General features: G+C 69.0%; 56 protein-coding genes and 2 pseudogenes (1 of these 58 running past the window's edge). 26 read left to right on the forward strand and 32 right to left on the reverse strand.

What is annotated here, in order from left to right:
- Positions 1–92: 92 nt before the first annotated feature.
- Positions 93–761 (reverse strand): glycosyltransferase family 25 protein, encoded by a 669-nt coding sequence (locus ACDP63_RS12795; protein ID WP_409928103.1) that lies wholly within the window; start codon positions 759–761, stop codon positions 93–95.
- A gap of 86 nt (positions 762–847) precedes the next feature.
- On the opposite strand from ACDP63_RS12795, the gene ACDP63_RS12800 reads away from it, so the two are divergent.
- Positions 848–1,657 (forward strand): glycosyltransferase family 2 protein, encoded by an 810-nt coding sequence (locus tag ACDP63_RS12800; protein WP_143091226.1) that lies wholly within the window; start codon positions 848–850, stop codon positions 1,655–1,657.
- A gap of 33 nt (positions 1,658–1,690) precedes the next feature.
- On the opposite strand, the gene ACDP63_RS12805 is transcribed toward ACDP63_RS12800, so the two are convergent.
- Positions 1,691–2,347 (reverse strand): peroxiredoxin, encoded by a 657-nt coding sequence (locus ACDP63_RS12805; protein ID WP_074990268.1) that lies wholly within the window; start codon positions 2,345–2,347, stop codon positions 1,691–1,693.
- A gap of 161 nt (positions 2,348–2,508) precedes the next feature.
- Here ACDP63_RS12805 and ACDP63_RS12810 point away from each other — a divergent pair, with 161 nt between their 5' ends.
- The 3 genes from ACDP63_RS12810 to ACDP63_RS12820 all read left to right on the forward strand — a co-directional run bounded on the left by ACDP63_RS12810 (position 2,509) and on the right by ACDP63_RS12820 (position 5,674).
- Entirely contained in the window at positions 2,509–3,960 is a 1,452-nt protein-coding gene (locus ACDP63_RS12810; protein ID WP_409928104.1) for an aldehyde dehydrogenase family protein, read from the forward strand.
- Positions 3,961–4,061: 101 nt separating this feature from the next.
- The gene (locus ACDP63_RS12815) at positions 4,062–4,799 is read left to right on the forward strand and encodes an SDR family oxidoreductase (RefSeq protein WP_409928105.1); all 738 of its coding nucleotides are present in this window, start codon (positions 4,062–4,064) and stop codon (positions 4,797–4,799) included.
- A gap of 29 nt (positions 4,800–4,828) precedes the next feature.
- Positions 4,829–5,674, forward strand: a complete 846-nt coding sequence (locus ACDP63_RS12820) for an ureidoglycolate lyase (RefSeq protein ID WP_024842743.1) — start codon at positions 4,829–4,831, stop codon at positions 5,672–5,674.
- 114 nt (positions 5,675–5,788) lie between these two features.
- Here ACDP63_RS12820 and ACDP63_RS12825 read toward each other — a convergent pair whose 3' ends face one another.
- From ACDP63_RS12825 to efp, 8 genes and pseudogenes are all read right to left on the reverse strand, one after another.
- Positions 5,789–6,511 carry a GntR family transcriptional regulator gene (locus ACDP63_RS12825; RefSeq protein ID WP_024842742.1) on the reverse strand — a complete coding sequence of 241 codons (723 nt, stop codon included), beginning with the start codon at positions 6,509–6,511 and terminating at the stop codon, positions 5,789–5,791.
- A 44-nt stretch (positions 6,512–6,555) separates the two neighbouring features.
- Positions 6,556–7,565, reverse strand: a pseudogene (locus ACDP63_RS12830) (aldose epimerase family protein).
- Complete coding sequence (locus tag ACDP63_RS12835) at positions 7,562–8,404, reverse strand: SMP-30/gluconolactonase/LRE family protein (protein ID WP_024842740.1); 843 nt, start codon at positions 8,402–8,404, stop codon at positions 7,562–7,564. The pseudogene ACDP63_RS12830 and the gene ACDP63_RS12835 overlap by 4 nt, the downstream one beginning before the upstream one ends.
- Positions 8,401–9,003, reverse strand: coding sequence for a 2-dehydro-3-deoxy-6-phosphogalactonate aldolase (locus ACDP63_RS12840; protein WP_024842739.1), 603 nt, complete (start codon positions 9,001–9,003; stop codon positions 8,401–8,403). The genes ACDP63_RS12835 and ACDP63_RS12840 overlap by 4 nt, the downstream gene beginning before the upstream one ends.
- Positions 9,000–9,842, reverse strand: coding sequence for a hypothetical protein (locus ACDP63_RS12845; RefSeq protein WP_024842738.1), 843 nt, complete (start codon positions 9,840–9,842; stop codon positions 9,000–9,002). Before ACDP63_RS12845 ends, ACDP63_RS12840 begins: the two co-directional genes overlap by 4 nt.
- A gap of 207 nt (positions 9,843–10,049) precedes the next feature.
- Entirely contained in the window at positions 10,050–10,355 is a 306-nt protein-coding gene (locus tag ACDP63_RS12850) for a GNAT family N-acetyltransferase (RefSeq protein ID WP_024842737.1), read from the reverse strand.
- Positions 10,356–10,446: 91 nt separating this feature from the next.
- Positions 10,447–11,148 (reverse strand): hypothetical protein, encoded by a 702-nt coding sequence (locus ACDP63_RS12855; RefSeq protein ID WP_036747081.1) that lies wholly within the window; start codon positions 11,146–11,148, stop codon positions 10,447–10,449.
- A 154-nt stretch (positions 11,149–11,302) separates the two neighbouring features.
- Entirely contained in the window at positions 11,303–11,866 is a 564-nt protein-coding gene (efp, locus tag ACDP63_RS12860) for an elongation factor P (protein WP_024842735.1), read from the reverse strand.
- Between the two features lie 347 nt (positions 11,867–12,213).
- On the opposite strand from efp, the gene ACDP63_RS12865 reads away from it, so the two are divergent.
- The gene (locus tag ACDP63_RS12865) at positions 12,214–12,534 is read left to right on the forward strand and encodes a DUF6280 family protein (RefSeq protein ID WP_024842734.1); all 321 of its coding nucleotides are present in this window, start codon (positions 12,214–12,216) and stop codon (positions 12,532–12,534) included.
- Positions 12,535–12,637: 103 nt separating this feature from the next.
- Here ACDP63_RS12865 and ACDP63_RS12870 read toward each other — a convergent pair whose 3' ends face one another.
- The 3 genes from ACDP63_RS12870 to ACDP63_RS12880 all read right to left on the reverse strand — a co-directional run bounded on the left by ACDP63_RS12870 (position 12,638) and on the right by ACDP63_RS12880 (position 14,249).
- On the reverse strand, positions 12,638–13,096 hold the full coding sequence (locus tag ACDP63_RS12870) for a DUF3788 domain-containing protein (protein WP_409928106.1): 459 nt from the start codon (positions 13,094–13,096) through the stop codon (positions 12,638–12,640).
- 86 nt (positions 13,097–13,182) lie between these two features.
- Positions 13,183–13,899 (reverse strand): LrgB family protein, encoded by a 717-nt coding sequence (locus ACDP63_RS12875; RefSeq protein WP_024842732.1) that lies wholly within the window; start codon positions 13,897–13,899, stop codon positions 13,183–13,185.
- Positions 13,896–14,249 (reverse strand): CidA/LrgA family protein, encoded by a 354-nt coding sequence (locus tag ACDP63_RS12880; protein ID WP_024842731.1) that lies wholly within the window; start codon positions 14,247–14,249, stop codon positions 13,896–13,898. Before ACDP63_RS12880 ends, ACDP63_RS12875 begins: the two co-directional genes overlap by 4 nt.
- A gap of 153 nt (positions 14,250–14,402) precedes the next feature.
- Between ACDP63_RS12880 and ACDP63_RS12885 the strand changes: the two genes are divergently transcribed.
- From ACDP63_RS12885 to ACDP63_RS12905, 5 genes are read left to right on the forward strand one after another with little or no spacing between them, the layout of a single operon-like run.
- Positions 14,403–17,846 (forward strand): chromosome segregation SMC family protein, encoded by a 3,444-nt coding sequence (locus tag ACDP63_RS12885; protein ID WP_024842730.1) that lies wholly within the window; start codon positions 14,403–14,405, stop codon positions 17,844–17,846.
- 43 nt (positions 17,847–17,889) lie between these two features.
- Positions 17,890–18,345 carry a YbjN domain-containing protein gene (locus ACDP63_RS12890; RefSeq protein WP_231486581.1) on the forward strand — a complete coding sequence of 152 codons (456 nt, stop codon included), beginning with the start codon at positions 17,890–17,892 and terminating at the stop codon, positions 18,343–18,345.
- Positions 18,346–18,354: 9 nt separating this feature from the next.
- Positions 18,355–18,795 carry a RidA family protein gene (locus ACDP63_RS12895; RefSeq protein WP_024842728.1) on the forward strand — a complete coding sequence of 147 codons (441 nt, stop codon included), beginning with the start codon at positions 18,355–18,357 and terminating at the stop codon, positions 18,793–18,795.
- On the forward strand, positions 18,795–19,550 hold the full coding sequence (locus tag ACDP63_RS12900) for a glycerophosphodiester phosphodiesterase family protein (RefSeq protein ID WP_409928107.1): 756 nt from the start codon (positions 18,795–18,797) through the stop codon (positions 19,548–19,550). The genes ACDP63_RS12895 and ACDP63_RS12900 overlap by 1 nt, the downstream gene beginning before the upstream one ends.
- Positions 19,551–19,581: 31 nt before the next feature.
- Positions 19,582–20,727: a GNAT family N-acetyltransferase gene (locus ACDP63_RS12905; protein WP_024842726.1), complete on the forward strand. Its 1,146-nt coding sequence runs from the start codon at positions 19,582–19,584 to the stop codon at positions 20,725–20,727.
- Here ACDP63_RS12905 and ACDP63_RS12910 read toward each other — a convergent pair.
- Both ACDP63_RS12910 and ACDP63_RS12915 read right to left on the reverse strand, forming a co-directional pair.
- On the reverse strand, positions 20,714–21,511 hold the full coding sequence (locus tag ACDP63_RS12910) for a TIGR02186 family protein (protein ID WP_024842725.1): 798 nt from the start codon (positions 21,509–21,511) through the stop codon (positions 20,714–20,716). The two genes, ACDP63_RS12905 and ACDP63_RS12910, sit on opposite strands and share 14 nt — an antisense overlap.
- The gene (locus ACDP63_RS12915) at positions 21,508–22,431 is read right to left on the reverse strand and encodes a sulfite exporter TauE/SafE family protein (RefSeq protein ID WP_024842724.1); all 924 of its coding nucleotides are present in this window, start codon (positions 22,429–22,431) and stop codon (positions 21,508–21,510) included. Before ACDP63_RS12915 ends, ACDP63_RS12910 begins: the two co-directional genes overlap by 4 nt.
- Positions 22,432–22,623: 192 nt before the next feature.
- Between ACDP63_RS12915 and surE the strand changes: the two genes are divergently transcribed.
- The 3 genes from surE to ACDP63_RS12930 are packed head-to-tail and all read left to right on the forward strand — an operon-like array spanning position 22,624 to position 25,277.
- Entirely contained in the window at positions 22,624–23,418 is a 795-nt protein-coding gene (surE, locus tag ACDP63_RS12920) for a 5'/3'-nucleotidase SurE (protein WP_024842723.1), read from the forward strand.
- Positions 23,419–23,425: 7 nt separating this feature from the next.
- Complete coding sequence (locus tag ACDP63_RS12925) at positions 23,426–24,076, forward strand: protein-L-isoaspartate(D-aspartate) O-methyltransferase (protein WP_024842722.1); 651 nt, start codon at positions 23,426–23,428, stop codon at positions 24,074–24,076.
- 31 nt (positions 24,077–24,107) lie between these two features.
- Entirely contained in the window at positions 24,108–25,277 is a 1,170-nt protein-coding gene (locus tag ACDP63_RS12930; protein WP_024842721.1) for a LysM peptidoglycan-binding domain-containing protein, read from the forward strand.
- Between the two features lie 46 nt (positions 25,278–25,323).
- Here ACDP63_RS12930 and kynU read toward each other — a convergent pair whose 3' ends face one another.
- The 14 genes and pseudogenes from kynU to fliL all read right to left on the reverse strand — a co-directional run bounded on the left by kynU (position 25,324) and on the right by fliL (position 36,864).
- The gene (gene kynU, locus ACDP63_RS12935) at positions 25,324–26,568 is read right to left on the reverse strand and encodes a kynureninase (RefSeq protein ID WP_024842720.1); all 1,245 of its coding nucleotides are present in this window, start codon (positions 26,566–26,568) and stop codon (positions 25,324–25,326) included.
- Positions 26,569–26,585: 17 nt separating this feature from the next.
- Positions 26,586–27,614, reverse strand: a complete 1,029-nt coding sequence (locus ACDP63_RS12940; RefSeq protein WP_024842719.1) for a substrate-binding domain-containing protein — start codon at positions 27,612–27,614, stop codon at positions 26,586–26,588.
- A gap of 349 nt (positions 27,615–27,963) precedes the next feature.
- Positions 27,964–28,251 (reverse strand): I78 family peptidase inhibitor, encoded by a 288-nt coding sequence (locus tag ACDP63_RS12945; protein WP_028709784.1) that lies wholly within the window; start codon positions 28,249–28,251, stop codon positions 27,964–27,966.
- A gap of 2 nt (positions 28,252–28,253) precedes the next feature.
- Positions 28,254–28,592 (reverse strand): hypothetical protein, encoded by a 339-nt coding sequence (locus ACDP63_RS12950; protein ID WP_024842717.1) that lies wholly within the window; start codon positions 28,590–28,592, stop codon positions 28,254–28,256.
- 214 nt (positions 28,593–28,806) lie between these two features.
- Positions 28,807–29,355, reverse strand: a pseudogene (locus tag ACDP63_RS12955) (TetR/AcrR family transcriptional regulator); the annotation flags it as partial.
- A 681-nt stretch (positions 29,356–30,036) separates the two neighbouring features.
- Complete coding sequence (locus ACDP63_RS12960; protein ID WP_024842716.1) at positions 30,037–30,423, reverse strand: hypothetical protein; 387 nt, start codon at positions 30,421–30,423, stop codon at positions 30,037–30,039.
- Complete coding sequence (gene flhB / locus ACDP63_RS12965) at positions 30,420–31,526, reverse strand: flagellar type III secretion system protein FlhB (RefSeq protein ID WP_024842715.1); 1,107 nt, start codon at positions 31,524–31,526, stop codon at positions 30,420–30,422. Before flhB ends, ACDP63_RS12960 begins: the two co-directional genes overlap by 4 nt.
- Complete coding sequence (locus ACDP63_RS12970) at positions 31,523–32,281, reverse strand: flagellar biosynthetic protein FliR (protein WP_024842714.1); 759 nt, start codon at positions 32,279–32,281, stop codon at positions 31,523–31,525. The genes flhB and ACDP63_RS12970 overlap by 4 nt, the downstream gene beginning before the upstream one ends.
- Complete coding sequence (locus ACDP63_RS12975; RefSeq protein WP_024842713.1) at positions 32,278–34,362, reverse strand: flagellar biosynthesis protein FlhA; 2,085 nt, start codon at positions 34,360–34,362, stop codon at positions 32,278–32,280. Before ACDP63_RS12975 ends, ACDP63_RS12970 begins: the two co-directional genes overlap by 4 nt.
- Positions 34,359–34,622, reverse strand: a complete 264-nt coding sequence (locus ACDP63_RS12980; protein WP_231486588.1) for a hypothetical protein — start codon at positions 34,620–34,622, stop codon at positions 34,359–34,361. The genes ACDP63_RS12975 and ACDP63_RS12980 overlap by 4 nt, the downstream gene beginning before the upstream one ends.
- Before the next feature lie 5 nt (positions 34,623–34,627).
- Complete coding sequence (gene motA, locus ACDP63_RS12985) at positions 34,628–35,494, reverse strand: flagellar motor stator protein MotA (RefSeq protein ID WP_024842711.1); 867 nt, start codon at positions 35,492–35,494, stop codon at positions 34,628–34,630.
- A gap of 8 nt (positions 35,495–35,502) precedes the next feature.
- Positions 35,503–36,045: a MotE family protein gene (locus ACDP63_RS12990; protein ID WP_024842710.1), complete on the reverse strand. Its 543-nt coding sequence runs from the start codon at positions 36,043–36,045 to the stop codon at positions 35,503–35,505.
- A complete protein-coding gene (locus ACDP63_RS12995) occupies positions 36,038–36,385 on the reverse strand; it encodes a hypothetical protein (protein WP_024842709.1) in 348 nt (115 codons plus the stop codon). The genes ACDP63_RS12990 and ACDP63_RS12995 overlap by 8 nt, the downstream gene beginning before the upstream one ends.
- Positions 36,382–36,864: a flagellar basal body-associated protein FliL gene (gene fliL, locus ACDP63_RS13000; protein WP_024842708.1), complete on the reverse strand. Its 483-nt coding sequence runs from the start codon at positions 36,862–36,864 to the stop codon at positions 36,382–36,384. The genes ACDP63_RS12995 and fliL overlap by 4 nt, the downstream gene beginning before the upstream one ends.
- Positions 36,865–36,978: 114 nt before the next feature.
- Between fliL and fliF the strand changes: the two genes are divergently transcribed.
- The 7 genes from fliF (at position 36,979) to ACDP63_RS13035 (ending at position 45,497) form a co-directional block, all read left to right on the forward strand.
- Positions 36,979–38,547: a flagellar basal-body MS-ring/collar protein FliF gene (gene fliF / locus ACDP63_RS13005; protein WP_024842707.1), complete on the forward strand. Its 1,569-nt coding sequence runs from the start codon at positions 36,979–36,981 to the stop codon at positions 38,545–38,547.
- Positions 38,544–39,104, forward strand: coding sequence for a hypothetical protein (locus ACDP63_RS13010; RefSeq protein ID WP_024842706.1), 561 nt, complete (start codon positions 38,544–38,546; stop codon positions 39,102–39,104). Before fliF ends, ACDP63_RS13010 begins: the two co-directional genes overlap by 4 nt.
- 2 nt (positions 39,105–39,106) lie before the next feature.
- The gene (locus ACDP63_RS13015; protein WP_024842705.1) at positions 39,107–39,364 is read left to right on the forward strand and encodes a FliM/FliN family flagellar motor switch protein; all 258 of its coding nucleotides are present in this window, start codon (positions 39,107–39,109) and stop codon (positions 39,362–39,364) included.
- A complete protein-coding gene (gene fliP, locus ACDP63_RS13020) occupies positions 39,361–40,119 on the forward strand; it encodes a flagellar type III secretion system pore protein FliP (protein WP_024842704.1) in 759 nt (252 codons plus the stop codon). Before ACDP63_RS13015 ends, fliP begins: the two co-directional genes overlap by 4 nt.
- A gap of 133 nt (positions 40,120–40,252) precedes the next feature.
- Complete coding sequence (locus ACDP63_RS13025; protein ID WP_024842703.1) at positions 40,253–41,308, forward strand: efflux RND transporter periplasmic adaptor subunit; 1,056 nt, start codon at positions 40,253–40,255, stop codon at positions 41,306–41,308.
- Complete coding sequence (locus ACDP63_RS13030; protein WP_024842702.1) at positions 41,305–42,405, forward strand: efflux RND transporter periplasmic adaptor subunit; 1,101 nt, start codon at positions 41,305–41,307, stop codon at positions 42,403–42,405. The genes ACDP63_RS13025 and ACDP63_RS13030 overlap by 4 nt, the downstream gene beginning before the upstream one ends.
- Entirely contained in the window at positions 42,402–45,497 is a 3,096-nt protein-coding gene (locus tag ACDP63_RS13035; RefSeq protein ID WP_024842701.1) for an efflux RND transporter permease subunit, read from the forward strand. The genes ACDP63_RS13030 and ACDP63_RS13035 overlap by 4 nt, the downstream gene beginning before the upstream one ends.
- Before the next feature lie 65 nt (positions 45,498–45,562).
- Here ACDP63_RS13035 and recQ read toward each other — a convergent pair whose 3' ends face one another.
- Positions 45,563–47,596: a DNA helicase RecQ gene (gene recQ, locus ACDP63_RS13040; protein ID WP_024842700.1), complete on the reverse strand. Its 2,034-nt coding sequence runs from the start codon at positions 47,594–47,596 to the stop codon at positions 45,563–45,565.
- Positions 47,597–47,890 carry a YggT family protein gene (locus tag ACDP63_RS13045; protein WP_024842699.1) on the reverse strand — a complete coding sequence of 98 codons (294 nt, stop codon included), beginning with the start codon at positions 47,888–47,890 and terminating at the stop codon, positions 47,597–47,599.
- Positions 47,891–48,036: 146 nt separating this feature from the next.
- Here ACDP63_RS13045 and ACDP63_RS13050 point away from each other — a divergent pair, with 146 nt between their 5' ends.
- The 6 genes from ACDP63_RS13050 (at position 48,037) to ACDP63_RS13075 (ending at position 53,714) form a co-directional block, all read left to right on the forward strand.
- Complete coding sequence (locus ACDP63_RS13050) at positions 48,037–48,609, forward strand: acyl-CoA thioesterase (RefSeq protein WP_024842698.1); 573 nt, start codon at positions 48,037–48,039, stop codon at positions 48,607–48,609.
- A 41-nt stretch (positions 48,610–48,650) separates the two neighbouring features.
- Entirely contained in the window at positions 48,651–50,045 is a 1,395-nt protein-coding gene (locus ACDP63_RS13055) for an MFS transporter (RefSeq protein WP_330950179.1), read from the forward strand.
- Positions 50,046–50,056: 11 nt separating this feature from the next.
- Positions 50,057–50,929, forward strand: a complete 873-nt coding sequence (mepA, locus tag ACDP63_RS13060) for a penicillin-insensitive murein endopeptidase (RefSeq protein WP_024842696.1) — start codon at positions 50,057–50,059, stop codon at positions 50,927–50,929.
- Entirely contained in the window at positions 50,902–51,870 is a 969-nt protein-coding gene (locus ACDP63_RS13065) for an esterase-like activity of phytase family protein (RefSeq protein ID WP_024842695.1), read from the forward strand. Before mepA ends, ACDP63_RS13065 begins: the two co-directional genes overlap by 28 nt.
- Complete coding sequence (locus ACDP63_RS13070) at positions 51,867–53,000, forward strand: serine hydrolase domain-containing protein (RefSeq protein WP_024842694.1); 1,134 nt, start codon at positions 51,867–51,869, stop codon at positions 52,998–53,000. Before ACDP63_RS13065 ends, ACDP63_RS13070 begins: the two co-directional genes overlap by 4 nt.
- A gap of 99 nt (positions 53,001–53,099) precedes the next feature.
- Positions 53,100–53,714 carry a VUT family protein gene (locus ACDP63_RS13075; RefSeq protein WP_024842693.1) on the forward strand — a complete coding sequence of 205 codons (615 nt, stop codon included), beginning with the start codon at positions 53,100–53,102 and terminating at the stop codon, positions 53,712–53,714.
- 402 nt (positions 53,715–54,116) lie between these two features.
- Here the strand turns inward: ACDP63_RS13075 and ACDP63_RS13080 are convergent, their stop codons facing one another.
- On the reverse strand, positions 54,117–54,635 hold the end of the coding sequence (locus ACDP63_RS13080) for an acetyl-CoA C-acyltransferase family protein (protein WP_024842692.1). Its footprint extends 663 nt past the window's final position; the window shows 519 of its 1,182 coding nt (coding positions 664–1,182); its start codon lies off the right edge, out of view; it ends in the stop codon at positions 54,117–54,119.

Consider the following 54,635-nt stretch of genomic DNA (forward strand, 5'->3'; position numbering starts at 1 on the left):
CTCTTTGGACTCTATTGCTTCACCTGATCACGGCGATCATCCGGGGCGAAACGCCCCATCACCGCCATGCAGTGGCTGGCGGATAAGGTTGTTCAGAGCCGACCAAGTAGGCGGCGCTTCCGGTTCTTGCGTGCATCTTCCAGAGTCGAAACCGCATCGTTCATTTCGCAGATCAGTCGGGGTGCGGTGTATCGGACGGTCAATCCCAGTTCCCATGGATGAATGAAATCCTCATCCAGGGGACGAAAAACTTTCGATCTGGACAGCAACTTTCGTGCGCCATTCTGTGACAGCAGGTAGCCGACAGCGCCTGTCGCGCCGAAAAGATACTTCCGGAACGCAATTCCCTCATAGTAGAGGCTTCGGAACGGACCTTTGGCGCGGTGACTGCTGAGGCATATAATATCCCATGCCGGCAGTTGATCGACGGCTTGGGAAAATAGCGGGATCAAATCGGGTCGCGCAACTTTGAAGTCGTCCTCCAGAATCAATCGCGCGGGCTCCTTCCCTGCCGCAACAACCTGCCACGCTTGCCGGTGGCCATAGTAGCAGGCGATTTCTCCGGCAGTCATTGGGCGCTTACGCTTGCGCCGGTTCCACTTCGAATCATATAGTCGCGAGATTTCTGGGCTGGTCGTGTCGATGCTGCGTAGGAACAGAGGTGTCCAACCTTGTCGCTCTGCCTCTTGTCGGGCATGGTGCCGCCGCGGTCCGTTCTCATCCTCGATCGTGATGATCAGCGGTACTGAAATCATGGCCATGATGCCGAACCTTCTTCCTTCACTCTTGCATCGGATAACGGACTGTAGCGTATAAGCAAAACAATGTGCAGATACGGAGCCCCCTCTTGTCCCTACCCGTTTCCGCTTTCATCATCTGCCAAGACGAGGCACATGTGATAGAGAACTGCGTGCGCAGCGTCTCGTTCTGCACCGAAATTGTGGTCGTCGATTCTGGCTCTACTGATGGCACCTTGGAAATCCTGGAGCGATTGCAGGCCGAAGGCCTACCTTTGCGCGTCTTACGCGAACCTTGGCGCGGCTTCGGCGCGCAGAAGCAATTCGCGCTGGAGCAATGCACCCAACCCTGGTGCTTCAGCATCGACAGTGATGAAAGGGTCAGCCCAGCGCTCGGAGAGCGATTCCCCCAGCTTCTGGTTGATGAAGGCGTGAACGGTTGGAAAATCACGCGCTACGATTACCTGAATGGCTATGGCTATGTGCCGCCGTCGGCGCATGAACGCTACCACAACCGGCTGTTCCGCCGTGGCAAGGGCAGATTCAACACAACAGACCTGGTGCATGAAGGAATCGAAATCGACGGTGCTGTGAAAAAGGTGGCACCGGGCGGGCTTTTGCATTTCAGCCCCATCGTCCTGCATGACCAAATGCTGAAAGAAAACAAGTACTCCACCCTAAAAGCGAAGATGAAGACCGGACGTGGCAAGCCGCCTAGGCCTTGGAAGATGCTGGTCAGCCCTCCCGTGTTTTTCCTACGCTGGTATCTGGCACATGGTTTGTGGCGCTGCGGTTGGCCGGGTTTTATTCACTGTGCCAAAGGCGCGATCTATTCATTCCTCACCGAGGCGAAGCGTTACGAAAACGTGGCGATGGAGCGTATCCCGCCGGTTGAGCCTACTGATGTCCGTGGTTATTAGGCGGGGCAGAGCGCCCCGCCCGTGCTTGGTGATTTACGCCGGATCCTTGGCAAAGCGCAGATAGGGCAGGGCCTTGTTCAGTTGGCCGTATTCCGCCTCGGCCGCCGCGTCGTCCAGCGCCAGCGCCACGATCACGTCCTGGCCCGGCTCCCAGTTCGCCGGGGTGGCCAGCGGCACGCCGTCGGTCTTTTGCACCGCGTCCAGCGCGCGGATGATCTCGGCGAAGTTGCGGCCGACCGACATCGGATAGGTCATCGTCAGCCGCACCTTCTTGTCCGGCCCGATGATGAAGACGGTGCGCACCGTGGCCGAATGCTGCGGCGTGCGACCCTCGGTCGGCAGGTAGTAATCGGCCGGCAGCATGTCATAGGCCTTGGCGACCTTGAGGTCGGTGTCGTCGATGATGGCGAAATTCGCCGGGACGCCGGCCACCTTTTCGATGTCGGCCTTCCATTTGCCATGGTCTTCGGCCGAATCGACCGAGACGCCCAGAACCTTGGTGCCGCGCCTCTCGAATTCGGGAATCAGCTGCGCCACCACGCCGAACTCCGTGGTGCAGACGGGGGTGAAATCGCGCGGATGCGAGAACAGGATCGCATAGCTGTCGCCGATCCAGTCGTGGAAACTGATCTGGCCCTCGGTCGAATTGGCGGTGAAATCCGGGGCGGTGTCGTTGATGCGCAGGGACATTGCAGATCCTTTCGGTTGGCCTTTGGCGACAAGATAGGCATCTGCGGCAGATTGTCCAACTCGATCCGTTCAGTCGTGATAATTCGCGGGGCCGCTGCGGCTTGCAGCCCGGTCCCGCGGGTGCCAGTCTGCGGGCCAATCGCAGATCAAGGGAGGCTCTCATGAGCGGACTTGCCGACAAGCGGAAATTCTACATAGGCGGCCGATGGGTCGCGCCCAGCCAGCCCCATGACCTTGAGGTGATCGACCCCTCGACCGAAGAGCCGGTGGCGGTGATCAGCCTGGGCGGCCAGGCCGATACCGATGCGGCGGTGGCGGCGGCCAAGGCGGCCTTCCCGGCCTGGGCAGCGACGCCGCCGGCCGAGCGGCTGGCTTACGTCGAGAAGATCCTGGAGATCTACAAGCGCCGCGCGCCCGACATGGCCGCCGCCATCAGCGCCGAGATGGGCGCGCCGCAGGACATGGCGCTGAACGACCAGGCCGCCGCCGGCAGCTATCACATCGAGACCTTCATCGAGGCGTTCCGGGATTTCCAGTTCATCCGGCCCTTGGGTCCGCATGCGCCGACCAGCATGGTGGCATGGGAGCCGGTCGGTGTGGTCGGGCTGATCACGCCCTGGAACTGGCCGATGAACCAGGTCACGCTGAAGGTGATCCCGGCGCTGCTGGCCGGCGATACCGTGGTGCTGAAGCCCAGCGAGATCGCGCCGCTGTCCTCGGTCGTCTTTACCGAGATCGTGGACGAGGCCGGGTTGCCGCCGGGCGTCTACAACATGGTGAACGGCGACGGCGCGGGCGTGGGCACGCAGCTTTCGGTGCATCCCGACGTGGACATGATCAGCTTTACCGGCTCGACCCGCGCCGGCATCGCCATCACCAAGGCCGCGGCCGACACGCTGAAGAAGGTGGCGCTGGAACTGGGCGGCAAGGGCGCGAACCTGGTCTTTGCCGATGCCGACGAGAAGGCGGTGGTGCGCGGGGCGCGGCATTGCTTCTACAACAGCGGCCAAAGCTGCAACGCGCCGACGCGGATGCTGGTCGAGCGGTCCTTCTACGAGAACGCGGTCGAGCAGGCCCGCAAGGTGGCCGAGGAGACCGCGGTGGCGAGCGCGCACCAGCCCGGCCGCCATATCGGCCCGGTGGTCAGCAAGCAGCAATGGGACAAGATCCAGGACCTGATCCAGAAGGGCATCGACGAAGGCGCGCGCCTGGTCGCCGGCGGTCCCGGCCTGCCCGAGGGCGTCAATCGCGGCTATTTCGTGCGCCCGACGGTCTTTGCCGATGTCAGCAACGACATGACCATCGCCCGGCAGGAGATCTTTGGCCCGGTGCTGTCGATCATCCCCTTCGATAGCGAGGAGGAGGCGGTCGGGATCGCCAATGACACGATCTATGGCCTGACCAACTATGTCCAGACCCGGGACGGCGCGCGCCGCAACCGGCTGGCGCGGCAGCTGCGAGCGGGCATGGTCGAGATGAACGGGCAAGGCCGGGGCAGGGGCTCGGCCTTTGGCGGCGTCAAGGCATCCGGCCGGGCGCGCGAGGGCGGCGTCTGGGGGCTGGAGGAGTTCATGGACAGCAAGCAGATCAGCGGCTGGGATCCGGAAGCCTGACACGCAGGGCCGCCTTGCGGGCGGCCCTTTTCCTTGCGGGGCCATGCCGCTAGCATCCGCGCCAGGAAAGGCGCGGGCGGAAAGGGCGAGGGGCGCGGAACATGAAGACGATCCTGATCACCGGCGGCGGCAGCGGCATCGGCCGGCTGACCGCGCGGCGGTTTCTTGACGCCGGCTGGCGCGTCGGGCTGATCGGCCGGCGCGAGGCGGCCCTGGTCGAGACTGCCGACGGCCATCCGCAGGCGCTGGTGCTGCCCTGCGACGTGACCGTGCCCGAGGCGGTGGATGCCGCCTTTGCCCGCGCGGTCGCGGAATGGGGCCGGCTGGACGTGCTGTTCAACAATGCCGGCGCCATCCTGATCTCGCGCCTGATCGACGAGATTTCCTGGGAGGAGTGGCAGGGCGTGGCGCGGGTGAATATCGACGGCATGTTCCTGTGCGCCCGCGCGGCCTTTCGCCAGATGCGGCGGCAGGATCCGATGGGCGGGCGGATCATCAACAACGGCTCGATCGCGGCCGAGGCGCCGCGGCCCGGCTCGGTGCCCTATACGGTCTCGAAACACGCGGTGACGGGGCTGACGCGCACGCTGGCGCTGGACGGGCGGCCCTATAACATCGCCTGCGGCCAGATCGACGCCGGCAATGCCGCGACCGAGATGATCGCCGCCGTGGCGATGCAGGGTGCGCCGCAGGCCGACGGCTCGATCCGGCCCGAGCCGGTGATGGACGCCGCGAACGTGGCCGAGGCGGTGCTGCACATGGCCAGCCTGCCCGAGGGCGCCAATGTGCTGCACATGACGGTGATGGCGACGAACATGCCCCTTGTCGGGCGCGGCTGAGCGGCCCGGCACATGCGAAAGGACAAGCGATGAAACTGCTGCGCTATGGCCCGCCGGGCCGGGAAAAGCCGGGGCTGCTGGACGGCGAGGGCCGCATCCGCGACCTGTCGGCCCATGTCGCCGATATTGCCGGCACGGTGCTGACCCCCGAGGGGCTGGCCGGGATCGCGGCGCTGGAGCTGGACGGGCTGCCCATCGTCTCGGGCCAGCCGCGGCTGGGGCCCTGCGTGGGCCATGTGCCGAAATTCGTCGCCATCGGGCTGAACTATGCCGACCATGCCGCCGAGGCCGGGCTGCCGGTGCCCTCAGAGCCGGTGGTGTTCAGCAAATGGACCAGCTGCATCATCGGCCCGGACGACGACGTGGTGATCCCGCCCGGCGCGCGGAAGACCGATTGGGAGGTCGAGCTGGGCGTGGTCATCGGTTCGCGCGCCAGCCAGGTGTCTGAAACGGCGGCGCTGGAGCATGTCGCCGGCTATTGCGTGGTCAACGACATCAGCGAGCGCGAATGGCAGGCCGAGCGCGGCGGCACCTGGGACAAGGGCAAGGGCTTCGACACTTTCGGCCCGATCGGTCCCTGGCTGGTGACGCGCGACGAGGTGCCCGACCCGCAGGCGCTGGATCTGTGGCTGGAGGTGGACGGTGTGCGCCGCCAGCAGGGCTCGACCGCGACGATGATCTTCGGCGTGGCCGAGATCGTCGCCTATTGCTCGCGGCTGATGACGCTGATGCCGGGGGACGTGATCACCACCGGCACGCCGCCCGGCGTCGGCATGGGGGCGACGCCGCCGGTCTTCCTGCGCGGGGGCGAGGTGATGCGGCTGGGCATCGAGGGGCTGGGCGAGCAGCGCCAGAGGGTGCGCAGCCGCGATTGACGGCGCGGGTGGACGAGTATTCCGGAAACGGTGAAGCGGAGAGGCCGCGCGCAAGCCGGCCAGGCCGCGCCGGGCGGCACGGGGGCATGGGTATTTGGAGAACGAAGAAGGCCGTTAGGCTTCGGCGGCCAGGGTTTCCGCCAGCGTGTCGGTCCTGGTGAAATAGTCCGGCGATAGCCGCAGCACGCCAGGCAGGTCCAGCAGCACGCGGCGCAGGTGCTGGCGGATGGCGGCCTCGGCCCGGTCGGGGTCGCGGGCGGCGATCGCCTCGGTCACGGCGCGGTGCTGGGACAGCATGATGTCCTTGGGCGTCATCGCCGTCAGCAGGTGGCGGGCGCGGTCGAGATGCATCTTCATCTGCTGCAGGTGGTTCCAGACCCTTGCCTTGCCGGCGATGGCGGCCAGGGTGGCGTGAAATTCCTCGTCCAGCTGGGCCAGGGCGGCGGGGTCGGCCTCGGCCTCTTGCCGGGCGATCTGGTCGAACAGGGCTTCGTGCTGCGCTTGCCGGGCGCAGGCGGCGGCCAGGCGCACGATGTCGGCCTCGACCGATTCGCGGATGAAGCGCGTGCATAGCACCCATTCCATGTCGATGCGGGTGACGAAGGTGCCGCGCTGCGGCCGCACCTCGAGCAGGCCCTCGCCGGCCAGGCGGATGAAGGCTTCGCGGACCGGCTGGCGCGACAGGGCGCATTGGTCGGCGATCTCCTGTTCGGAGAGGCGCGTGCCGGGCGGCAGCTCGCCGCGGATGATGCGCTGGCGCAGGCGGGCGTGCAATTGCGCCGCGAACGGGGGCGGGCCCCCGGCGGCGGAAAGGGTTTCGGTCGATGCGGGGTCCATGAATCCTCCCTGGAACCCGCATTAGTTCGGGACCGGACCTTGCGTCAACCTTTCGGGCGGCGGTGAAAGCTCATCACCGTGGTCTGGCGATAGAGCTGGCCCGGCTCCAGCCGCGCCGAGGGATAGCCGGCATGGTTGGGCGCGTCCGGCCAGAGCTGGGATTCCAGCGCGATGCCGGCATGGCGGCCATAGGGCCGGCCACAAAGGCCCGGTGCGCCGGGCGCCAGGTGGTCGCCGGCATAGATCTGGAGCCCCGGCTCGGTCGAGCGCAGGGTCATGGTCAGCCCGCCTGCCTGGAGCACCGCCACCTTGCGCGGCACGATGCGGCGCCGGTCCGAGAGGCAGAGGTTGTGGTCGATGCGCGGCCCGTCCAGCCGCTCGCCCAAGGGGACGGGATTGCGGAAATCCAGATGCGTGCCCTGGACCGTCGCGGGGCCGCCGCGCGGGATCATCTCCTCGTCCACCGGCAGGTAGGTCTCGGCCGGGACGGTCAGCCGGTGGCCGGCCACGGTCTCGGTGCCGTCCAGGTTGAAATAGCTGTGCTGGGCGAAGTTGCAGAAGGTGGTGTCGTCCGAGGTGGCCAGGATCGTCAGCATCAGGACCGGGCCGGGCAGGATGGACCAGGTCGCCCGGATCAGCATGGCGCCGGGAAAGCCCATGTGGCCCGCGGGCAGGTGGTCGGCCAGCGCCACCGAGCTTTCGTCCCAGTCGGCCAGCATCCAGTTGCGCGTGCCGCAGCCGTCATGGCCGCCATGAGCATGTGGCGGCCGTCCTGGTTGCGGTCCAGTTGCAGCCTTTGCCCGTCCAGCACCGCGCGGCCGTGGGCGATGCGGTTGGCATGGCGCCCGATCACCGCGCCGAAATAGCGGCCCTCGTCCAGGTAGGGCGCGAGCCGCGGAAAGCCCAGCACCAGCGGATGCCCGACCCCGGCCAGCCGCAGATCCTGCAGCGAGGCCCCCAGCGTGATGACCGAGGCTGTCAGCCCATGGCCCGAGATCGTCGCCTGCATCACCGGCCGGCCGTCCGGCAGCAGGCCGAATGCACGTGGCATCATGCGCGGACCCGCGGTTCGGGCCGGCCCTGGGCGCCGGGGTCCAGCAGCCAGGTCCGGCCGTCCTGCGGCCCGTGCCTGCCCTCGGCGGCGCTGGTCACGATCAGCTGCGCAAGGCCGGGGCCGCCGAAGGCCGGGCAGCTGGGCTGGCTGGCGGGCAGGGACAGGCGGCGCAGCAGCCGGCCGTCCGGTGCATGGCAGACGACCGAGCCGTTGCCCCAGCGCGCGTTCCAGAACCGGCCCTGCGCATCGGTGACGGCGCCATCGGGGAATTGGTCGGTCCCGGCCAGGTCCAGGAAGACGCGGGCCTCGGCGCAGGGCCAGCCCTGTTCGTCCAAGTCTTGCGACCAGACGGTCTGGGCGGCGGTGTCGGCGAAATAGGCCAGGCGACCGTCGGGAGAAAAGCAGATCGCATTCGGGATGGACATGTTTCCCCGCAACAGGCGCAATTCTCCGTCAAGATACCGATAGATCGCGCCTGTTCCAGCCCTTCCGTTGCGTGCCATGGTACCGATCCAGAATCCGCCGAAAGGATCGGCCCGCCCGTCGTTCGAACGGTTGCCGGGCCGGTCGGCCTCCAGCGGTGCCAGCCGTTCCTGCCGGCCGTCGCGCAGGTCGAAGCGGATCAGCGCGGTTTCGCTGGCGATCAGCAGCCGGTCGCGGTCGATCCAGCCCGCGGCCGAGACCATTTCGCCGAACCGCCATTCCAGTTCGTTCCCGTCCTGCCGCGACAGCAGCCGGCGACCGAGGATGTCGAACCAGAAGGGCTGGGCGCGTTCGGGATGCCAGAAGGCGCCTTCGCCCAGTTCGCAGATGCGGGAGTCGAAGACCCGCGCGTTCATGCGCAGGCCCGCAGCGCCGCCACGATGTCGCGCGCGCGGGCGGCGACCGTCTCGGGCCCGTCGCCGGGGCGATAGAGTGCGCTGCCGATGCCGAAGCCCTGCGCCCCGGCATCCAGCCATTCGGCGAAATTCGCCGGGCCGGCGCCGCCCACGGCATAGACCGGCAGGTCGGGCGGCAGCACGGCGCGCAGCGCCCTGAGCATGCCGGTGCCGGCCTGGTCGGCGGGAAACAGCTTCAGCCCGGTCGCGCCGGCACCGATGGCGGCGAAGCATTCGGTGGCGGTGAAGACGCCGGGCCAGGATTGCAGGCCGCGCGCCCGCGTCGCACTGATCACCGCCGGATCGGTATTGGGCGAGATGATCAGCCGCCCGCCGGCATCGGCCACCTGCGCCACCTGATCCACCGTCAGCACGGTTCCGGCACCGATGGTCGCCTGCCCGGCCAGCGCCCCTGCCATCAGCCGGATGCTGTCCAGCGGGTCGGGCGAATTCAGCGGCACCTCGATGCGGTCGATGCCGGCATGGACCAGGGCGCGGGCGACGGGCAGGGCATCGGCCGGGGTCAGGCCGCGCAGGATGGCGATGATGGGCAAGGTCATGGATCCTCCGGCGAATCGAGGCGGGCGGCGGCAAGGCTCTCCGGGACCGGCGCCGTGCCGTTCTTGTGGCATGGCTGCGCGCCGGCCGCCAGCAGCGGGCTTTCGTGAAGCCGCGCCAGGTCGGGCGTGCCGACGATCATGGCCGGGCCGTCCTGCCGGAAGCCGCGCGCCGCGGCGCGTTCGGTGCCGATCAGCTCGTCCAGGATCAGCGGGTCGACCTTTTGCGACAGCGCCTTGGCGATCCCGATCGGCTGCCGCCCGCCCATGCCCGGGCCGCCGGCCTTGGTTTGCGGGCCCCCGCGCAGCCCGGCCTGCGCCGGCAGGTCGGCGGGATGGCGGTTGGTCTTGCGGCGGTCGATGACGCCGCGCCGCGCGATCCCTTTGCCCGGGAGAATGCTCTCGGCGACCGACATCCGTCGCACCGGCGCCAGTTCCCCATGGGTGATGACGATGCCCGGCGCCTTGCCGTCCCTGATGGCGCGGAATGCCATCGGCCGGCCGTCATGGAGGATCTCGCAGCGCCGGACGGCCATGTTGACCTCGTCCAGGGCCTTCACGCCGGGAAGTTCCTTGGCGATGCCCCGCATTTGCAGAATCGCGTCCATGGCCACCCCTGCGATGCCCGATGGCGCGGTCGCCACCGCCGGCGGCGGCGCATGGGAAGCTCGCTTCAACCGGTCCCCGGCGTAATGGCCCGAACCGATCAGCGCCTCGGCAAGGTATCTTTTGGTCACGGCCGCCGGCTCCAGCAGGCATGAGGGCACGGGCTCGAGGCCGTTGTCGCCGCTTTCGGTTTCGTTCACCTCGGGCATCTCGCCCTGCATCATGGCATCGACCATGGCGGCCGCCTTTGCGGTCGGGGCCGGCCGGCGCCTCCCCTTGCTGCATGGGATGCGGAAAATCCGGCTCCTGCCTCGATTTCGCGTGGCGGCGGTGGCCGACCGCCTGGCTCGCTGCGGGGGCCGTTCCGGCCGGCATGTCCGTCCGTCCAGCGGAATGCGAATGTCCATACCATAGCTGGGATACGGATGCCGGCCTGTATTGCCTCAGGCATCGGCGCAGAGGTCGGACCAATCGGGATGGCGCTCGAACTGGGCGCGCACATAGCTGCATGCCGGCACGATCAGCACGCCGCGCGCCCGCGCATCCGCAACCAGCCGCCGCACCATCGCGGCGGCCGCGCCCGAGCCGCGCATGGCGTCGGGCGCATAGGTGTGGTCGGCGACGATGATGCCGGGGCCCCCGGCATGCCAGGTCAGCTCGGCCTCGCCCTCGATTCCGGGCATGGCAACGGCATAGCGGCCGGAGCTGCCGTAATCCTCATGGGTGACATGGATGGTCGGTTGCACCATGGTTACCTCCGTCTCGTTGCCGCCATAACGCATGGCGCGCCGGATCCGGTCCATTCCCGGCGCTTGCGACGTTGCGGCAAGCGGCCTGCCGTCAGCCCGGCTGTGGGCGGGGCGATCCGTCCCGGTTCGGCGCCGGCCTGGGATCCAGCGTCAGGATGCGGCGCAATTCCGGCGAGAACGGCCCGGCAAGCTGTTCCAGCATGGCGATGTCGATCTGGATGCCGCCCATGCCGTCCTTGATGGCGCGCAGCCCGGTGCGGTGCCAACGCCCGCCCAGCCTGCGCTCGATTTCCAATGAGTTCGAGCCGCAGTCGAGCGGCAGGCGCAGATGCCGGTCAAGCCGCAGGTAAAGCGGCACCGGCCGGCCCTTTCGCGCGCTGCCGACCAGGCGCAGCCCCCGCTTGGCGCTGGGGTGCGCATGCAGAGGGGTTTCGCCCAGCCCGACGGCCAGCTCCACGAGCATGCGGCGCGAGATATAGCCGGGAACGGCGGCAGCTTCGGCCGTACCGGTCCCGTCCTGCGGCCCGGCAGAGGTTTGCGATTCGGCGGTCCGGGGCGTATTGGCCAGGATCGCTGCCTGGGCGGCCGAGACCTCGGCCTCGGCGATGTCCTGCGGCGGGCCGGTGGCGATCAGGCCTTGGCCGCCGCCGACGGTGGGCGCGAGCCCGGCCCGGATCATCTCGCACATGACATCCTCGAGCCGGGAAAGTCGCTCGATCGCCTCGCCCATGGCGGCGCGAACCTCGTCCAGCCCGTCGGAAGGGCCGGAAACCTGACGCAGCGGAAGGGTCACGCCCTTACCGGGCCGGCCTTTCCCCGTCTTTCCGATTCCCTTTGCCATCGCGCTCCGCCGCCCTTCGACATTGCCTTGGCGGCAATCCTATGGCCCCGCGGCGCGCTTGGCCATATTTGTCTTGAGAGGCGGCGGGAACGGGCCGATGGCCCGGTCAGGCGCGTTCGGAATACTCGAAAAGCTCGGTATTGACGACGATGTCCTCGTCCACGCCGACAAAGGGCGGGATCATGACACGCAACCCGTTGTCCAGGATCGCCGGCTTGAAGCTTTTCGCGGCGGTCTGGCCGTTCAGCACCGGCTCGGTCTCGGCCACGCGGCAGATCACTTTCTGGGGAATGCGCACCGACAGCGCCTCGTCGCCGTAATATTCGACCGCTGCGATCATGCCGTCCTGCAGGAAGGGCCGCCGTTCACCCAGCAGGTCGGCGTCCAGTTCGGTCTGCTCGAAGGTCTCGCTGTCCATGAACACCAGCTTGCCGTCGGATTCGTACAGGAATTGCTGGTCCTTGGTTTCCAGCTGCACCTGTTCGACCTTGTCCTCGGAACGGAAGCGTTCGTTCAGCTTGCGCCCGTCGCGCAGGTTCTTCAGTTCGACCTGGGCAAAGGCGCCGCCCTTGCCGGGCTTGACGTGGTTCACCTTGACCGCCGCCCACAACCCGCCGTCATGGTCCAGCACGACACCGGGCTTGATTTCATTGCCATTGATCTTGGCCATTCAGGATCACCTTGAAAAATTTGGAAAATCGCCCAGGGTTCGGGGGTTGAACCGCGATTGCGCGCACCTATATCCATTGCCGTGCCTCATGGCAACCGAAACGCCTTTCAAGCGTTGTCAAGGGTGCCTTCGCATTTCTGCATGTCGCAAGATCGTTGCTTTTGGCGGCTATTCTGCGTATCTGCCGGGGCTTGCGCCCCGTGCATGGCGGTCATGCGGCTGGAGGCATACCGAATCACGGCGCGGATGGGCTAAGCCGGCCAGCGCCGCCTATGAGGCAAGATGATGCAGCAGCCTTGGCAAGGGCCGAGGTGCGGGGGCTCCGCAAGAAAAACAGGATAATGATGATGCGCGATTTCGTGGATGGCTCGGCTTTCAATTTCGAACAGGGACAGCGGGCCCGCAAGCTTTTTGCGGCCGTTGTGCTGGCTGCGCTGGACGATGCGATCGCCGATGACAAGAAATACGGCAACGGGCCCGATCAGATTGCACGTTGGGCACGCTCGCGCGATGGGCGCGAGGTGCTGTCCTGCGCCGGCATCGACCCGAACGAGCGTGTCGTGAAGGGGCTGATGGAATTCGTGGCCAAGGGCGTGCGCACCTCGGTCGCGCTGTCGCGCGAGGAAAGCGAACGCCGCCACGCCGCGGAAGAGGCCGACGCGGCGTAAGCGCGTCCGCCGCGCATTGGCTGGGCCGTCCCGAGGGGCGGCCTTTTTTGTTGGGGATGGGGAAAGGTCAGCTTTGCGGGGCTACAGAGCCGCCAGTCGGCCCCTAACAGGCGGTAGTTCGGCGAGGGCGTTTCAACGTCAGAAGCGCGATCACATCTCGCAGGTCTTCCGGTGAGGAAATGCCGATCTTCAGCCACTTGCCATCGTGATAGGTTTCCGCTGCATCATACAGCCCCATCAGCCGAGGGCTGAGTTTGTCGCGCCGAGCATCCACTTTCTCGCGCTCCGCCCCGCCCAGCACGACGACCGCTGAGAACGCACGGTATTCAGGCAGCAAGGTGCAGAAGGCCTTGGATTTCTTGTAGCGCAGAGACCAGCCGTGCTTCTTGCCACCGTATATCCAATCCGGTGTGAAGACACTTGGGTATTCAGCGGCGATCCAGTCCCGCAGTGCAGACCATTGTGCAAATGCCTCCGGGCCGATCCAGTCGCGGATCAACGCATCGTCTGGCGCCGCAGACTTGTCGGTGAGCCGCTCCCCGATCTGTGGTGACTGATCCATGCCGCAGTTTTTCGTGCTATCCGTCCCACTATTGCAAATGCTCGACTGTCCGCAATGGGCTCAAAAGCCGCATCTGCTTACCCTCCTTACCCGAACAGATACAGCGCCAGCGGCGCGATGATCGAGGTCAGCACCGCGTTCAGCCCCATGCCGATGCCGGCGAAGGCGCCGGCGGTCTCGTTCACCTGGAAGGCGCGGGCCGTGCCGATGCCATGCGCGGCCACGCCCAGCGAAAAGCCGCGCGCCCGCCAGTCGCGGATCCCCAGCGCATTCAGCAGCGGCGTGGCGATGATCGCGCCGAAGATGCCGGTGATCAGCACCAGGACGGCGGTGATCGTGGGCTCTCCGCCCAACCCCTCGGCGATGCCGATGGCCACGGGCGCGGTGGTGGATTTCGGCGCCAGGCTGGCCAGCATCACCTCGGACAGCCCGAAAGCCTTGCCGATGGCCAGCGCCGAGACCACCGCCGTCGCCGAGCCCGCCAGCAGCGCCGCGACCAGCGGCAGGGCCGCCTTCCTGACCCGGCGCAGGTTGTCGTAAAGCGGCATTCCCAGTGCCACCGTGGCCGGGCCCAGCATGAAATGCACGAATTGCGCGCCCTCGAAATAGGTCTGGTAGCTGGTGCCGGTCAGCCCCAGCACGCAGGCCAGCAGGATCACCGCGCACAGCACCGGATTGGCCCAGCTTTGCCGGCCCATGGCGCGAAAGAAGCTGTCGCCCAGCCAATAGGCGATCAGCGTCGCCGTCAGCCACAGCAGCGGCCCTTGCGTCAGATAGCTCCAGATCAGCGCCGCGTCGGTCATTCCTCGGTCCCGCCCGTCCAGCGCACCACGGCGCGGAACACCAGCGCCCCCGCGGCGATGGCGAGCGCGGTCGAGACGGTCAGCGCCAGCGCCACCGCCAGCCCGTCGCTGCGAAACTGCCCCAGATGCGCCACCACGCCCACCCCCGCCGGCACGAAGAACAGCGACAGATGGCCCAGGATGCCGGTGACGACCGGGCGCAGCATCTCGGCCAGCGCCGGGCGCAGGCTGCAGGACAGCACCAGCAGCAGCAGGCCCAGCACCGGACCGGGCAGGGGCAGGCCAAGGCTGCGGGTGGCAACCTCGCCGATAAGCTGGAAGACCAGGATGATGGCAAGCGCGGGAATCATGCCGGCCAGATTAGCAGCGGATTTCTTGTGGTGAACCCTTAAATCTTGTGGATAACCGCCCAAGCCCCGCCATATCTTGGGGTTTGTGTTGACTTGAGCGCCCCGATGGCGAAAAATCCGGGGGATTTGAACGATCGTCGTGGACCCTTCGCATTGCGTTTCGACCGCCTGCGCCTCAATGGTTTCAAGAGCTTCGTGGACCCGACCGACCTGGTCATCCACGAGGGGCTGACCGGCGTGGTCGGCCCGAACGGCTGCGGCAAGTCGAACCTGCTCGAGGCGCTGCGCTGGGTCATGGGCGAAAACCGGCCTACCGCCATGCGCGGCGACGGGATGGAAGATGTGATCTTTGCCGGCACCGCGCGGCGTTCCGCCCGCGCCCATGCCGAGGTCACGCTGACCATCGACAACAAGGACCGCCTTGCCCCCGCCGGGCTGAACGATGCCGACGCGCTGGACATCACCCGCCGCATCACCCGCGACGCCGGTTCGGCCTATCGCATCAACGGCAAGGAAGTGCGGGCGCGCGACGTGCAGATGCTGTTCGCGGATGCCTCGACCGGGGCGCATTCGCCGGCGCTGGTGCGGCAGGGGCAGATTTCCGAGCTGATCAACGCCAAGCCCAAGGCAAGGCGGCGCGTGCTGGAGGAGGCGGCGGGGATTTCCGGCCTCTACCAGCGCCGGCACGAGGCCGAATTGCGGCTGAACGCGGCCGAGGCGAACCTGACCCGCGTCGACGACACGCTGGACCAGCTGTCCACGCAGGCGGCCAGCCTGGCGCGGCAGGCCCGCGCCGCCGCGCGCTATCGCGAGATCGGCGCCGCACTGCGCCGGGCCGAGGGCGTGCTGCTGTATCGCCGCTGGGCCGAGGCCGACCAGGCCAAGGCCGCGACGGCCGAGGCGCTGCGGGCCGCGATCCGCGCCGCCACCGAGGCCGAGGCCCAGGCCCGCCACGCCATCGCCGCCCGCGAGGCGGCCGAGGCGAAGCTGCCGCCGCTGCGCGAGGAGGAGCAGGTCGCGAGCGCCATCCTGTCCCGCGCCACCGTGGAACGCGAGGCGCTGGACGAGGCCGAGGCCCGCGCCGCCCAGGCGATCCAGACCCTGCTGGCGCGCATCGCCCAGCTCGACCGCGACATCGAGCGCGAATCGGCGCTGAACCGCGATGCCGGCGAGGTGATCGAGCGGCTGGAATGGGAAAGGCGCGAGCTGGAAAAGGCCGGGCAGGGCCATGATGAGCGGCTGGAGGCCGCCGGCCATGCCGCCGAGGAGGCCACCGGGGCGCTGCGCGAAGTCGAGTCCAAGCTGGCCGAACTGACCGACGAATCCGCCCGTCTTGCCGCCCGTCACCAATCCGCCGAGCGGCTGGTCCACGACCTGCGGCAGATGCAGGACCGCGCCACCCGTGCCGCCGCCGAGGCCGAAGCCGCCGCCGCCCGCGCCGCCGATGCCGGCGCCGAGGCCGATGCCGCCCGCGAAGCTGCCGAGGAATCGCAGGAAGAGGCCCGCGAGCGCGTCGAGGCCGCCGAGGCGGCGCTGGCCGAGGCCGAGGAGGCCCGCGCCGCGCTGGAGGCCGAGGAATCCGCCGCCCGCGCGGCACGGGCCGAGGCGGAGGGCGAGGTTTCGGCGCTGAATGCCGAGATGGCGGCGCTGAAGCGGCTGGTGGAACGCGGGCAGGGCGGCGATTCGATCCTGGATCTGGTGCGGGTCGCACGCGGCTACGAGACGGCCTTCGGCGCGGCGCTGGGCGACGACCTGGGTGTCGGGCTGGCCGAGGACGGCTCGGGCTGGCACCGGCTGCCGGGCTACGGCTCGCCGCAGCCGCTGCCCGCAGGCGCCGAACCTTTGGCGCCGCATGTCGAGGCGCCAGAGGCGCTGGCGCGGCGGCTGTCGCAGGTCGGGCTGGTCGCGGATGCGGCCTTGGGCGCGGCGATGCAGCCTGCACTTGCCCCCGGCCAGCGGCTGGTCACGCGGGCGGGCGACCTGTTCCGCTGGGACGGCATGCGGGTGATGGCAGGCGAGGCGGCGTCCTCGGCCGCGCTGCATCTGCAAAAGGTCAACCAGCTGGCCGAGCTGGCCGAACAGGCCGAGGCGGCGCAGGCCCGCGCCGAGGATGCGCAGGCCGCGCATCAGGCGCTGCGCGACCGCCACCTGGCCGCGGCCGAGGCCGAGAAACGCGCCCGTGATGCCAGGCGCGAGGCCGAGCGTGGGCTGTCGGATGCCGTGCGCGCCGTCACCCGCGCCGAATCCGAGCTTTCCATGGCACAAAGCCGCGCCGAATCGGCCCGCGCCGAACTGGCCCGGCATCGCGAGGATGCGCTGGACGCCCGCGCCCGGCTGGCCGAGGCCGAGCAGGCGCTGGCCGAGCTGCCCGACCGCGGCGCGGCGGCCGCGGCGCTGGACCATGCCCGCATGGGCGTCGAGGCGGCGCGCATCGCCACCATGACCCGGCGCAGCGGGCTGGACGAGCTGCGGCGCGAGGCCAATGCGCGGGTCAAGCGCCTGCAAGAGATCGCCAAGGAGGAATCCGGCTGGCGGCTGCGGCTGGACCAGGCCGGCACCCGCGCCGCCGAACTGGCCGCCCGCCGCGATCAGGCCGCGGCCGATCTGGAGGAAGCCGAGGCCCAGCCCGAGATCCTGGCCGAGCGCCGCGGCGTGCTGACCGAGGCCGAGGCGCAGGCCGCCGCCCGCCTGGCCCGCGCCCGTGCCGCGCTGTCGGCCGCCGACCAGGCGCTGCGCATCGCTGCCGAGGCCGAGCGCGAGGCCGAGCGCGCCGCATCCGACGCGCGCGAGACCCGCGCCGCCCGCGAGGCCCGCGCCGAAGCCGCCATCGAGGCCGAATCCGCCGCCCGGTTGCGCATCCACGAAGAACTGGAGGCCACGCCCGAGGCGCTGCTGGACTCTCTGGGCGAGGTCGAGGAGATCGCCGCCGAGGCGCTGGAGGAGCAGATCGCCCGGCTGCGCCAGCAACGCGACGCGCTGGGGGCCGTGAACCTGCGCGCCGACGAGGACAAGCGCGAGCTGGAGACCGAGCGCGACCGGCTGGGCGCCGAGAAAGAGGATCTGACCGAGGCGATCCGCAAGCTGCGCCAGGGCATCGGCAGCCTGAACCGCGAGGGGCGCGAGCGGCTGCTCTCGGCCTTCGACACGGTGAACGCCAATTTCACCACCCTGTTCACGCATCTGTTCGGCGGCGGCGAGGCGCGGCTGGTGCTGGTCGAATCCGACGATCCGCTGGAGGCGGGGCTGGAGATCATGTGCCAGCCTCCGGGGAAAAAGCTCTCGACGCTCAGCCTGCTTTCGGGCGGCGAGCAGACGCTGACGGCGCTGGCGCTGATCTTTGCGGTGTTCCTGGCCAATCCGGCGCCGATCTGCGTGCTGGACGAGGTGGATGCGCCGCTGGACGACGCCAACGTCACCCGGTTCTGCGACCTGATGGACGAGATGACGCGGCGGACCGAGACCCGCTTTCTTGTGATCACGCACCACGCCGTCACCATGTCGCGCATGGACCGGCTGTTCGGCGTGACCATGGTGGAACAGGGCGTCAGCCAGCTGGTCAGCGTCGACCTGAAGCGCGCGGAGGCTCTGGTGGCCTGACGCGCAAAGCGGTAATCAGCGCGCGATTTCCGCAATGGAGAAGATGATGCGAACCTTGGTTCCCCTTGTGCTGGCGGCGCTGATCCAGGCGCCCGCGGCGCAGGCGCAGGTCATGGGCGATCCCGAGGTGATTCGCCTGCTGATGGCGGATTTCGGCCTGCCGGCCAAGCTGGTCACCGACGGCGCCGGCGATCCGCTGATCGAAAGCCGCATCGACGGCACCAGCTTTCAGGTCTATTTCTACCAATGCGAAAAGACCTGCGCGGCGATCCAGTTCTCGGCCGGGTTCGACCTGGACGATGCGATGCCCGAGAGCATGGCGAATCGCTGGAACCGCGAGAAGCGTTTCGGCAAGGTCTGGCTGGACGAAACCGGCGATCCCTTCATCGAGATGGATATCGGGGTTGCGGGCGACGGCATCGGGCGCAAGAATTTCGACGACGCGCTGGACACCTGGCGCATCGTGCTGAGCGATTTCCGCGACTTCATCGACTGGTAGGAGGATAGCATGTCCATCGAGACGAAACTGGCAGAGCTGGGGATCACGCTGCCCGACGCGCCCGCGCCGGCGGCGAATTACGTGCCCTATGTGATGACGGGCAACCTGCTGTTCGTTTCCGGCCAGATCAGCCCGGCCAAGGGCCGCCTGGGCGCCGACCTGGCGGTCGAGGAGGGGGCCGAGGCGGCGCGCGGCTGCGGCCTGGCGCTCTTGGCGCAGGCGCGGGCGGCGCTGGGGTCGCTGGACCGGGTGGTGCGGGTGGTCAAGCTGACCGGCTTCGTCAACTCGACGCCCGAATTCACCGACCAGCCCGAGGTGATCAACGGCTGCTCGAACCTGATGGTCGAGGTCTTCGGCGACAAGGGCCGCCATGCCCGCGCCGCCGTCTCGGCCCCGGCGCTGCCGCGCGGCGTCGCGGTCGAGGTCGAGGCGATCTTCGAGTTCGCCTGATGGGTCTTCACCCGGATTTCCTGCGCCTGCCGATCGCCCATCGCGGGCTGCACGGGCCGGGCGTGCCGGAAAACAGCATGGCGGCGTTCCGCGCCGCCATTGCCGCGGGCTATGGCATCGAATGCGACATCCAGCGCGCCGCGGACGGCACGGCGCTGGTGTTTCACGACGACGACCTGCCGCGCCTGACCGGGGCCGAGGGGCTGGTCAGCGTCCTGGGCATCGACGCGCTGTCCATGCTGCGCATCATGGGCACCGAGGAGCATATCCCGACGCTCTCGGAACTGCTGGACGAGGTGGCGGGCCGGGTGCCCTTGCTGATCGAGATCAAGGACCAGAGCCTGCGCGTCTCGGCCGAGGTGGGCGATCTGCAGGCCGAGGTGGCGCGGCTGCTTTCCGGCTATGACGGCCCGGTCGCGGTCATGTCCTTCAACCCGCATGCGGTCGCGGCTTTCCACGCTGCCGCGCCGGGGGTGACGGTGGGGCTGACCACCTGCGGCTATGAGGCCGTGGACTGGCCGATGCTGGACGACGCCACCCGTGCGCATCTGGCGGCCATCGCCGATTTCGACCGGGTGGGGGCCGGCTTCATCTCGCATGACCGCCGCGACCTGGGCAATCCGGCGGTGGCGGCGCTGAAGGCGCGCGGCGTGCCGGTGCTGTGCTGGACGGTGCGCTCGGCCGCCATCGAGGCCGAGGCGCGCCGCGTCGCCGACAATATCACATTCGAGCATTACCTGCCCGCCAAGCCCTGACAATCGCCGCGCCCGCGCCTATGTTGCCCGCATGAGCGAGCTTGCCGTTTCCGTCCTGCCTGCGATTTCCGGGATCGACGCCGCCGAATGGGATGGCTGCGGGGCGGACGCCACCCCTTTCACCACGCATCGCTTCCTGTCGGCGCTGGAGCAATCGGGCTCGGTCGGCGAGGGGACGGGCTGGCACCCCAGCCACCTGGTCGCGCGGCTGGATGGGCAGGTGGCGGGCGCGGCACCCTGCTATGTCAAGACCGACAGCCAGGGCGAATACATCTTTGACCACGGCTGGGCGCAGGCCTATGCGCGGGCCGGCGGGCGCTATTACCCCAAGCTGCAATGCGCTGTGCCCTTTACTCCCGTCACCGGGCCGCGGCTGATCGCCTCCAGCCCGGCGGTGCAGCGCGCGCTGCTGGCGGCCATGGCGCAATTCGCGCAGCAATCGGGCCTGTCGGGCGCGCATGTCACCTTTTGCACCGAGGCCGAGGCGCGGCTGGGCGAGGCGGCCGGTTTCCTGCCCCGCGCCAGCGAGCAGTTCCACTGGCTGAACCGGGGCTATCGGACATTCGACGATTTCCTGGCCCAGCTGTCCTCGCGCAAGCGCAAGGCGATCCGCAGGGAGCGCGAGCGGGCGCAGGCTTTCGGCGGCAGCATCCACAGCCTGACCGGCGACCAGATCCGGCCCGGGCATTGGGACGCCTTCTGGCGCTTCTATCAGGATACCGGCGGGCGCAAATGGGGCCGGCCATACCTGACCCGGGCCTTCTTCGACATCCTGCACCACACCATGCGCGACGACTGCCTGCTGGTCCTGGCCGAGCGCGACGGCCGGCCCATCGCCGGTGCGCTGAACCTGATCGGCCGGGACGCGCTTTACGGCCGCTATTGGGGCTGTGTCGAGGACCACCCCTTCCTGCATTTTGAACTGTGCTATCACCAGGCCATCGACTGGGCCATCGCCCATGGCCTGTCCCGCGTCGAGGCGGGCGCGCAGGGCGAACACAAGCTGATGCGCGGCTATATGCCCAGCCAGACCCATTCGCTGCATTGGGTCGCCGACCGCGGCTTTCGCAAGGCCATCGCCGATTACCTGGAACGCGAACGCGAGGCGGTGGGCGAGGAAATGGCGATCCTGGCCGAGATGGGGCCGTTCCGCCGCGGCGCGGTCAGGGACGCTTGACCAGCCGGAACGCGGCCGAGGCGCCCCAGCCCGCCGCCACCGCGATGGCCAGCGACATGATGCCGTAGATGAAGGGTTGCTCCAGCGCCAGGCGATAGAGCCAGCGTTCCAGCCCGACCTTGCGCACCTCGATGGGCGCGCGGAAGGTGTCGATGACCCGGCCCTGGCGCAACAGGAAGATGCGGGTGCTGTAGACGCCCTCGACCAGGTTGGCAGGCAGGCGGACATCGGCGCGAAACAGCGTCTCCTCGGCCAGCCGCACGGCGCCGTCGTCCTGGCGGTAGACGTCGGCGGCGCGGCGCAGGCGGATCAGCGCCTCGGTATAGGGCACGGCATCCTCGACCTCCATCGGCCCGGCAAAGGCGCGCATCGCCAGCGGGATCGAGATGCGGTGGCGCTGGTCCTCGGCCGCGGGCAGGATCAGGTGCAGGGGCCGCGTCGTCGCCACCACGTAGAAGCTGGGGGCCGAGCCGATGCTGACCCGGCCGGTATTGACCCAGATGCCCAGCCGGCGTTCCTTGTGGCGCACGGTCAGCGCCTGGGCCGGCCCCTCCAGCGTGACGATTACGTCCAGCGGCTCGCCCGCCGGGATCCGCGTCTCGCGCTTGATGGCGCCGTAGATGATGATCTCGGAACCGTCGAAGCTGGTGGTGATGTCCACGTCGTCCCGCGACAGCCCGGCGACGATCTGCTCGGGCGGCTGTTCGGGGATAGCCGGCTGCGCATTCGCCGGCAGCGCCAGCAGGACCGGCGCCAGGACGGCGAAAAGCGCATGCCGGATCATCGCAAGATCCCCGGCGTGATCGAGTAAAGCTCGTCCGGGCGCAGGAACAGGTCCAGCGCTAGCTTGCCGCAGACCCCCAGCACCAGAAGTGCCAGCAGGATGCGCAGCTGTTCGGCCCGCAGCCGGGCGCCCAGGTGGGTGCCGATCTGCGCCCCGGTCACGCCGCCGACGATCAGCAGCACCGCCAGCATCACGTCCACCGTGTTCGAGGACACGGCGTGCATCAGCGTGGTATAGGCCGACAGGAAGGTGATCTGGAACAGCGAGGTGCCGATGACGACCTTGGTCGGCATGCCCAGCAGGTAGATCATCGCCGGCACCATGATGAAGCCGCCGCCGACGCCCATGATCGCGCCCAGCACGCCCACCGCGGCGCCGACCAGCAGCACCGGGATCGAGCTGATGTAAAGCCCCGAGGCGCGGAACTTCATCTTCCAGGGCCATTTGTGCACCCAGCCGTGCTGGTGGCGGCGCATCGGCTTGATCGGCCCGCTGCGGCGCGCGCGGTGCAGCGCGCGCAGGCTTTCCTGCAGCATCATCGCGCCGATCAGCCCCAGGAAGACGACATAGCAAAGCTGCACCACCAGATCGACCTGGCCCAGCCGCGACAGCATGTTGAACAGCAGCACCCCGGCCGAGGAACCGACCAGGCCGCCGGCCAGCAAGACCCAGCCCATGCGGAAATCCACCGTCTTGCGCTTGACATGCGCCAGCACGCCGGAAAAGGACGAGGCCACGACCTGGTTGGCGCCGGTCGCCACCGCGATGGCCGGCGGAATGCCGATGAAGAACAGCAGGGGCGTGATCAGGAAGCCGCCGCCGACGCCGAACAGGCCCGACATCAGCCCGACGATGCCGCCCAGGCCGATCAGCACCAGCGCATTGACCGCCACCTCGGCGATGGGAAGATAGATCTGCATGTCCTGCCCGGCTTATTGCCTTGTCCCGATGCTGCCCCGGCAACAGCCCTGCGTCAAACGCTTCCATGGCCTTTCGCGCGGGTTGTCGCAAGCCTGTGGCGCGGATAAAGCAGATGTGACGGGCAGATATGGCGGCGAGGGACGCGGGCGGCGTGGACAGCGGCCCGGCGCGGCGGCCGGACAGGAAAGACCATGCGCATTCTGATCACCAATGACGACGGCATCAACGCTCCGGGGCTCGAGACGCTGGAGGCGATCGCGACCGAGGTCGCCGGACCGGGCGGCGAGGTCTGGACCGTCGCCCCCGCCTTCGAGCAATCGGGCGTCGCCCATTGCATCAGCTATGTCCATCCGACCTTGATCGCCGAACTGGGCCCGCGCCGCTTTGCCGCCGAGGGCACGCCGGCCGATTGCGTCCTTGCCGCCATCGCCGACGTGATGCGGGACAATCCGCCCGACCTGGTGCTGTCGGGCGTGAACCGCGGCAATAACTCGGGCGAGAACGTGATGTATTCCGGCACCGTGGGCGGCGCGATGGAGGCGGCGTTGCAGGGCCTGCCCGCCATCGCCCTGTCGCAATACATGGGCAGCCGCACCGCGGTTCTGGACGATCCGTTCCAGGCGGCGCGGGCGCATGGGCCGCGGCTGATCCGGCAATTGCTGGATTATGGAGACTGGACCTCGGACGAGGATTTCCGGCTGTTCTACAACATCAACTTCCCGCCCTGCGACGCGGGTTCGGTCAAGGGCACGCGGGTCGCGCCGCAGGGCCGCCGCCAGGGCGTGCGCTTCGAGGTCGAGCCCTATCACGCGCCGAACGGCCGGCGCTTCCTGTGGGTGCTGGGCGGCTCGCAGACGGCGCAGGCCACGCCGGAGAGTGACGTGGACGCGAATATGCGCGACTATATCTCGCTGACGCCGATGCGGCCGGACCTGACCTGCCACAAGACCTTGGCCGAATTGCGCGGCGTGCTGGAGGAGGGCTGAACCAGGCATGGGCGACGATCCCGAGACTGCCGAACGCAAGATGCGCTTCCTGTTCGCGCTGCGGCAGCGCGGGGTCACCGATCCGCGCGTGCTGGAGGCGATGGAGCGCATCGACCGCGGCGAGTTCGTGCGCGGCCATTTCGAGGATCGCGCCTATGACGACACGCCCTTGCCCATTCCCTGCGGCCAGACCATCAGCCAGCCCTCGGTCGTGGGACTGATGACCCAGGCGCTGGAGGTGGGGCCGCGCGACAAGGTGCTGGAGATCGGCACCGGCTCGGGCTACCAGGCGGCGGTGCTGTCGCTCTTGTGCCGCCGGGTCTATACCATCGACCGCCACCGCCGGCTGGTGGCCGAGGCCGAGGCGCTGTTTCGCCACCTGGGCCTGCCCAACATCACCGCCCTGGTCGCCGACGGCTCGCGCGGGCTGCCCGAGCAGGCGCCCTTCGATCGCATCATGGTGACGGCGGCGGCCGAGGATCCGCCGGGCCCGCTCTTGGCGCAGTTGAAGATCGGCGGTATCATGGTGGTGCCGGTCGGGCAGTCGGATGCGGTCCAGACCCTGATCCGCGTGCGGCGCGGCGAAAGCGGCTTTGACTATGACGAATTGCGGCAGGTGCGCTTCGTGCCGCTGGTCGAGGGGTTGGGACAGACATGACCCCCGGCCGTCCAGAGTGAGGAACGGGCAGATGATCAAGATCAGGCAGTTGGCGATGCTCGCCGGCGCTGCGATGGCGCTGGTGTCCTGCGGGCCGCAGGGTGGCCTGGATTTCAGCAATTTCGACCCCGACCTGCGGCGCTGGGGCCGGGGCGGGCTGGAAACTGCCGGCGCGGCCGCGCGCGCCCAGCCCCGCCCGGCGCCGGACCAGCGCGGCGTGATCTCCTATCCCGGCTACCAGGTCGCCATCGCGCGGCAGGGCGATACGGTGGCCACCATTGCCGCCCGGCTGGGGCTGAACGCGGCCGAGCTGGCCAGGTACAATGCCATCGAGGCCAATACCGTGCTGAATCCCGGCGCGGTGGTCGCCCTGCCGCGCCGCGTGGCTGCCGGGGCGCCTGCGGCGGCGCCCATCGTCTCCTCGACCGGGCAGGTCAGCGATCCCTTTGCCGGCCAGGGCGTCCGGCAGCCGGAGGTGCCCCCGGCCGCGGGGGCGGGGGCCGTGACCGCGCAGACCCTGCCGGCGGCAAGTCAGCCCAAGCAGCATGTCGTCGCGGCCGGCGAGACGGCCTGGTCCATCGCGCGCAAATACAATGTCTCGGTCAACGACCTGGCGCAGTGGAACGGGCTGCGGCAGGACATGACCCTGCGCATCGGCCAGCGCCTGCTGATCCCCGTGGCCGGGCAAAGCCGCCCCGCCACGGCAGTCGTCACCGCGCCCGGAACCGGCAGCCCGACGCCGCGCCCGCCTTCCTCGGCCGAGCCCCTGCCGAACGAGCGTACCCAGCCCGCCGCCAGTGCGGTGAACAAGCCGGCCGGCCCCGACCTGGGCAAGACCCGCACCGCCGCCTCGGGCAGCGGCAAGTTCCGCATGCCCGCCAACGGCGCCATCATCCGCACCTACCAGAAGGGCAAGAACGACGGCATCGACATTTCCGCGGCCCCCGGCAGCCCGGTTTCCGCCGCCGGCAGCGGCACCGTCGCCGCGATCACCCGCGACACCGACCAGGTGCCGATCATCGTCATCCGCCACGAGGGCAACCTGATGACCGTCTATGCCGGGCTCGAGGATGTCGCCGTGACCAAGGGGCAAAGCGTCAGCGCCGGCACCCCGCTGGGCAAGGCCCGCAGCCAGGGCGTCGTGCATTTCGAGGTGCGCAACGGCTTCGACAGTGTCGATCCCGAGAAATACCTGAACTAGGCCGCCCCGCGCGCCCGTGCCCTGCGGCGTGGGCGCAAGCCTTCTTTCAGGTCACGGCGGCGGGCCGGGCAAAGCGCGGGTCTTTCCAGCTTGCGCTTTTCAGAACCTCCTCCAGCGCCTCGACCGCGCGCAGCACGTCGACATGGCGCAGGTAGAGCGGCGCAAAGCCGAAGCGCAGCGTCGAGGGCGCGCGGAAATCGCCGATCACCCCGTGCGCGATCAGCGCCTGCATCACCGGCCAGGCATGGTCGTGGCCGAAGGCGACCTGGCTGCCGCGGCGGGCGGGCTCGCGCGGGCTTTCCAGCCTTAGCCCCAGCCCGGCGCAGCGCGCCTCGACCAGCTGGATGAACAGCTCGGTCAGGGCCAGGCTTTTCGCCCGCAGCGCCGCCATGTCCACCCCGTCCCAGATCGCCAGCGCGCCTTTCAGCGCCCGCATCGACAGGATCGGCTGGGTGCCGCATTGAAAGCGGCGGATGCCGGGGTCGCCCTCGTAGCCGGTCTCGAAGGCAAAGGGCCGGGCATGGCCCCACCAGCCGCTGAGCGGCTGGCGCGCCTGCCCCTGATGCCGGCGCGCGACATAGATAAAGGCCGGCGCACCCGGCCCGCCGTTCAGGTATTTATAGGTGCAGCCGACGGCGAAATCCGCCCCGGCAGCGTCCAGCTCGACCGGCAGCGCCCCGGCCGAATGGCACAGATCCCAGACAGCGATGGCGCCCGCCGCCTGGATGCGCGCGGTCAGCGCCGCCATGTCGCGCAATGCGCCGGTCTTGTAGTTCACATGGTTGACCAGCACCGCCGCGACATCGGCGTCCAGCATGTCCTCGATGGCCGGGCCGTCCACGCCCTCCAGCCGCAGCCGCGCGCCGGGCAGGGTCGAGACCACGCCCTCGGCGATATAGAGATCGGTCGGGAAGCTGCCGCTTTCCGCGACGATGGTGCGGCGCCCCGGCCGCAGCGCCATGGCGGCATGCAGCGCCTTGTAGATGTTGACCGAAGTGGTGTCGGCCACCACCACCTGCCCCGGCGCCGCGCCGATCAGCCGGCCGATGCGGTCGCCCAGCTCGATGGGCAGGTCGAACCAGCCGGCGCCGTTCCAGCTGCGGATCAGCCCGCCCGCCCATTCGTCGCGGGCGGCGCGCAGCAGCTCCTCCTGCGCGGCGCGGGTCGGCACCCCCAGGGAATTGCCGTCCAGATAGACCTCGTCCGGGGACAGGATGAAGGCGTCGCGCAGATGGCGCAGCGGATCCTGCGCGTCCATCGCCTCGATCGCGGCACGGTCGGGAAGGGTCATGGTCGGTCCTTGGCTGTTCATTCCGGCGCCGGGCCGGTCGAGTTGCGGATGATCAGCTCATGCGGGCCGACGCGCTGCAATTCCTTCAGCGGCCGGCCCTCCAGCAGGCCGGCCAGGCAATCGGCCAGCGGCTCCCAGCTGTCGCGCAGCGGCGCCTTGGTCACGCTGAGCGCCGGGAAGAAGGCCGAGGCGCGCAGCGCCGGCATGTGGTCGTCATGCGCCATCACCGAGACGTCGCCGGGGATCGACAGCCCCAGCGCCTCCAGTGCCTTGTAGACCCCCTTGGCGATATGGACATGGCTGCAGATGATCGCGGTGGGCCGCGGGCCGCCCAGGCGGAACATCTCGACGGTCGAGACCAGCCCCAGCGCCTCGGTCATCTCGCCGTGCCGGGTCAGCGCCGGGTCGAAGGCGATGCCGGCCTCCTCCAGCGCCCGGCGATAGCCGCGCAGCCGGGCCGAGGCGAAGCTCAGCCCCTGCCGGCCGTTGATCAGCGCGATGCGCCGGTGGCCCAGCCCGGTCAGGTGGCTGGCCATCTGGTAGAGGATGCCCTCGTTCTCGATGTCGAAATAGGCGTGGTCGGGCGCGGGGCCGATGCGGCCATGCACGACGAAGGGGATGGCGTTTTCCCGCAGGAAGGCCACGCGCGGGTCGTCGTCCGAGGGGCTGAACAGCACGAAACCGTCCAGAACCCCGTTGCCGATCAGGCGCTTGTAGACCTCGATGATCGGCTCTTGCGGGCGGGTGACATGCAGCACGAATTGCATGCCGCGACCCGAGAACTGTGCCGAAAGCCCGGCGACGCCCTCGATGAACAGCCCGTCCTCGGCCAGGTTGGTCGATTGCGGCACCACCAGCGCCACCATGCCCGAACGCCCGGTCACCAGCTTGCGCGCCGAGATATTGGCCTGATAGTTCAGCGACCGCGCCACGGCCTTGACCCGCTTGCGCGTCGTCTCGTTCACGTCGGAATGGTCGTTCAGCGCCCGGCTGGTCTGCGTGACCGACAGCCCGGCGGCCCGCGCGACATCCTTCAGCGTGGCCAATTCCCCAGCTCCCCCCTTGGGCCGGCGCCCGGCCGCCTGCTTGCCCCGGAAAATGTCTAGAACATCCGCCCCGCCCGGTCCATAGCCGCGATCCTGGGCATGGCGCGGGGCAAGGCACGGCCCTTGCCGGATCGGCCGCGCATTCGGAATGGGTCAAGCCCGGTGCGGCACGACCGGGCTGGCCGGTCCCATATCCTGACGGATGTCGCCGAAGGCGCGGCCCGGCAGAGCCGGCGGCCGGGGCATACGGCGTGCGCCCCACCCAAGGGGGCCCAGGGCCCGCGGCGGCGTCATGCCGCAAGCTCGCCGCATGGGGACGCGGCGGGCTCGCCCGCCGCCGCCATGCGTGTCAATAACAGCCGATCTTGGCGATCCGGCCGCTCTCGCCGATCTCGAAGTTCATCCGGTCGGCGCGGTAGTCCATCGTCACCGCATCGCGCGGGCCGATGATACGGGTGCCGGCGGGCAGGATCATCCTGTCCAGCACCGCGCGCGGCTGGCCGACCAGGCCGCGGAACGGCGCGGCGTTGCAGCTGTCAGCCTCTGGCCCCGGCGGCTGCGCCGGGGGCGGGGCCGCGACACAGGCAGCCAGCGCGCAAAGCGGTGCCAGCAGCAGGAAGCGGCCGATCCCCCGCATCGTCAGCCGCAATCGATGTTGTAGATATTGCCGGCCGCATCCAGCCGGAAGACGATGCGCAGCGGATCGTATTCCTGCGGCTCGATGCCGCGATATTCGACGACGCGATAGTCGCGGGTCACGCCCAGGGTCGGGATGATGCTGCCGGGCTGGCCCAGGGCCGAGACATAGTTCTTGGCATGGCAGGCGTCGGGTTCGCGCGATTCCAGCCCGCTGACACCGGCCACCGGCACGGGCGGCAGCGGCGCGACGGCCGGAACCGGCTCGGGCGCCGGCGCATAGGCCGGGGCGCAGGCGGCCAGGGGGGCAAGGGCAAGAAGCGCGATCAGGGCTCGGGTCATCGGCAATCATCCAGTAAGGGAATTCCTGGCGCGGCAGCATAAGGGCGCGGCGTGAGAATGAGAAGCGGCGCCTTGACGAATAGGGCGCGGCGTTGCCGCGAAACCGCGTGAGCCGCGGCCTATTCGGCCGCTTCGGCCAGCGCGTTCCGGCCATTGCATAGCAGGCCAGGAACATGGCCACCGCACTGCGGTTCACCTTGCGCAAAAGCTCCTTGTCCACCGATTGCGGTCCCAGGAACAGGGCGCGGTCGTGGATCGTGACCCCGGCCAGTTCGATCAGCTGGTCGGCGGCCAGTTCCAGGTCGGGAATGCGCAATTCGCCACGCTGGACGCAACGCTCCAGGTAGGCGATCAGCTGCTGGCGCAGAAGCGCCGGCCCCGATTCGTAATATTCCTGCGCGAGCGAGGGGAAACGCTCGGCCTCGCCCACGCTGACGCGGAAGATGCGCAGCCCGAATTCCGAGATCATATGCGCCGAGATGATCTGCACGATGAAGGGCAGGACCTGCTCGACCGGCAGTTCGACCTCGATCAGGGCGCTGGCATCGGCTGCCTCGCGGGCAAGCTCGTTGCGGAAAACCTCCATGAACATCACGCGCTTGTCGGGAAAATAGCTGTAAAGCGTCGCCTTGGACACAGCTGCCTCGCGGGCGATGTCATCGACACTCGCCCCTTCGAATCCATCGCGCAGGAAAATGGTCCGGGCGCCTTCCAGCACCTGCAAGAATTTGCGACCACGCGTTACCGGAAGAGCCTTAGGCATCCGCAAGAACCCCCTGATTACTCCTTAACTTGCCCTGCGTGTTCCGCAGAACGGAACTCAGACACCGTAACGCCGACGCAAATCGAGCCTTCCCGTTCATAAGGGCAAACCGGATTCGTTGCAAAGGTTCTGCGCGGTGAAGCGCAATATGTCTAAAAGTGTGGCCTGATTGGCCCAGCATTCCCCTTGGATCAATAACGAATCGCCTTTGCCGGGGGCCTTGTGACGCGGGCGGCAAAAACCTGAAGAAGCGGCGCATTCTTTTCCGGCCCGCATCGCTGCGCGCCGGCAGGATGGGAAGGCCGCGGCGGCGAGAAAAATTCTCAGGTGCCGTGCCCGCTTGGCGTGATTCGCCTGCGCGGGGCTCCGGTACCGGCCAGGGTCGCCGCCGCGGCCCGGCCGGCCGTCGGGCAAGGCGGGACGCTTGACCGGCCGGGACCGGGCCGACCTGGGCGCGCTTGCCTCCGGCCGTGGCGGCCTGCCGGCCAGGGCGGGTCTCTGCCCTCCGCCTTGCCGGGCAAGCGGCGTTTTGTCGCAGGCCCGTGCCGTCATCCGCTGCCCCGCCGCGCCCTGTCGCGCCGCGCCCGCGCGACCAGGTCCTTTCGCAGCGCCTGCACCGCCTCGCCNGTCTCTGCCCTCCGCCTTGCCGGGCAAGCGGCGTTTTGTCGCAGGCCCGTGCCGTCATCCGCTGCCCCGCCGCGCCCTGTCGCGCCGCGCCCGCGCGACCAGGTCCTTTCGCAGCGCCTGCACCGCCTCGCCGCGGCCGAATTCGCGCGCCGCCGCCTGCCGGGCCTGTTCATAGCCGGGCAGGATCCGGGCAAGCTCTTCCTCGGCGGCCAGCAGCGCCCGGCTGCGTTCCCGCGCCAGCAGGTTGGTCAGCCGCGCCTCGGCCACGGAAAACGGCTGGTCGGTGCGATAGATCGCCTGAAGCTCGGCCTCCAGCCGGTCGATCTGGTGGCGGATCGCCTCGACATGGGCGCGAAAGGCGGCCAGGCGGCGCATCTCCATATCCGCCTTGAGCCGGGCGATCCGCTCAAGCCCGGCCAGCGCATCGCGGCCCTGTCTCATCCTTCCTCCCGGCGGCGGGGGGCGCTGCCCCAGCCCTCGCGCGCCTTCTTGCGCATGGCCTCGGCAAAGCGGATCGCGGCGGCGACCGGGGCGAAATGCTCGGGCCTGATCTCGCACCCGATCTCGACCGTGGCATGCAATGCGCGGGCGCAAGGCGGGTCCGACCAGACCGGCACCTGGTGTTCCTGCGCGCGCTCGCGGATGCGGCGGGCGACCTCGTCCACGCCTTTCGCCAGGCAGACCGGCGCCCGGCCGCTGCCGCGCTTCCATTCCAGCGCCACGGCGAAATGCGTCGGGTTGACGATGATCACATCGGCCTTTTCGACATCGGCCAGCATGGTGCTGAGCACGATGTCCATGCCCTTCTGCCGGCGCGCGGCCTTCAGGTGCGGGTCGCCCTCATTCTCCTTGTGCTCGTCCTGCATTTCCTGGCGGGACATGCGGTGCCGCCTGAGATATTCCAGGCGCTTCCAGATCAGGTCGATGACGGCGAAAACCGCGCCGATCCCCAGCGCCAAGAGCACCGCCCGGCGCAGGATCAGGCCCAGCCCCTCGATCCATTGTAGATCCTGCATGCCGCCCGAGGCCATCAGCCAGGACAGGAGCGAGGCGTAAAGGAACCAGCCGCCCACCCCGACCAGCAGCGCCTTGCCCAGCGATATGGCAAAACCCACCAGCCCGCTCTTGCCGAATTTCTGGCCGGCATTCCTGACCGGGTTGATGCGTTTGAAATCCGGCAGCAGCTTCTTGGGCGTCAGTACGACCGAGCCCTGGGCCACCATGCCCAGCAGGATCGGCAAGGCCATGATCGCGACCCCGGCCAGGGTCGCCAGCCCGGCCTGTCCCGCCAGCGCGCGGGCCAGGTCGGTGACGGCGCGGCCCGCGCCCTCGGGCCAGGGCTCGGCGCCAAGCGCGCGCGCGGCCATGCCGATCCAGGCCGGCGCGGCCCAGGCGGTGGCGAACAGCGCCGCGAACCAGAAGCCCAGATACATCAGCGCCGATTGCAGCTCGGCCGAGCGCGGGACATCGCCCTCCTGCCGTGCCTTGCGCAGCTTGCTTTCCGAGGCGTCGAACTGCTTGTCGTCGTTGCTTTCCCGGCTCATCGCAGCAGCGTTCCCATCTTGCCAAGGACCGCGTCGGCCCAGATCGACAGGATCGAGGGCGCCAGCACGACCAGCGCCAGCAGGGCCAGCAGAATCGCGCCGGGGGCGACGATGAAGACGACCGGCAGCGTGGGCATGACCTTGCTGATCATGCCCGACAGCACCTGGAACAGGAATCCGCCCAGGATGAACGGGGCCGCCAACAGCATGGCCAGGACGAACCCCTGCCGGACCAGCGCGACGGCGCTGGACAGCACCTCGGAGACCTGCGGCCAGTCGCCCAGAGGCCGCAGCACCAGGCTTTCGCGCAAGAGATCGAAGGCGAGGATCGGAAAGCCCAGGGCCATCAGCAGGGCGAGGCCCGCCAGGTGCAGCAGGTTGCCGATCGGATGCGGGGAATATTCGTTGGCGGCGCCGATCAGCTGCGACAGCGATGCGGTCGCGGCCATGGCCGTCGCCGCGATGTCCAGCGCAACCGCGAAGAGCCGCACCAGCCCGCCCAGAACCAGCCCGGTCAGGATCTCGGCCCCGGCCAGGGCGGCCAGGTGCAGCAGGCTGCCGATGTCCCCCAGGGGCCGCGCGCTCTCCGCCAGCAGGGGCGTGACCGCCATGGCCAGCGCGGTGCGCACCCGCACCGGCAGGGCGCGCTCCGAGAAGACCGGCAGCATCGCGAAACAGGCCTGCACCCGGCAATAGGTCAGCATCAGCGCGGCCAGCATGGCCGCCAGGCGCGGATCGGCCAGGAATTGCGTCATGGCGCCACCGTCCCCCGCAGCCGGATCTGCGCGGCGGGGTCGATCTCGTCCAGCCCCAGCACCGGTGTCGCGATCCCGGCCGAGGTCAGCATCATCCGCACCAGGCGCCGGCGATGGTCGGGCACGGCAAGCACCACCTCCAGGCCGGGCGGCAGCTCGGCCAGGGTGGCCTGCACGGCTTCGGCCAGGCGTTTCTGGATCTGCGGGACGGCATTGGTCCCGGCCCTGGCGCCTTCGGCCTCGTTGCGGGCGATCTCGGCCTCCCATTGCGGATGCAGTTGCAGCAACCCCAGATAACCGTCCTGATCCAGGAACTGTTCGGTGATCTGGCCGCGCAGCCGCTTGCGGACCTGTTCATAGACGGCCTCGGGCGAGGCGGCGTTGCGCGATTCGTGAACCGCGTCGGTGATGAGAACCAGGTTGCGGACCGAGATGCGTTCCTCCAGCAGACCGCGCAGCACGGCCAGCAGCATCTCGGGCGACACCTTGTCGGGCACCATGCTGTCGAAGAAGCGCTGGTTGACCTGGGCGCGATGCTCGTCCGACACGCCGCACAGCTCGCGGATCATGCGTTGCATCGAGGACAGGGTCAGAAGCGCGGGCAGGTTGGTCTTGACCACCTCCATCAGATGCGTGGACAGCACCTCCATCGGGGTGACGACCGTGGCGCCTGCGATCGCCGCCTCGTCCTGCCATTCCGGCGCGATCCAGCGCGCGGCGCTGCCGTAGACCGGTTCGCGCACGCTTTCGCCCGCAAGCCCCTCGAGCGTGGATTCCGCGCCCAGCGCCAACACGCCCTGCGGCCGCAGGACGCCCTTGCCGCGCACCACCCCGTGCAGGCGGATGACATATTCGCCGTCCTGGAAGCCGGTGCCGTCGGTGATGCGGACATCGGGCAGGATCAGCCCGTAGGCGCGGGCGACATGCAGCCGCAGGTTGGTGATGCGCTGGCCCAGCCCGCGCGCCGGGTCCAGCGCGCTGACGATCAGGCCCGCGCCGATCTCGACGCAGATCTCGTCGGTGTCCAGCACGTCGCCGATGCGGGTCGGCGCGGGCGCTGCGCTCCGGGGCTTGTCCGGCGCTACCCTGGGGGCCGGCCGGTCCTGGCGGGTGCGGATGAACCAGGCCGTCGTGCCCAGCACCGCCGCCAGGCCGAAGAACACCGGCGTCGGCATGCCGGGGACCAGGCCGATGACCAGCATCCCCGCCGCGCTGATGAAGGGAACCTGCCAGTTGCTGAGGAATTGCTGCGACAGCAGGTCTGCCGTCGTCTCGGTGGCGCCGCCGCGCGACAGCAGCAGAGCCGCGGCCATCGAGGTGATCAGCGCCGGAACCTGGCTGACCAGCCCGTCGCCGATGGTCAGCTTGGAATAGGTGCTCATCGCCTCGCCCAGGGGCATGCCGTGCAAAAGCACGCCCGCGGCCAGGCCGACGAACAGGTTGATCAGCGTGATGACCAGGCCGGCGATGGCATCGCCCTTGACGAATTTCGACGCGCCGTCGAGCGAGCCGAAGAAGCTGATCTCGCGCTGTTCGCGGGCGCGGCGGCGCTTGGCCTCGTCATGGTCGATGGCGCCCGAGTTCAGGTCGCCGTCGATGGCCAGCTGCTTGCCGGGCAGCGAATCCAGCGCGAAGCGGGCCGAGACCTCGGCCATGCGCCCCGACCCCTTGGTGATGACCATGAAGTTCACCACCGTGATCACAGCAAAGACCGTCAGCCCCACCAGGAGCGAGCCGCCGGCGACGAATTCGGCAAAGGCCTGGATTACGTGGCCGGCGGCGGCGGTGCCGCTTTGTCCGTCGGTCAGGATCAGCCGGGTCGACGAGATGTTGAGCGACAGCCGGATCAGCAGCGAGACCAGCAGCAGGACCGGGAAGGCCTGGAAATCGGTGGGCTTCTCCACCAGCGAGGCCATGACCAGGATCAGCGTCGCGCTGGCGATGGAGAGCGCGATTCCCAGGTCCAGCAGCCGCGCCGGCATGGGGATGACCATGGACAGCACGATCAGCAGCAAGACCCCGGTGATGATCAGCGGCCGGGCGGCCCAGCCCGTGCCTGCGCCTGTCTCGGCAATGCTCATTCCTGGGCTCCCTGGGGTCTGGCGGGCTCAAGCAGGCGCTCGATGCTCCAGGCCGGTCCGGCCAGCATGCCCGACCGCCTGAGAAAGATCAGGACCTCAATCCGGTCCGCGGGCGAAAGCCGCATCAGCCGGTCGCCCATGTCCGCCGGCAGCGGCTCGCCGTAAAGCAGCCGGTCGGTCGCCTCGCGGATCAGGCCGTCGCGGGTCGGTAGCCCGGCCGGGACGGGCTCGGCGGCGAATGCCGCGGCCAGGATCAGCATTGCGATCACGATGCCCTCTTCAGTTCGCGCAGCGCGTTCTCGACATCGCCGAACGAGGGGCGGACATGTTCGGGCGCGGATTGCCGGCCCACCTCGACGCAAAGATTGGTCGCATGCTGGTGCAGGCCGGCGATCAGCACCGATTTGATCACGTCGTAGAAGGCCTGGTCCTGCTTGGTCACCGCCCCGAGCCGCTGGGCGAAGGGCGCGACGAGCGCATAGGCCAGGAACACGCCCAGGAACGTGCCGACCAGGGCCCCGCCGATCATCTTGCCCAGCACCTCGGGCGGCTGGTCGATCGAGCTCATGGTCTTGATCACGCCCAGGACGGCGGCGACGATCCCTAGCGCCGGCAGCGCGTCGGCCATGTTCTGCAAGGCGTGGGGCGCGTGCATGGATTCCTCGTTCATCAGGCCGATGCGTTGCGACAGCATCTCCTCGACCTGATAGGGGTCGTCGTAGTTCAGGCTGGCGGATCGCAGCGTGTCGGCGATCAGCGTCACCACATGCTCGTCGGCCAGGATCCGCGGATAGGCCTGGAAGATCGGCGAGGCGCCGGGGCTCTCGATATGCTCCTCCAGCTCGACAGGGCTGGCGCGGGCGATCCGCAGCAGCTGGAACAGCAGGCACAACACGTCCTGCACGTCGGATTCATGCCAGCGCGGCCCCTTGAGCGAGCGGCCGATGCCGCCCAGCGCCTGCTTGATCACCGCCGTCTCGTTCGACAGCAGGAACGAGCCGATCGCCGCCCCGCCGATCATCATCATCTCGAAGGGCAGCGAATGCAGGATGACCCCCAGCTTTCCGCCGGCCAGGAGATAGCCGCCGAAGACCATCGCGAAGGTCACGACAATGCCGATCATGCCGAACATCTGTTCACCTACTTCCCGGCGGCCCGCAGGGCGCCCATGTATGAGGTCAGGACCGCGGCATGGCCCGGCTCGACCGAGGCCATGATGCGGGCACCGGTTTCCGGCTGGACGCGGGCCAGGATCTGCGCGGCGAAATCCGGCGGCAGGTTCGACAGGACCATGGCCGCCTGTTCCGGCTTCATCTGGTCGTAGACCGCGATCAGCCGCGCGATGTCCTCGGTCTGCGCTTGGCTTTGGCCGCGGCTGTTCTGGGCGATCTGCTGCCTAATCTTGCGCAGCTCGACCAGCCGCTCGGTCAGCCGCTTTTCGGCCGCGCCGATCTCGGCCTTGCGCCGCTCGATGTCCTGCATGTAGCGGTCGATGCGCAGGGCGCGCTCGCGCAGCGTCTCGGCCAGGGCCACCGCCTCGGGGACATCGGAGCAGCCGGCCATCAGCTCGGACGGCACGGCATGGGCCGACAGCCGCGACAGCCCATCCATCAGCATCGCCGCCTGGCCGGCCGCGGCCAGGATCATCACGCCGCCCAGGATCGACAGGACCGGCCTACGCATCCACCACCGCCCCTTCGCGCCGGCGGCGGCGTTGCAGCCGGTTTGACCGCTGCGGGCCGGGCTCGGCGAATTTCTGTTGCAGCATCCAGAAGGCGCGCTCCTGTTTGGCGCGTTCGATCTCCTCGGCCAGGGCCTGGGTCGCTGCGGTGGCCTCGGCCTTGGCCAGCAGGATGGATTTCTCCAGCCGGCCGATCTCGCTGGTCATGACGGCGATGGCGCCGCCCAGGCCGGTCTCCAGGTCGTTCAGCTTGCGCAGCCGGCGGGCCAGCATGAAGCAGAATGCCGACAGCCCGATGGTAAAGGTGATCAGAACGACTTGTAAAAGCTGGGCAATCGTCATTGGATCCTGAACTCCGTGATGAGGACATCGGTGAACGCCTCCTTGCCCAGGACGAAGACGGCGCGCGTCGCCAGCTCGTCCCGGACGATGTCCAATATTCCGCGTTTCTCGAAAGCGGCTGGGTCGATGTCGGTGAGAAAGCCGTTGAAGCTGTCCAGCAGGCGCGGGATCAGGTGCTCGACCTCGGCGCGGCGGTTCTGGTCGGTCTCGATCTTGACCGTCATCACCAGCGTCCGCCCCCGTGGCCCGGCCAGCGTCAGCACGATCTGGGGAATATCGACGAAGGCCACGGCCGGCGCGGTCATGGTCTGCACCTTTTCCGGCTTCGGCCCCAGAAGCGACAGGGGCGACCAGAATCCCAGCCAGGTCGAGGCAAAGCCCGCCCCGCCCAGGACCAGGGCCAACCCCAGCGGCAGCAGGATGCGCCCGATCCCCCCGCCGGGTTTTTCTTCCGCGTTGATGTCGGCGACATCGGTCATGGTGATTCTCCGTCCGTCCGGGGACTGGATAACACCCGCGGGCTAACCAATTCTTAATCGCCCCCGTGCCATGAAGGTCGCGACAAGGATAACGGCGATTCGAAGGGGACGGTTTTGCTGAAGCTGCAGGACTACTGGCGCGAAAGAAGCGCAAGACAAAGGGCCGTGCTGGCGGCTGCCTTCCTGTTCACCTTTGCCGCCATTGCCGGGCTTTCCTGGCTGGCCAGCCGGCCCGGCATGGCGCTGCTGTATTCGGGGCTGGATTCGCAGCAATCCGGCGCGGTCATGGCCGCGGTCGAGAAATCCGGCATCCCCTACCAGATCCGGGGCGATTCGATCTGGGTCGCGGAAAGCCGGCGCGACGAATTGCGCATGATGCTGGCCGGCGAGGGGCTGCCCTCGGCCGGCGGCAAGGGCTATGAAATCCTGGACGGCATGTCGGGTTTCGGCACCACCTCGCAGATGTTCGACGCTGCCTATTGGCGCGCCAAGGAGGGCGAGCTGGCGCGCACCATCCTGGCCCTGCCGAACGTCAAGGCGGCGCGCGTGCACCTGGCCGTGCCGCAGGGCCGCGGCTATCGGCGCGAGGCCGAGGCGACCGCCTCGGTCACGCTGACGACCGACGGCACGCCGATCAACCGCAGCCAGGCCAAGGCGCTGAAGTTCCTGGTCTCCTCGGGCGTGCCGGGCATGTCGGCGGACCGTGTGGCGGTGATCGACAGCGAACGCGGCGTCATTTCCTCGGGCGAGGATTTCGCCGGCGAGGACCGCGAGGCCGAGATGAAGCGCAATGTCGAGCGCATCCTGGCCGCGCATGTCGGCCATGGCAATGCCATCGTCGAACTGCACCTGGACGTGGTCAACGAATCCGAGTTCCTGACCGAGCAACGCTTCGACCCGCAGGAGCGTGCGCTGATCTCGCAGGAAAGCGAGGAAAGCGCCGATGAAAGCAGCAATGCGCAGCAGAGCGCGGTTACGGCCGCGTCGAACCTGCCCGAAGGCCAGGAGAATGCCGGCGACCAAGGCCGCTCCTCGCGGTCGGAAACCCGCCAGCGTTCGAATTTCGAGGTCAGCAAGGTCACGCGCGAGGTGACACGCCAGCCCGGCGCCACCCGCCGCCTGACCGTCGCCGTGCTGGTAAACGGCACCGCCCGGACCGAGGCCAATGGCGAAACCATGCTGGTGCCGCGAGAAGAGGCCGAGCTTCAGGCGATCCGCGAACTCGTCGCCTCGGCCGTGGGCTTCGACGAGGCGCGGGGCGATGCGATCACGGTGAAATCGCTGGCCTTCGCCTCGCTTTCCGAGGCGGGCACCCTGGCCAGAACCGGCGGCCTGCTGTCCAAGCTGGACCTGAACGGGCTGATCCGCATCGCGCTGGTCGGCCTTTTCGCGCTGGCGCTGGCGGCCTTCCTGCTGCGTCCGCTGCTGCGCTCGAGGCCCGCGGGCCATCCGGCGCAGGCCATGCTGGACCATTCCGAACCTCCGGCGGCGCTTGCGGTTGCCAGGGCCGAGGGCAGCCCTCCTCCGTCCCAGGCCAATGTCGTGCCCGAGATCGACTTTACGCCCATGGGGGCAGAGGACGGCGATCCGGTCACCCGGCTCAAGGATCTGATGAAATCGCGCAAGGACGAAAGCCTGCAGATCCTGTCGGGCTGGATCGAGAAACGTGAGGATGCGCTATGAGCCCCGCCGCGCTTCGGCTTGATTCCTTTTCCTTGGGCGCCGCGGGTGCCGGTGGGCTGGCACCCGCGGCCGAGCGCGAGGAAGCCTTTCAATGCGGTTATGAAAAGGGCTTGGCCGAGGGACGCGAGGCCAGCTTGGATGCGCTGACCCAGGCGCTGGCCGACCTGCGCTGCGACATGCGGATCGGCCAGGAAAAAGAGGTCGCGTTGCGCGCCGAGCTTCGCAAGGCGCTGGCGCCGGTGCTGCATGCATTGGTGGATGTGCTTGGCCCGCGCTCGCAAAGGGAGCGGCTGCGGCTGGCCTTGGCCGATGAGGTGGCGCGGATCGTCGAACACGCGCCGGACCGCGCGCTGGTGGTCCGTTGCCCGCAAGACCTGCAACCCGACCTTGCCGACTGCCTGGGCCGCGGGCAGTTTCCCCAGGTGCGGATCGAGAACCTGCCGCCGGGGCGGGAGATGGTCGAGCTGGTCGCGGGCCAGGGCACGATCCTCTTCGATCCTGCGGCGGCTTGCGCGGAACTGAAGGCCATCATCGACGACATCAAGACCGGGGACTGATCATGGACGATCTTGCCAGCCTTATTGCCACCGACCAGATCCAGGTGGAAATCGCCATCCGGCTGGGCGGCACGCAACTGACCGTCGCCGAGCTGTCGCGCCTGCGGCCGGACGACGTGCTGACCCTGGACCAGGACATGTCGGACGGCGTCGAGATCTGCGTCGGCGACAAGGTCATCGCGCGGGGCGAACTCGTCTCGGGCGATGAGACCGACAACCGGCTTTGTGTCCGCATCCTCGGCCCGGCAGGCGCATCGTGATCAGGCTGGTGCCTGTCCTTGCCCCGGTCCTTGCGGCCCTGCTGCTGCTGCTGCCGCAGGCCGCGGCGGCGCAGGATCTGCCGCTGATCGACCGGGCGGGCCTCGACGGGGCGGGCCTCGAAGCCGTCGCCGGCGGCATCGGCCGGCATGCGATCACGCTGCTGGCGGTGATGACGGCGCTGTCTCTGGCGCCGGGCATCGCCATTATGGTGACCTGCTTTCCCTTCATCGTGACGGTGCTCTCGATCCTGCGCCAGTCGCTGGGCTTGCAGCAATCGCCGCCGAACATGCTGATCGTCAGCCTGGCCATGTTCCTGACCTGGTTCGTGATGAGCCCGGTGCTGACCGAGGCCTGGCAGGTCGCGGGCGCACCGCTGCGCGACGGCGCGATCACCGTCGAGCAGGCGTTCCAGCGCGGCATCGTCCCCTTCCGCGGCTTCATGGAGCATCGCACCGACCCCGAGATGCTGGCCACCCTGGCCGAGATTGCCCCCGACCCACAGGCATCGCCCGACCGGCTGTCGGTGCTGATCCCCGCCTTCATGCTCAGCGAGATCCAGCGCGCCTTCGAGATCGGCTTCCTGGTGGCGCTGCCCTTTCTCATCATCGACCTCGTGGTCTCGGCTGTGCTGATGTCGATGGGCATGATGATGGTGCCGCCGGTGGTGGTGGCCTTGCCCTTCAAACTGGCCTTCTTTGTCGTGGTGGACGGCTGGGGCATGATTGCGGCCGCGCTGGTGCGAAGCTATCAATAACAAACCGTTCACCGCGCGTTCCGCGCTAGCTGGGGCCGGCGCATTCGCAAGGTCATGTCGTTCCGATATTCCAGGAGCTGCGAACTTGAACATCCGACCGGAAACGGACAGCAAACCAGATGGGAGCAGGGCGATGCTCCGCCTGCTTGGGCTGATCCTGGCGATTCTTGCGGCCTCGCCGGTCCTGGCCCAGGCTCCGCTCCGCGTGGAGTTCGTGCAGGTCGAGCAAGCCGAGCTGACCTTCGACGCCGCCCTGACCGGCACCATCCATGCCAAGGACAGCGTCGATATCGGCTTTCGGCTGGGCGGCCGCGTCGTGGAAGTGCTGGTGCGCGAAGGCGATCGGGTCAGCCAGGGCCAGCCGCTGGCCCGGACCGATCCCTTGCAACAGGAACAGGCGCTGCGCGTGGCCGAGGCGGCGGTCGCCTCGGGCGAGGCGGCCGAGGCCCAGGCCGACCAGGCGCTTCAGCGCGCCGATGCGATGCTGAAGCGTGGCGTGGGCACACGGGCTGCGCTGGATGCGGCAAGCCAGGCCCTGTCCGCGGCCAGGGGCGGGCTGGCGCAGGCGCGCACGGCCCTGGGCCAGGCCCAGCGTGCGCTGGAGGATACGGTGATCCGCGCGCCCTCCGATGCCATCGTCACCGCGCGCCGGGCCGAGCCGGGGCAGATCGTCGGAGCGGCGCAGGCGGTGATCTCGCTGGCTTCGGCGACCGGGCGCGAGGCGGTGTTCCAAAGCCCGGATTCGCCGCTGCTGCAGGGTGCGATCGGCGCGCCGGTGACGCTGACCGGCATCGATTTTCCCGATCTGCACATGACCGCGCATGTGACGGAGATCGCGCCGCTGGTCGATCCCGCCACCGGTTCGGTCACGGTGCGGGCCGAGATCGAGGACGCTCCGCCCACCGCCAGCCTGCTGGGCGCGGCGGTGCGGGGGGCGGTGCATTTCCCCGCGGGCAGCGGCATCGCCGTGCCCTGGACGGCGCTGACCTCGGCGGAGGGCCAGCCGGCCGTCTGGCTGGTGGGGGCGGACAACCGCGTCTCGCTGGCGCCGGTCCGGATCGAGCGATTCGCCAATGGCACGGTGATCCTGGGCGCCGGGGTGGAGCCTGGGCAGACCGTGGTCGGGGCGGGGGCGCAGATGCTTTACCCCGGCCGCGCGGTCGTGGATGCGGCAGCGAGGCAGGAATGATGCGCAAGGCCCTGATTCCGGCGCTGCTGGTGCTGGTCGTGCTTGCCGGCGGCGCGACCGGTTTCCCGCTGCCCTGGCAGAAACCCCAGGAGGCGACCGCCCCGGCCCCCCGCCCGGTGGCCAGCATCCTGGTCAGCGACGCCCAGGCTGCCGGCCATTCCATCCCCGGCGTGATCGCCGCCCGGATCGAGGTCGCCCTGGGCTTCCAGACCCTTGGCCGCGTGACCGCGCGCAATGTCGATGTCGGCGATGTCGTCCGCCAGGGCGACGTGCTGGCCACGCTCAATCCCGACGACCTGCAGGGCGATGTCCGCGCCGCCCAGGCCGCGGTTGAGGCGGCGCAGGTGGAGCTGCGCACCGCCCAGGCCACGGCCGAGCGCACGCGGGCCCTGGCCCGGCGCAACGTCGCCTCGACCGCGCAGCTGGAACAGGCCGAACGCGCGCTGGTCGCGGCGCAGGCCGCCGAGCAGCAGGCGCAATCCGAACTGATCCAGGCCCGCGACGCCGAAGGCTTCGCCGAGATGCGCGCGCCCTTCGACGGGGTGGTCAGCGCGGTTTTCGTGAATGCCGGCGCCGTGGTCAGCGCCGGAGAGCCGGTGTTGCGGCTGTCCACCCAGGACGGCATCGAGGCGGTGATCGACCTGCCCGATGTCGTGCTGTCGCGCGTGGGGCAGGGCGATCCCTATGAGGTCTGGACGGAAAACGACCCCGGTCGCATCCTGCCGGCGACGGTCTCGCAGATCGAACCGGTGGCGGATGCCGCGACCCGGACCCGGCGCATCCATCTGGCGCTTGGCGAGGATGCCGATTTCCGCCTGGGCGCGCTGGTGCGGGCGCGTCCCGCCGGCGCCGCCGCCGCGCGGCTGGTCCTGCCCCAGGCAGCCATCCTTGAACGCGACGGCGCCGAACATGTCTGGGTGGTCAGCCGCGACGGCGACCAGGGCACGGTCGCCCTGCGCCGGATCGAGACCCAGGGCCCGCCGATCGGCGGACGCGTCACCGTCGTCTCGGGCCTGGCCCAGGGCGAGGAGGTGGTGATCCGCGGCATCCATTCCCTGACCGAAGGCCAATCCGTGGGACCAAGCGTGAAACCATGACCAACCGCGGCTTCAACCTGTCCGACTGGGCGCTGCATCACCGTTCGCTGGTGTGGTTCCTGCTGATCGTCTCGATGGTGGCGGGCACGCTGGGCTATCTGCGCCTCGGCCGCGAGGAGGATCCGAATTTCACCATCAAGATCATGGTGATCAGCGCCTCGCTGCCCGGCGCCACCATCGAGGACACGCTGCAGCAGGTCACGACGCGGATCGAGACCAAGCTCGAGGAACTGGACGAGCTGAAATTCACCCGTTCGGTCACCATGCCGGGGCAGTCGGTGGTCTATCTGGAGCTGGATCCGACCATCCGCGGGCCGCAGGTGCCCGAGGTCTGGAAGCGCGTGCGCAACATGATGTCGGACATCCGCCCGGAATTCCCGCAGGAGTTCCAGGGCTTCCAGTTCAACGACGATTTCGGCGACGTGTTCGGCAATATCTATGCCTTCACCTCGGACGGCTTTACCCAGCGCGAGCTACGCGACCGGGTCGAGGATATCCGCAAGCAGGTCCAGGCCCTGCCGATGGCGGGCAAGACCCTGCTCCTGGGCGTGCGCAAGGAACGGATATTCCTGGAGTTTTCTTCGGCCCGACTGGCGGCGATGGGGCTGAACCACAACCAGGTGGTGCAGACGCTGGCGCTGCAAAACGCCATCTCGCCCTCGGGCATCGTGCAGGCCGGGCCCGAGCAGGTGCTGGTGCGCGTGGGCGGGCAGTTCGACGATGCAGCCGCGATCGCGGCGGTGAACCTGCGGGTCGGGGACCGCTTCTTCAACATCGGCGACGTGGCCACCGTGACCCGCGGCTACGAGGATCCGCCGAGCGCGCTGTTTCGCTATAACGGCAAGGAGGCCATCGGCCTGCAGATCGGTATGCGCGAGGGCGGCAACATCCTGGAATTCGGCCAGGAGGTCGATGCGCTGATGGCTGAGGTGGCCCGCGGCCTGCCCATCGGCATCGAGATGGCCAAGTTCGCCGACCAGCCGCATGTGGTGGACGAGGCCGTCGGCCATTTCGTCCAGGCCCTGGCCGAGGCGGTGGCCATCGTGCTGCTGGTCAGCTTCGTCAGCCTGGGCCTGCGCGCCGGCTTCGTGGTGACGCTGACCATTCCGCTGGTGCTGGCGATCACCTTCATCGTGATGGACATCTATGGCATCACGCTGCAACGCATCTCGCTCGGGGCGCTGATCATCGCGCTGGGGCTGCTGGTCGACGACGCGATGATCGCCATCGAGACGATGATCTCGCGGCTGGAGGTCGGCGACAGCCTGGAGCGCGCCGCCAGCCATGCCTGGAGTTCCATCGCCTTCCCGATGCTGACCGGCACGCTGGTCACGGTGGCCGGCTTCATTCCCATCGGGCTGAACAGCTCGGCGGCGGGTGAGTTCACCTTTTCGCTGTTCGTGGTGATCGCGGTTTCGCTGATCGTCAGCTGGATCGTCGCCGTGCTGTTCGCACCGCTTCTGGGCGTCACCCTGCTGCCCGCGACCATGGCGCATAAATCCGAACGGCCGACCTGGCTGCGCCGGCAGTTCCACGGCCTGCTCTTGTGGGGCATGCGCCACCAATGGCTGACCATCGCCATTACGCTGGCCGTGTTCGCGGTTTCGGTCGTGGGCATGCGCTTCGTCGAGCAGCAGTTCTTCCCGACCTCGGACCGGACCGAGATCATCGTGGACGTGACCGAGCGCGCCAATGCCTCGATCGCCAAGACCGATGCCGACATGGCCCGGATCGAGGCGATGCTGGCCGAGGAGCCGGACGCGCTGTTCTGGACCACCTATGTCGGCCGCGGCGCGCCGCGCTTCATCCTGTCGATGGATGTGCCCACCCCCGGCCCCTACATGGGCCAGATCGTGATCCAGACCCCGGACCTGGCGGCGCGCGACCGGCTCAAGGCGCGGCTGGTCGAATTCGCCGGGCGCGAGCTGATCGGCACCGACATCTATGTCAAGAACCTGGAAATCGGGCCGCCGGTGGGCAAGCCGGTGCAATACCGCGTCTCGTCGCCCGACCCCGAGCAGGCGCGCGACGCGGCGCGCGAACTGGCCGCGGTGCTGGCGACCGAGCCGCGGCTGCGCGACATCGCGCTGGACTGGAACGAGCCCGCCCGCGTGGTGCGGCTGGAGGTGAACCAGGACCAGGCCCGCCGGCTGGGCCTGACCAACGAGGACATCTCGGGCGCGCTGTCGGGCACTTTCAGCGGCCGCACGATCACCCAGCTGCGCGACGGGATCTTCCTGATCGACGTCGTTGCCCGCGGCTCGCAGGCGGATCGCGAATCGCTCGCCTCGATCCAGAACCTGCAGCTGGCGACGCCGACGGGGATGCCGATCCCGCTCGCCTCGCTGGCCAAGCTGGAATACGATACCGAGCAACCGCTGATCATGCAGCGCGACGGGTTGCCGACGGTGACGGTCAAGGCCGCCATCGCCAGCAAGGACCAGCCCGCCACGCTGGTCGAGGCGCTGGCCGAGAGGGTCGCGCGCTTCCAGGCCGGCCTGCCGCCCGGCGTCAAGGTCGTCGTCGGCGGCACGGTCGAGACCTCGGCCGAGAGCCAAGAGCCCATCGCGGCCGTGGTGCCGATCATGCTGCTGATCATGGCGACGCTGGTCATGGTGCAGATGCAGGGCTTCCGGCTGTCGCTGATCGTCTTTGCCGCCGCGCCGCTGGGGCTGATCGGGGTGGTCGCGGCGCTCTTGCCCTTCGGCGTGCCGATGGGCTTCGTCGCCATCCTGGGCATCCTGGCGCTGATCGGCATCCTGATCCGCAACTCGGTCATCCTGGTGCATGAGATCCAGGAGCTGATCGCGCGCGGCCATGCCAGATGGGACGCGGTCTTCGAGGCATCGGACAGCCGCGCCCGCCCGATCCTGCTGACGGCGGCGGCGGCCAGCCTGGCGCTGATCCCGATCTCGCGGCAGGTGTTCTGGGGGCCGATGGCCTTTGCCATGATGGGGGGTATCATCGCCGGCACGCTGGTCACGCTGATCTTCGTTCCGGCGCTTTACTGCGCCGTGTTCCGGGTCCGCCCGCCCCAGGGCGACCCGATGCCCGACCCCGAGGACCGCGCCCGCGCCGCCGCGCAGGAATAAGACCCCAAGGGCGAAGGCGTGCCCGCCGCGCCGCCGGTGGCATCGCTTGCGGACTTGCGCTCCGCTCAGCCCTCGGGGCCGGCGGCGATCTCGGCTGCGAAGGCGGGGCCGAAACGCTCCAGCCGCGCCGCGTCCAGATAGCGCGACAGGTCGCGCGGCCGCTCCTCGGCGATGCGGCGCAGGGCGGAATTGCCGACCGAGAGCGGCTTTTCCGTGCCGTCCTCGCCGCGCATCAGCCGGGCCTGCGCCTCGGCCAGCCGGTCGAACAGATCGGCCGAGGCCCGGCCGGCCAGCGCCCGGCGCGCCGGATGCATCGGCGCCACCTCGCCGGCGATGACGCGCAGGAATTCCTCGCCGTAGCTTTCCAGCTTCTTGGCGCCGACGCCGTTCACGCGGGCCATCTCGTCCAGCGTTTGCGGGCGGCTTTGCGCCATCTCGATCAGGGTGCGGTCGGGAAAGATGACATAGGCCGGCACCCGCGCCGCCTCGGCCAGTGCGCGGCGCTTGGCCTTGAGCGCGGAAAGCAGCGGCGCGTCCTCCTCGTCGACCTGTGTGCGCACCACCACGGCGGGGCGGGCGCGGGTCATGGCATCGCGGCGCAGGGTGATCCGCTCCTCGCCGCGCAGCACCGGATGGGCGGCGGCGGTGATGGCCAGGCCGCCATGGCGTTCCGGGTCGGGGCGGATCAGGTCGCGGCCCAGCATCTGCCGGATCACCGCCTGCCATTGCGCCTTGGACAGGTCGCGGCCGCAGCCGAAGGTCGGCAGCCGGTCATGGCCGCGTTGGCGGATGCGGTCGGTCATGGTGCCGGTCAGCACGTCGATGACATGGCCGGCGCCATAGGTCTGGCCGGTGCGCAGCACCGCCGACAGCACCTTCTGCGCCGCCTCGGTCGCGTCGAAGCATTCGGGCGGGTTGTCGCAGATGTCGCAATTGCCGCAGGGCGCGGCCTTTTCGCCGAAATAGCCCAGCAGGGCGACGCGGCGGCAGGCGGTGGCCTCGGCCAGGCCCAGCAGCGCGTTCAGCCGGGCATGGTCGGCGGCCTTGCGCTCGGGCGGGGCCAGCCCCTCGTCGATCTGGCCGCGGCGCAGGCGGATATCGTCGGGACCGTAAAGCGTCAGCGTCTCGGCCGGGGCGCCGTCGCGCCCGCCGCGGCCGATTTCCTGGTAATAGGCCTCGATGGATTTCGGCAGGTCGGCATGGGCGACCCAGCGGATGTCCGGCTTGTCGATGCCCATGCCGAAGGCCACGGTCGCGACCACGATCAGCCCGTCCTCGCGTTGGAAGCGCGCCTCGACCTCGCGGCGCAGGTCGGGCTCCATGCCGCCGTGATAGGCGACGGCGGCAAGGCCGGCCTCGTTCAGCGCGCCGGCCAGCGTCTCGGTCTTGGCGCGGGTGCCGCAATAGACGATGCCCGACTGGCCGCGGCGCGCGGCGGCGAAGTCGAGGATCTGCCGGCGCGGCCCGTCCTTGGGCTGGAAGGCCAGGTGGATGTTCGGCCGGTCGAAGCCGCGCAGGAAGATCTGCGGCTGCGCGCCGTCGAACAGGCGCTTGACGATTTCCTCGCGCGTTTCCGCATCGGCGGTGGCGGTAAAGGCGGCCAGCGGCACCGACAGCGCCCGGCGCAATTCGCCCACGCGCAGGTAGTCGGGGCGGAAGTCATGGCCCCATTGGCTGACGCAATGCGCCTCGTCCACGGCGATGGCCTGCACGCCGGCGCGGCGCAGCATGGGAATGGTCGCGCCCGAGGCCAGCCGTTCGGGCGCCATATACAAAAGCCGCAATTCGCGGGCATTGAGGGCCCGCAGAACCTCGGTGTTTTCCTCGTCCGAATTGCCGCTGGTCAGGGCGGCGGCGGCGACGCCCGCCTCGGTCAGCGCCCGGACCTGGTCGCGCATCAGGGCGATCAGCGGCGAGATCACCACCGTCAGCCCGTCCCGCATCAGCGCCGGCAGCTGGTAGCACAGCGACTTGCCCCCGCCGGTCGGCATGATCGCCAGCACGTCGCGGCCGGCGGCGACGGCATCGACGATCTCTTCCTGCCCCGGCCGGAAGGCGTCGAAGCCGAAGACCTGCCGCAGAAGGGGCGCGGCCGACATCTAGAAGCCGTAGAACCAGGCCGCGTTATTGGCGAGCGCGCGCTGCAGGATGATGATGCCGATGAAGACCACCAGCGGCGCCAGGTCCAGCCCGCCCGTATTCGGCAGGATCGAGCGGACGGGGCCGTAGATCGGCTCCAGCAGGCGGTTGAGCCCGTTCCAGACCTGCCAGATCAGCGGCTGGCGCAGGTTCAGCACCTGGAAGTTGATCAGCCATGACATGATGATATGGGCGATCATCACGAACCAGACCACGTCGAGTATCAGCATCAAGGCTTCGTAGAGCGTGCCCATTCCATCCCCTTCCGGCTGTTCCCCGGACAGGTAAGGCAGGCATCCGCATTGCGCAAGGCGCAGCATCGCCGCCGCAGCGTTCCGATTGACGCGTCCCGGTGCCGCGGCTAGCCCCGCAGCCGTCCGCCAGGCAGAAGAGGTCGCCGATGTATCCCATGCTCCGCTTTGCCAAGGAGATGCTGAAGTTCCGCAAAAGCGCCCGGATCGGAGTGCTGGACGCGCATGTCTCGACCCATCGCTGCTGGCCCTGGGATCTGGACCCCTGGATCGAGCTGAACAACGGCCGCACCCTGACGCTTTACGACCTGGGGCGGCTGCCCATGGCGGTGCGCACCGGCATCATCGGCACGATGCGGGAAAACGGCTGGGGCATCACCGTGGCCGGAAACACGGTGCGCTATCGGCGGCGAATCAAGGGGTTCCAGCGTTTCACCATGATCTCGCGCACGCTGGGCTGGGACGAACGCTTCCTTTACATGGAGCAAAGCATGTGGCGGCGGGGTGAGTGCTGCAACCACATGCTGCTGCGCGGCGCCATCACCTCGGACCAGGGCATCGTGGCGCCGGCGCGGCTGATGCAGGCGGCGGGGCGCGATCCGGTCAGCCCGGACCTGCCGGGCTGGGTGCAGGCCTGGATCGCGGCGGATGCCCAGCGGCCCTGGCCGCCGGTGCTGCCGCCGATTGCCCCCGCCGACCGGAATGCCGACTTGCCAGCCTGACCGCGCTGGGGCCTTATGCGCCCCGAAAGGCGGAACACAGGGTGCGCTTCAGCGCACCCCAAGGGCGGGGAACCATCATGGAACGCAGACGCATCTGGGGCTGGTGGTTCTTCGACTGGGCCAGCCAGCCCTTTGCGACGCTGCTGATGACCTTCATCTTCCCGGTCTATTACGCCGAGATCGCCCGCCGGCACTATGTCGCGCAGGGCATGACGCCCGAGGCGGCGGGGGCGGCGGCGCAGTCGCTCTGGGGCTATGGCCTGGGCATCTGCGGCGTCATCATCGCGGTTCTGGCCCCGGTGCTGGGCGCCATCGCCGACAATACCGGGCGGCGGCTGGTCTGGGTCTGGATCTTTTCCGCCTTCTACATGGCGGGCGCCTGGGGGCTGTGGTTCCTGATGCCCGACCAGCCGAACCTGCATCTGGCCATCGTCAGCTTCGGCATCGGGCTGATCGGCATGGAATTCGCCACCATCTTCACCAATGCCCTGCTGCCCGGGCTGGCGCCGCATGACGAGATCGGCCGCATCTCGGGCTCGGGCTTCGCCTTCGGCTATCTGGGCGGCGTCATCGCGCTGGCCGCGGTGCTGCTGCTTCTGGCCGAGAACGCGCAGACCGGCCGCACCATGCTGGGCATCCCGCCGGTGCTGGGCCTTGACCCGGCACTGCGCGAGGGCACGCGGGCGGTGGGGCCGTTCACGGCGCTGTGGTATCTGGTCTTCATGATCCCCTTCGCGCTTTGGGTGCCCGAGGCGCCGGGGCCGCGCCGCCCCCTGCGCCTGGGCGCGGCCATGGCTGAACTGGGCCGGCTGCTTGCCAGCCTGCGGCACCGGCATTCGCTGGCGGCTTGGCTGGCCTCGTCCATGTTCTCGCGCGATGCGCTGAACGCGCTTTACGCCTTCGGCGGGGTCTATGCCGGCACGGTGCTGGGCTGGCCGGTGTTCCTGGCCGGGGTCTTTGGCGTGGTCAGCGCCGTCTCGGCCGCCGTGATCAGCTGGATCGGCGGCCGCGCCGACCGGCGCTGGGGGCCCAAGCCGGTGATCGTCGCCTGCACGCTGGTCCTGATCGCGGTCTGCATCCTGCTGACCGGCATGAGCCGCCAGCAGGTGCTGGGCCTGGCGCTGGCCGAGGGCTCGCGCCTGCCCGATGCGCTGTTCTTCCTCTGCGGCGCGCTGATCGGCGGCGCGGGGGGCGCGCTGCAATCGGCCAGCCGCACGATGATGGTGCGCCACACCACGCCGGAACGGGCCACCGAGGCTTTCGGGCTTTACGCGCTGTCGGGCAAGGCGACGGCTTTCCTGGCCCCCCTGCTGATCGCCACGGTGACGGATGTGACCGGAAGCCAACGGCTCGGCATCTCTCCGCTCATCGTGATGTTCCTTCTGGCGCTGGTTCTGCTAGTTTGGGTCAAAGCAAAAGGAGAGGGCGCGCAGTGATCGGCAAAGCAGTGATCCGCAAATTCCTGACCGCCGCCGTGCTGGCGCTGACCGGGCTCGGCATGGCGCAACCGGCAACGGCCGACCCGCTGGCCCGCAGCGTCTTCGGTGCCGTCCCCGGCCCGACCGGGGGCGCCCCGGTCTCGATCGGGTTCTATTCCAAGGGCTGCGTCTCGGGCGCCATGCAATTGCCCGAATCCGGCCCGACCTGGCAGGCGATGCGCCTGTCGCGGAATCGCAACTGGGGTCATCCCGAGCTGGTCAGCTTCCTGATCGGCCTGTCGCAGGCGGCGCGCCAGGTCGGCTGGCAGGGGCTGTACATCGGCGACATGGGCCAGCCGCGCGGCGGGCCGATGACCTCGGGCCATGCCAGCCACCAGTCGGGGCTCGATGCCGATATCTGGATGCTGCCGCCGCAAAGCCTGCGCCTGACCGCCGCGCAACGCGAGAAGATCTCGTCGCAATCGGTGGTGAACAAGGCCGGCACCGCGCCCTCGGGCCTGTGGAGCGGCGGGCACATGGCGATCATGCGCGCCGCCGCCCGCGACCCGCGGGTCGAGCGCATCTTCGTCGATCCCGTCGCCAAGCTGGCGATGTGCCAGGCCGAGACCGGCGACCGCAGCTATCTGCGCAAGATCCGGCCGCTGGGGGGCCACGACTATCACTTCCACGTCCGCCTGGCCTGCCCGGCGGGCTCGGTCTGCCAGCAGCAGGACGCGCCGCCGCCCGGCGACGGCTGCGCCGAGGCGGCGGAATGGATCAAGAACCGCATCGACCCCAGCCGGGTCAAGCCGGTGCCGCCCGATCCCAACTATCGCCACCCCCGCAGCTTCCGGCTGAGCGAGATGCCCCGTCAATGCCAGGTCGTCGCCACCGCCCGCTAAGGCGCGGCGGCACGGCCGGTGGCGCGGCAGGGCGGCCCCGCCGCCTGCCGGGCCTTGCGCTGGCGCTGCTGCTTGTCTCGGCCTCATCGGCCTGCGCGGCCGATCCCTCGCCTCCGCCCATGCCGAAGGTGGAATATGTCGCGACCTATGTCTGGCGGATGGAGGACGAAGGCTTCGGCGGCTTCTCGGGCATCGAGATCAGCGCCGACGGCAGCCGCTTCACCGTGCTGTCCGACCGCGCCACGATCCGCTGGGGCAGCGTCCAGCGCGACGCGCAGGGCCGCATCCGCGGGCTGGAACTGGCCGGCCGCGCCCAGCTGCGCGACAGCGCCGGCAAGCCGCTGAAGCCCGGCTGGCAGGGCGACAGCGAGGGGCTGGCCATCGCCCCCGACGGCACGATCTGGATCAGCTTCGAGGGGCTGACCCGCGTCGCCCGCCACGACACGCCCGACAGCCCGGCCCAGCCCCTGCCCCGGCCGCCCGAGTTCAAGGCGATGCAGCGCAATTCCTCGCTGGAGGCGCTGGCGGTCCTGCCCGACGGCACGCTCCTGACCCTGCCCGAGCGGTCGGGTTCCCTGACCCGGCCCTTTCCGGTCTGGCGCTGGCGGAACGGCGCCTGGGACCAGCCCTTCGCGATCCCGCGCTCGGGCGACTGGCTGGCGGTGGGCGCCGATATCGGCCCGGACGGGCGCTTCTACCTGCTGGAACGCGACTTCAAGGGCCTCCTGGGCTTTCGCACCCGCGTCAGGCGCTTCGACCTGTCGGAAAGCGGCGTCTCGAACGAGCGGGTGCTGCTGGAATCGCGGCCGCTGCAATATGACAACCTGGAGGGCATCTCGGTCTGGCATGACGGGCAGGGCATCCGCATCACCCTGATCTCGGACGACAATTTCGGCTGGCTGCAACGCACCGAACTGGTCGAATACCGGGTGGCGGAATGAGCCCTGCGGCCTGCATCGCCGCGCTGGACCGCGCGGTCGAAAGCGCGCTGGCCGAGCGGCGGATCGTCGGCTGCGTGGTGTTGCTGGCCGAGGATGGCCGGCTGGTCCATGCCCGCGCCGCGGGCCTGGCCGACCGCGAGGCCGACCGGCCGATGCGGCAGGCGACCTGGCTGCGCTATGCCTCGGTCTCGAAGCCCTTCACCACGGTCGCGGCGCTGCGGCTGATCCAGGCGGGGCGGCTGTCTCCCGAGGATCCGGTGACGCGCTGGCTGCCGGATTTTGCTCCGGCGCTGCCCGACGGCAGCCGCCCCGCGATCACCGTGGACCAGCTGATGTCGCATCTGGCGGGGCTGGACTACGGCTTCAACCAGCCGCCGGACGGCCCCTATGCCCGCGCCGGGGTCTCGGACGGGATCGGCGACAGCGGCATCTCGCTGGCCGAGAACCTGCGCCGCATCGCCTCGGTGCCGCTGGACCGGCCGCCGGGCACGCGCTGGCGTTATTCGGTGGCGACCGATGTGCTGGGCGCGGTGATCGAGGCCGCGGCCGACATGCCGCTGCCCGAGGCCATGGCCCGGTTGGTGACGGACCCCTTGGGCATCGAGGCCGGCTTCCAGGCCCCGGACGCCGTGGACCTGGCCGCGAATTACGCCGATGCCCGCCCCGAGCCGCAACGGATGCGCGGCCCGACCCGTGTCCGCAATCGGCTGCAACCTGAGCAAAGCTATGCCTACCTGCCCGAGCGTATCCGCGACCCCTCGGCCTTTCCCTCGGGCGGCGGCGGCATGGCAGGGACGGCCGAGGCGGCGCTGGCGCTGCTGGAAACCCTGCGCGACGGCCCTTTCCTGGCCGAGAACCTGCGCGCCGAGGTCCGCCGCAACCGTATCCGCCAGCGCCATCCGCTGCGCGGTGCCGGCTGGGGCCATGCCTGGGCGGGCGCGGTCGTCACCGACGCGGATGCGGCCGGCATCGGCTTGCCGCAAGGCTGCCTCGGCTGGGGCGGCATCTACGGCCACAGCTGGATCGTCGATCCCGCGCGCGGCCGCAGCCTGGTCGCGCTGACCAATACCGCGATCGAGGGGATGAACGGTGCCTTTGCGGTGGAAATCGCCGCCGCGGCCGCGCAATAAGCCCGCGCAAGGCCGTTGACAGAATCTGCGGACGGCCTTATGCGGCCTTGCCCCGACGGGGCCGAGTCTCCGCGACCTTGCCAAAACGGAAAACCAGACATGTCCCGCATCCTTCCCGGCGTCATCGCCATGGCCGCCGTCGTGGTGGCCTCGAACATCCTGGTCCAGCACCTGCTGGGCGCCTGGCTGACCTGGGGGGCGCTGACCTATCCGGTCGCCTTCCTGGTGACTGACATCATGAACCGGGTCTATGGACCGGCCGCCGCGCGCAAGGTGGTCTATGCCGGCTTCGTGACCGGCGTGCTCTGCTCGGTCGTGGCCGCGGGGCTGGACAAGACCACGCTGCGCATCGCCATAGCCTCGGGCGCGGCCTTCCTTTCGGCGCAGCTGATGGACATCTCGGTCTTCAACCAGTTGCGAAAATACAACTGGTGGCTACCGCCCCTGGCGGCCAGCGTCGCCGGCTCGATCCTCGACACTGCCGTTTTCTTCAGCATCGCCTTTGCCGCACAGCTGACGCCAATCTTCCCGGCGGACGATGTTTCCTGGGCAAATGAGCTGGTTCCGCTGCTGGGACATGGCCCCGTCCAGCCGTTGTGGGTTTCGCTGGCAGTGGCCGACTGCGGGGTGAAGCTTGCGCAGGCAGTGCTGGCACTCGTGCCCTTCCGCATCGTCGTCGGAAATTTGATCCAGCGCCGCGCGCAAATTCATTGACTGTCAAGGGTTCTGTGGCAGGCTGGACCCCATAAGGCAACTTATTGAAAGGAGGTGGTCCAGTGTCGAGAGTGATATTGGAGAGAGGTGTCGGGACAGTCAGGGGGGCCGTGGCCTGAGGGCAGCCCCAAGGGTCGTAAACCCTGACTGGGACGGTGGGCACCAACCCTAACCGGACCATCTCCGTGGATCTCGCGGGCCGTTCTCCAGGGGGGCGGCCCGTTCCATTTTCTGCTGCTTCGGCATTCGTGCGTACAGGGCATGCGTGGCGAAGCGTGAAAGGCGGTTCGGGTATTTATGGAACGAAGAAGCCGGGCCTGCGCTTCTTCGTTCCCCAAATACCCATGCGGCAGCGCAGCCGAAGACCCGACCCCGGTTGGAGGCCGGGTGGTTGCAGCAGGCTCAGATCCGCTCGATGGCCAGCGCGATGCCCTGGCCGCCGCCGATGCACATGGTGATGAGGCCCTTGCTGCCGCCGGTGCGCATCAGCTCATACATTGCCTTCACGGTGATGAGGGCGCCGGTCGCGCCGACCGGGTGGCCGAGCGCGATGGCGCCGCCGTTCGGGTTCACCCTGGCGGGGTCGAGGCCCAGCCCCTTGTTCACCGCCAGCGCCTGCGCGGCAAAAGCCTCGTTCGATTCGATCAAGTCGAAATCGCCGGCCGTCAGGCCGGTGCGCTTCAGCAGTGCCTCGACCGCCGGGACCGGGCCGATGCCCATCACCTCGGGGCGCACGCCGGCGACGGCATGGCCAAGGATGCGGAACAACGGCCTGGCGCCCGCCGCCTGCGCCGCATCGGCCCGTGCCAGCACCAGCGCCGCCGCACCGTCGTTGATCCCCGAGGCATTGCCTGCCGTCACCGTGCCGTCCTTCTGGAACACCGGCTTCAGCCCGGCCAGTTTCCCGGCATCGGTCGCCTT

This window comes from Paracoccus sp. P2, assembly GCF_046335115.1.
Lineage (GTDB): Bacteria > Pseudomonadota > Alphaproteobacteria > Rhodobacterales > Rhodobacteraceae > Paracoccus > Paracoccus pantotrophus.

What these genes read in the sequence shown, in the direction of transcription:
- ACDP63_RS12795 (WP_409928103.1), bottom strand. Translation starts at nt 761, where the DNA reads ATGGCCATGATTTCAGTACCGCTGATCATCACGATCGAGGATGAGAAC.
- ACDP63_RS12805 (WP_074990268.1), bottom strand. Translation starts at nt 2,347, where the DNA reads ATGTCCCTGCGCATCAACGACACCGCCCCGGATTTCACCGCCAATTCG.
- ACDP63_RS12810 (WP_409928104.1), top strand. Translation starts at nt 2,509, where the DNA reads ATGAGCGGACTTGCCGACAAGCGGAAATTCTACATAGGCGGCCGATGG.
- ACDP63_RS12815 (WP_409928105.1), top strand. Translation starts at nt 4,062, where the DNA reads ATGAAGACGATCCTGATCACCGGCGGCGGCAGCGGCATCGGCCGGCTG.
- ACDP63_RS12820 (WP_024842743.1), top strand. Translation starts at nt 4,829, where the DNA reads ATGAAACTGCTGCGCTATGGCCCGCCGGGCCGGGAAAAGCCGGGGCTG.
- ACDP63_RS12825 (WP_024842742.1), bottom strand. Translation starts at nt 6,511, where the DNA reads ATGGACCCCGCATCGACCGAAACCCTTTCCGCCGCCGGGGGCCCGCCC.
- ACDP63_RS12835 (WP_024842740.1), bottom strand. Translation starts at nt 8,404, where the DNA reads ATGAACGCGCGGGTCTTCGACTCCCGCATCTGCGAACTGGGCGAAGGC.
- ACDP63_RS12840 (WP_024842739.1), bottom strand. Translation starts at nt 9,003, where the DNA reads ATGACCTTGCCCATCATCGCCATCCTGCGCGGCCTGACCCCGGCCGAT.
- ACDP63_RS12845 (WP_024842738.1), bottom strand. Translation starts at nt 9,842, where the DNA reads ATGGTCGATGCCATGATGCAGGGCGAGATGCCCGAGGTGAACGAAACC.
- ACDP63_RS12850 (WP_024842737.1), bottom strand. Translation starts at nt 10,355, where the DNA reads ATGGTGCAACCGACCATCCATGTCACCCATGAGGATTACGGCAGCTCC.
- efp (WP_024842735.1), bottom strand. Translation starts at nt 11,866, where the DNA reads ATGGCCAAGATCAATGGCAATGAAATCAAGCCCGGTGTCGTGCTGGAC.
- ACDP63_RS12865 (WP_024842734.1), top strand. Translation starts at nt 12,214, where the DNA reads ATGCGCGATTTCGTGGATGGCTCGGCTTTCAATTTCGAACAGGGACAG.
- ACDP63_RS12870 (WP_409928106.1), bottom strand. Translation starts at nt 13,096, where the DNA reads ATGGATCAGTCACCACAGATCGGGGAGCGGCTCACCGACAAGTCTGCG.
- ACDP63_RS12875 (WP_024842732.1), bottom strand. Translation starts at nt 13,899, where the DNA reads ATGACCGACGCGGCGCTGATCTGGAGCTATCTGACGCAAGGGCCGCTG.
- ACDP63_RS12880 (WP_024842731.1), bottom strand. Translation starts at nt 14,249, where the DNA reads ATGATTCCCGCGCTTGCCATCATCCTGGTCTTCCAGCTTATCGGCGAG.
- ACDP63_RS12890 (WP_231486581.1), top strand. Translation starts at nt 17,890, where the DNA reads ATGATGCGAACCTTGGTTCCCCTTGTGCTGGCGGCGCTGATCCAGGCG.
- ACDP63_RS12895 (WP_024842728.1), top strand. Translation starts at nt 18,355, where the DNA reads ATGTCCATCGAGACGAAACTGGCAGAGCTGGGGATCACGCTGCCCGAC.
- ACDP63_RS12900 (WP_409928107.1), top strand. Translation starts at nt 18,795, where the DNA reads ATGGGTCTTCACCCGGATTTCCTGCGCCTGCCGATCGCCCATCGCGGG.
- ACDP63_RS12905 (WP_024842726.1), top strand. Translation starts at nt 19,582, where the DNA reads ATGAGCGAGCTTGCCGTTTCCGTCCTGCCTGCGATTTCCGGGATCGAC.
- ACDP63_RS12910 (WP_024842725.1), bottom strand. Translation starts at nt 21,511, where the DNA reads ATGATCCGGCATGCGCTTTTCGCCGTCCTGGCGCCGGTCCTGCTGGCG.
- ACDP63_RS12915 (WP_024842724.1), bottom strand. Translation starts at nt 22,431, where the DNA reads ATGCAGATCTATCTTCCCATCGCCGAGGTGGCGGTCAATGCGCTGGTG.
- surE (WP_024842723.1), top strand. Translation starts at nt 22,624, where the DNA reads ATGCGCATTCTGATCACCAATGACGACGGCATCAACGCTCCGGGGCTC.
- ACDP63_RS12925 (WP_024842722.1), top strand. Translation starts at nt 23,426, where the DNA reads ATGGGCGACGATCCCGAGACTGCCGAACGCAAGATGCGCTTCCTGTTC.
- ACDP63_RS12930 (WP_024842721.1), top strand. Translation starts at nt 24,108, where the DNA reads ATGATCAAGATCAGGCAGTTGGCGATGCTCGCCGGCGCTGCGATGGCG.
- kynU (WP_024842720.1), bottom strand. Translation starts at nt 26,568, where the DNA reads ATGACCCTTCCCGACCGTGCCGCGATCGAGGCGATGGACGCGCAGGAT.
- ACDP63_RS12945 (WP_028709784.1), bottom strand. Translation starts at nt 28,251, where the DNA reads ATGCGGGGGATCGGCCGCTTCCTGCTGCTGGCACCGCTTTGCGCGCTG.
- ACDP63_RS12950 (WP_024842717.1), bottom strand. Translation starts at nt 28,592, where the DNA reads ATGACCCGAGCCCTGATCGCGCTTCTTGCCCTTGCCCCCCTGGCCGCC.
- ACDP63_RS12960 (WP_024842716.1), bottom strand. Translation starts at nt 30,423, where the DNA reads ATGAGACAGGGCCGCGATGCGCTGGCCGGGCTTGAGCGGATCGCCCGG.
- flhB (WP_024842715.1), bottom strand. Translation starts at nt 31,526, where the DNA reads ATGAGCCGGGAAAGCAACGACGACAAGCAGTTCGACGCCTCGGAAAGC.
- ACDP63_RS12970 (WP_024842714.1), bottom strand. Translation starts at nt 32,281, where the DNA reads ATGACGCAATTCCTGGCCGATCCGCGCCTGGCGGCCATGCTGGCCGCG.
- ACDP63_RS12975 (WP_024842713.1), bottom strand. Translation starts at nt 34,362, where the DNA reads ATGAGCATTGCCGAGACAGGCGCAGGCACGGGCTGGGCCGCCCGGCCG.
- ACDP63_RS12980 (WP_231486588.1), bottom strand. Translation starts at nt 34,622, where the DNA reads ATGCTGATCCTGGCCGCGGCATTCGCCGCCGAGCCCGTCCCGGCCGGG.
- motA (WP_024842711.1), bottom strand. Translation starts at nt 35,494, where the DNA reads ATGTTCGGCATGATCGGCATTGTCGTGACCTTCGCGATGGTCTTCGGC.
- ACDP63_RS12990 (WP_024842710.1), bottom strand. Translation starts at nt 36,045, where the DNA reads ATGCGTAGGCCGGTCCTGTCGATCCTGGGCGGCGTGATGATCCTGGCC.
- ACDP63_RS12995 (WP_024842709.1), bottom strand. Translation starts at nt 36,385, where the DNA reads ATGACGATTGCCCAGCTTTTACAAGTCGTTCTGATCACCTTTACCATC.
- fliL (WP_024842708.1), bottom strand. Translation starts at nt 36,864, where the DNA reads ATGACCGATGTCGCCGACATCAACGCGGAAGAAAAACCCGGCGGGGGG.
- ACDP63_RS13010 (WP_024842706.1), top strand. Translation starts at nt 38,544, where the DNA reads ATGAGCCCCGCCGCGCTTCGGCTTGATTCCTTTTCCTTGGGCGCCGCG.
- ACDP63_RS13015 (WP_024842705.1), top strand. Translation starts at nt 39,107, where the DNA reads ATGGACGATCTTGCCAGCCTTATTGCCACCGACCAGATCCAGGTGGAA.
- ACDP63_RS13025 (WP_024842703.1), top strand. Translation starts at nt 40,253, where the DNA reads ATGCTCCGCCTGCTTGGGCTGATCCTGGCGATTCTTGCGGCCTCGCCG.
- ACDP63_RS13030 (WP_024842702.1), top strand. Translation starts at nt 41,305, where the DNA reads ATGATGCGCAAGGCCCTGATTCCGGCGCTGCTGGTGCTGGTCGTGCTT.
- ACDP63_RS13035 (WP_024842701.1), top strand. Translation starts at nt 42,402, where the DNA reads ATGACCAACCGCGGCTTCAACCTGTCCGACTGGGCGCTGCATCACCGT.
- recQ (WP_024842700.1), bottom strand. Translation starts at nt 47,596, where the DNA reads ATGTCGGCCGCGCCCCTTCTGCGGCAGGTCTTCGGCTTCGACGCCTTC.
- ACDP63_RS13045 (WP_024842699.1), bottom strand. Translation starts at nt 47,890, where the DNA reads ATGGGCACGCTCTACGAAGCCTTGATGCTGATACTCGACGTGGTCTGG.
- ACDP63_RS13050 (WP_024842698.1), top strand. Translation starts at nt 48,037, where the DNA reads ATGTATCCCATGCTCCGCTTTGCCAAGGAGATGCTGAAGTTCCGCAAA.
- ACDP63_RS13065 (WP_024842695.1), top strand. Translation starts at nt 50,902, where the DNA reads ATGCCAGGTCGTCGCCACCGCCCGCTAAGGCGCGGCGGCACGGCCGGT.
- ACDP63_RS13070 (WP_024842694.1), top strand. Translation starts at nt 51,867, where the DNA reads ATGAGCCCTGCGGCCTGCATCGCCGCGCTGGACCGCGCGGTCGAAAGC.
- ACDP63_RS13075 (WP_024842693.1), top strand. Translation starts at nt 53,100, where the DNA reads ATGTCCCGCATCCTTCCCGGCGTCATCGCCATGGCCGCCGTCGTGGTG.